Here is a 57,671-nt window from a genome sequence, read left to right on the forward strand (position 1 = left end):
GGTATAGCCAAGCGGTAAGGCAAGGGACTTTGACTCCCTCATGCGTTGGTTCGAATCCAGCTACCCCAGTTGGTTTCACTTGAAATCATATTTGTTATAATAGTATAATGGCGCTATAGCCAAGTGGTAAGGCAGAGGTCTGCAAAACCTTCATCACCGGTTCAAATCCGGTTAGCGCCTTAGACTACTATTAATAAAGACATGCCGGCGTGGCGGAATTGGCAGACGCGCTGGACTCAAAATCCAGTGCCCTCACGGGCGTGCCGGTTCGACCCCGGCCGCCGGTATAAAGAGCTAAGATGTTATTTCATCTTAGTTTTTTATTTGAAATTAAATAGGGTAATGGCGATCGTGGCGAAGTGGTTAACGCACCGGATTGTGGCTCCGGCATTCGTGGGTTCGATTCCCACCGTTCGCCCTAAGTAAAGAGACTAGACATCTGTTTAGTCTCTTTTTTTTATTATTCAATCTGGTAGATTGAATAATACGGGGAAGAACAAACTAATAAAGAGAAAGAAAAGAAGGTAAGATAATGAGTGACATGCAAGAAACCATGAAAAAAATTAATAAATTTCGTGATGAAAGAAATTGGCGTCCTTTTCATAATGAAAAAGACTTGGCTCTATCTATCTCGCTAGAGGCAAGTGAGCTGTTGGAAATATATCAATGGAAGACCTCGCAACAAGGAAATCTTGAACGAGAACATCTCAAAGAAGAAATAGCAGATGTACTCATTTATAGCTATATGTTAGCAGACAATTTAGGCTTTGATATTAATGAAATTATTGCTGAAAAACTAAAGAAAAATGCGATTAAATATCCTAAGCCGATTGTAGATTAACCATTAAAAAAGTCTATTATTTCTTATAAATAAATTCTGGAATGGATTCAAGCTAGTAACCCGCTGTAGAAAGTGATATAGTATTTCTGAATATCATTGAAGGGAGTTATTTGATGAAATATCAAAAACCAAAAGGAACCATGGACATTTTGCCAGGAAATTCAGCTAAATGGCAATATATTGAAGATACTGCTCGCAAAGTCTTTGGTGAATATAATTTTCGTGAATTACGAACACCAATTTTTGAACATTTTGAAGTTGTTGCCAGAAGTGTCGGCGAAACTACAGATATCGTAACCAAAGAAATGTATGATTTCTACGATAAAGGAGAGCGCCACATTACATTGCGACCAGAGGGAACAGCACCATTGGTCCGCAGTTATGTAGAAAATAAATTATTTGGTCCAGAACATGTAAATCCATTTAAGGGCTATTACATGGGGCCAATGTTTCGCTATGAACGACCACAAGCAGGACGTTTACGTCAGTTCCATCAAATTGGGGTGGAAGTTATCGGAAGTAAAAATCCAGCTACAGACGTTGAGACAATGGCGATGGCGTTGGATTTTTATCAAAAATTAGGTGTTCGTCATGTGAAACTGGTTATCAATACCTTAGGTAATAGAGAAAGCCGTATGCGTTATCGTGATGCTTTAATTGCTTACTTGGAAACTGTGGAAGAACAACTTAGTGAAGATTCCAAACGTCGACTACACCAAAATCCATTACGAGTTTTGGATAGTAAAGATAAAAAAGATAAAGTAATCGTGGAAAACGCACCTTCGATTTTAGATTATTTAGATGAATATAGTGCGACTTTCTTTAATGAAGTAAAAGGCATGTTAGATGCCTTAAATATTCCCTATGTTGTCGATCACCGAATGGTACGAGGCCTCGATTACTATAATCACACTGTTTTTGAAATCATGAGCGAGGCAAAAGGTTTCGGCGGTGTATTAACGACAATTTGTGCTGGTGGACGTTATGATGGTTTGATTAGTGAGTTTGGCGGACCGGCTGAAAAAGATACAGGCTTTGGCTTTGCATTAGGGATAGAAAGAGCTCTGATCGCAATCGAAGCAGAAGGGGCGGAAATCCCAGTAGATGAAACTATCGACGTTTACGTAGCTTGTATGGATCAATTAGGGAATGTTTTAGCACAAGCTGCTGCTCAAAGTGCACGTCATGCAGGTTTAGTTTGTGAAAGAGATATTGATTTTCGTAAATTAAAAGCACAATTTAGAACCGCGAATCGCTTAGGAGCAAAATTAGTAGTTGTAATTGGTGAGACCGAGGTACAAGAGCAAAAAGTAGTTATTAAAGATATGGAAAAAGGAACAGAAGATAAAATTGCTGTTGCTGATTTAGATGATTACTTTAAAAATTATTTGAACTAATTAAAAGAGACCCATGTCATGTATTAATGCGTATGGATGTTCCAAAACTTAGATTTTCGGTCTAAGTTTTGGAAATCATTCCATCATCAGTTTACATGATCTGGGTCTTTTTTTTAGTTGCGGTAAAAGCGGATGTTATCTTCAATTTTTGCAATACTAAATGGTAGTTCATCATTAAAAGTTGTTGTTTTGTTGTAATCAACATATTCATTAAACATTTTTTCATAGTCTGAGATCGTTAGCTTAGTGCGTTGTAATAATAGAGCTTGATGATAATCTTTCAAAAGATGTTTTTCATAACCAGATTGTAATATACCAGTGAAAAACTGTGAAACTGCTCCTGAACCATAACTAAAAAGACCTAACTTGTCACCAGCTTTTAAAGCAGTGCTGTTTTCTAAGAGGGAAATCAAGCCTAAGTATAAGGAACCAGTATACAAGTTACCAACACGTCGACTATAGGTAATACTTTCATCATAGCGCTCTAATAAGCGAGTAGCATCTTGTTCTGATGCTTGTGGTAGAACTGATTGCAATGCCTTTTTACCCATTTTTGTGTAAGGTATATGAAAAGCTAATGCAGCAAAATCGCCAAAACTTTCTTGGTATTCTTTGCTATAACGATTATAAACCTTATTAAAAGAGTTAATATACGTTTCATTGGATAAAGGTCCGTCGACTAATGGATAAGTGTGGCCAGTTGGACGCCAGAAATCGTAGATGTCTTGGGTTAAATTAATCGTATCATCGCTTAGGGCTAGGATTTTCGGTTGGCTACTAATAAGCATTGCTACCGCACCAGCGCCTTGTGTAGGTTCACCGCCGTTATTTAAACCATAACGGGCAATATCTGCAGCGATAACTAACGCTTTACTTTCAGGATGACGAGAAATATGATTTTTTGCAGCTTCTAAACCAGCTGTTGCACCATAACAGGCTTCTTTAATTTCAAAAGAACGGGCAAAATCTTGGATGCCCAACAGGCGATGTAAAATTACAGCACTAGCTTTTGATTCATCAAAGCTAGATTCAGTACCTACAATCACCAAGTCAATTGCCTTTTTATCTTCATCGGTTAAAATTTTGTTTGCCGCATTGGCAGCATAAGTAACGATATCTTGGCTACTTGGCCCAATGGCCATTTCAGATTGTCCAATTCCGATCAAATATTTTCCGGGATCAACATTTCGCACTTGCGCTAATTCGGTCATGTCAATGTAATAAGGTGGTACAAAAAAACTAATTTTATCTATTCCGACGTTCATAAACAAACCCCTATCTTTCTAAATTTCTCTTTGAATTTGTTACTCGTGCAGTCATATTTGCTCTTATAAGGTAGCATAAAAAAGCTTTTTGACGAAAAAATTATTTTATAATTTAAAGTTTATTTAAACTTTCTTTGCAAATGGTCAGAATTAGTTAAGGTTGTTTTTTTTTTATGAAAGAAATGATATATTTCCTAGTGGAGGTGCTACATTTGAAAAGAGTAGTCATTGTTGCTGCCTTGCGCAGTCCGATTGGAAAATACAAAGGGGCATTGACCCAATATAGTGCTGTTGATTTAGGTACAAAAGTTACACAGTCGTTATTATCGCGTTATCCTAAAGTAAAAGATGACATAAAACAAGTAGTATTTGGCAATGTTTTACAAGCAGGAAACGGCCAAAATGTGGCAAGACAAATTAGTATCAATAGTGGTTTATCGTATGAAGTACCAGCAACTACAGTAAATGAAGTGTGTGGCTCTGGGATGAAAGCTGTGATCATGGCGTGGCAAAGCTTACAATTGGGCCAAGGAGAAGTTGCGATTGCTGGTGGTACTGAAAGTATGACCAATGCACCACAATTGCGTCATTTTAATTATGAAACAAATGCCTACGGTGAACCTTTATCGGCGATGATTTTAGACGGTTTAACAGATGCCTTTAGCCAAAAGCATATGGGATTAACTGCTGAAAAAGTAGCAGAAGATTTTCATGTTTCCCGCAGTGAGCAAGATGAATTTGCTGTTAATTCCCAACAAAAGGCAGCAAAAGCACAAGCCAAAGGGGCTTTTGCAGCAGAAATTGTTCCGATCAAAACCATTCATGGCCTAATGGAACATGATGAAGGCATTCGTGGAAATAGCTCGGTTGAAAAGCTAAGTCAATTAAGAACTGTTTTTAAAGAAAATGGCACGGTGACAGCTGGTAATGCTTCTACTATTAATGACGGCGCCGCTGTTTTATTATTGGCAACAAAAGAATATGCAGATCTACATGAACTACCTTACTTAACTGAAATCTGTGGATTTAGTGAAGTCGGCATTGATCCGGCTATTATGGGAGTAGCTCCGATTAAGGCTGTGACAGAATTATTAACAGCTCAAGAAAAAACAGTTGCAGATATTGATTTATTTGAGATAAATGAAGCTTTTGCAGCTTCTTCTGTGGCCGTAGAGAAAGAGTTAGGCTTAGATAGTAACAAAGTTAATCCTTACGGCGGTGGAATTTCGCTGGGTCACGCAATTGGCGCAACTGGAGCTCGGTTGTTGACCACACTTAGCCATCAGCTACAACAAGAAGATAAAGAATATGGTATCGCTTCTTTATGTATTGGCGGTGGCCTTGGCCTTGCTATGTTATTGAAAAGTCCAAGTAAAGAAAATTCAAAAAAAAAATTTTATCAAATGAGTCAAATTGAACGGCTTGAAAAATTACAAGCAGACAAGAAAATTGATCCTATTCAAGCAGCGGAGCTGTTAAATACTGCGCTTGATTCAGATGTGGCAAATCACATGATTGAAAATCAAATCAGTGAAAGTGAAATACCGATGGGGCTTGCTTTAAATTTAGTAGTAAATGATAAAGAATATGCTGTTCCCCTAACGACGGAGGAACCTTCTGTTATCGCTGCTTGTAGCTATGGCGCGAAGATGGCTGAGAAATTTACTGCTGTTATTAAAGAACGTTTGTTACGAGGACAAATCGTGTTTTATGACGTTGCAGATGAAAAAACGTTAATTGAATGGTTGGAAAATAATTACGCAACCTTATTTGAAGTTGCAAATGTAAGCTATCCGTCAATTGTGAAACGTGGTGGCGGCTTGAAAGATGTTAGTTGGCGAAAAATTGAGGGAAGTTATTTGTCCTTAGATTTAAAGGTTGATGTAAAAGATGCGATGGGAGCTAACATTGTCAACGGCATACTTGAAGGGGTAGCGGCGAAATTGCGTACCGTTTTTCCAAGTGAAAAAATATTATTTAGTATTTTAAGTAATTTGGCAACTGAGTCGTTAGTTGAAGTACGTTGCCGTGTGCCCATTGCGAATTTAGCTAAGGGTGGTAATGGGCATGTCGTGGCTGAAAAAATCGCCATTGCTGCAGATTACGCAAAAAAAGATCCTTATCGGGCTGCTACGCACAATAAAGGCATTATGAATGGTATTGACGGCGTTATTTTAGCTACAGGTAATGATACGCGAGCTGTTGCAGCAGCGGCTCATGCTTACGCAGTAAAAGATGGACAGTATCAAGGTTTGAGTGATTGGAAAGTCGTTGATGACTATTTAGAAGGACGTCTTGTTTTGCCACTTGCGATTGCCACAGTCGGTGGTGCCACAAGGGTTTTGCCAAAAGCACAAGCTGCACTGAATATTTTAGCCGTAGAAGATGCCAAAGAATTAGCTACTGTGGTTGCGGCAGTTGGTTTAGCTCAAAACTTAGCTGCTTTGCGGGCGCTTGTTTCAGAAGGTATACAAAAAGGGCATATGGCACTTCAATCTCGTTCTTTAGCAATGACGGTTGGCGCAGTTGGCAGTGAAATTGAAGTGGTCAGTCGAAAATTGCAAAAAGAGACGACTATGAACCAAGCAACAGCAGCTAAAATTTTGGCTACATTGCGAGCAAGTAATTAAAATCTATGCAAAAAAACAAGTCACTGAGAAAAGTGACTTGTTTTTTTATGCATTTGGCTAGGTTATAACGCATTTTTTAGCGATAGAATTTGGTGTAATGCAGTTTTTTACAGGATTAGCGAGCTGAAATTGGTGTTGCAGCAAAAGCTTCAATGACAGGTATCACTTCTGTTTTTAACTTATACTTTCTTTCAAGAGCTTTTTCAACTGTAAATTCATTACTATCTTTTGCAACAGTCGCCAATAAACGTTCTTCTTTTGGTGTTTTTTCCACGACTTCATACCCGTTGTCTGTTTGGTTAACCACAAACTTAGGAAAATTTGCAATTGCTTGAGTAAAGTCTGTTACTGTCATTGGTGCGTGAACTTCTTTTTCTTTGTCGGCCCCATCTTTTTCAGCTTCTTTTTTCACTTCTTTGTCAGTAACAGCTTCTTTTTTCACTTCTTTTGGCTGTGTTTCAATTTCCACGGACTTTTTAGCAGCAGCTTTGTCTGCTTTATCTTCTTTGGCAGTTGTACTTGATAAGCCTTGCGGCAAGTTAGGTTGTAAGTAAGAGGCAATACTATCAGCTAAGTTTGTACTAAAACGAGCGAGTAAGCCTTTTTCTTGTTTTTGGATGCGTTTAACCACAGTGTTAAAGTTTTCATCCATCGGTACAGTAAACTGTTGCACTTGAGCGCCATTGTTAAAAGCAACAGTCATATCGTCTTTTTTCTTAGGATCAATAAAAATATCCAATACTAAATTATAATCTTTTTTGGCTTTTAAAACGATTTCGTTAAACAGTTCTAAACGTACTTGTTCGAAGTTAGGTCGAAATTGTTTTAGCAATTTTTGCTTTTGTTTCTTCTTCATAAATATCTCCTTTTCTGAGTTGAGTCCTTTATGATTATAAAAAAAGTTCGGGTAAATGAAAAGCAATATTGTAAAAAAAATGAAAATAAAGGCATCGATTGTCGTTTTCAGCTAAAATACGACAACCAATGCCTCTATTTTATTGCTTCATTCCGGGTAAAATCAAAATCAACTCATTATTTTCTTCATATGCTACTAGATAACCATTAAAAGTTGTGTAAAGAGGGGTTGTAAGGTACTCTGAAATAGTTTTATGAAACTGGGGTGTTGCCCAATTTCTAGCTGGAAAATGTTGGACCTTATCAGGCCATACTAAGAAAACAAAATCAGAACTAATGGCTGTCGTAATTTCTTTTGGTAAGTTTAGCAGTCGTTTTTGGATTTTTTCTTTTGTCATTTTAAAAATTCGCAGTATCTGGATTTTTGGCTTTCCCTACGACACCATCTAGTTTGTCAATTGTTGCCATATCTTCATCTGATAATTCAAAATCAAAAATTTCACTATTTTCTTTAATGCGGTTTTCATGAACAGATTTTGGTAATGGTAAAAAGCCATGTTGTAACGACCAGCGTAAAGCAACTTGGGCAATTGATTTGTTGTGTTTTGCCGCAATTTCTTGCATTTCTGGTACACTAAAGATTTTACCTGTACCAAGTGGGCTATAAGCTTCTAGCAAAATATCATTTGCTTGTGCATATTTCACAACTTCAGGTTGCAATTCACCTGGAGCTAAGAAAACTTGATTGACTTGTGGCATAATTTTAGCTGTTTTCTTTAGTTCATCTAAATGATGTGGCAAAAAGTTGCTGACGCCGATTGCTTTGATTTTACCTGCTTCATATAACTCTTCCATTGCTTTCCAGGTACTGGCGTTTGCTTCTTGCCAGTTATCGCGGAAAGTTACGGGGTTTGGCCAGTGGATTAAGAATAAATCAATATAATCTGTCTCTAGTTCTTTTAAAGATTGGGCGAAACTTTCCATCACTAAATCATAGCTATGGTTTTCATTCCATAATTTCGTCGTTAGAAAAATTTCAGAGCGAGGAACACCACTTTCTTTAATCGCCTTACCAACACTTTTTTCATTGTGGTAGCCTTGGGCCGTGTCGATATGGCGGTATCCAACTTTTAAAGCGGATTTAACTGATGAAACCGCCACATCGCCATCGGGTGTTTGCCAAGTACCAAAGCCGACTTTAGGAATTTTAACGCCATTTTTTAATGTGTAAGTTGATGTAAGATTTTCCATCTATAATGCCTCCAATTCTTTTTTGCTACTTTTAGTTTAGCGTAATTAGCGATTTTTTTCTTTCATTTTGTTTTAGTAAACAAATTTTAGAGTTTGCAGTATAATCAGCAGCAGGAAAGAGGCATTTAGATGAAAAAAAAGTATTGGTTTGTAATTGGCATAATTATAGTATTGTTCATTATTTTTGGTGCTAGTTGGCAAATGGCACACAAGACTACCACAAAAGCTCCGGCAGAAGAAACATCTGTCTCGCGCATTTTAGCCCAGAGTAATCCGCTTTTTAAAGCAGATATCAACCAAATGGTACAAAAAGAACATTTTAAAGGTGTCATACTCGTTGTAAAAAATGGAGAAGTTATTAATCGTAGTGCCTATGGTTATGCTGATTTTGGTCGTTTGAAAAAGAATAATATTCGGCTTTCTTATCCGATTGCGTCTTTACAAAAATTTATGACCGGTAGCCTAATTGCTCAACTAGTAGCTGCAGGAAAGCTTTCCTATGAAAGTAATTTGGCTGCTTTTTATCCTAATCAGCCGGAGTTGGCAAATATCAAGATTCGGCAACTTTTAGATCATACTTCGGGTATTCAAATGGCAGAAAGTAATCCTGGAAAACTTTTGGGTCTAGAAGAAGATCAACTCAACTATGTTTTGTCAGAAATGCAAGTTACACAAGATCAAAGCTTCTCCTATACGAATGCCAATTACACCTTGTTATCAGGGGTGATTAGTCAAATTACTGGTGAAAAATATGAGACGGTATTGGAAAATAAAATTATTAAACCTTTGCATTTAAAGCGAACTTTTTCTTGGGAAAAACGGCCGCCTAAGATGACCTTGCCAATTGCGTATCGTTACGAAAATGAAAAAGATTATCAAGATGATGAATTTCATGCGGATAAAGAATTATTTTCAAGTCTGCTGGGGGCCGGCAATTTATTTATGAGTATTGACGACATGTTAAAAGTGCAAAAAGGCTTAACCAATGGGCAAATCCTGACCGCAGCAGAATATAAGGAATTGGCGCAAATTGAAGATGCTGGATATGCTGGGGGCATTTGGCACGATGAAGGGATTAAGAGTATCCACGGCTCTTTAGGCGGCTATGATACTTTTGTTTATGGCGATGAAAGCAATGAAAACCTCGTATTACTCTTTGCCAATCAACCGGCGATTAACGGTGATGATTTATTGGCAACGGATATTTATAATTTTGCGACTTCCTTAGATTAAAATAAAAGCAATGAAAAGACTTGTCTTTTCATTGCTTTTTTCTGTACACTGAATCAGAACTTTAAATTAAGAAAAGAGCGAAATAAAATGGATATCTATTTGAAAAAGGCAATTTTACACATTATTGATCGCCAAAGCGGTGATCCTGTTTATTCACAAATGGAATTGGATTTAACGACGGAGTATATTCGGGATTATTTGACTAAAAAAATTCAAAAATTGGCAAGTGCGCAAACAAAAACTGGTAGTTTAGTGGTTGGCTCTGCTTTTGAAGCATTAGCCAGTCAAGCACAAAATGATTTTGTGCAAGTTTCAGAACAATTGGTTGCCCGTTGGTATGACGTGTATAGTCAAAGTGAAGATGCTCCTAGTGCCGATATTTTTGTCGTGTTATATGAGTTGGATACAAAAATGCAGCTGGCTTTTTTGAAGGTTAATTACAATGACGGCTTTACGCATTTTGTGGATTCATCAGAAAGTGGGCTAAATAATCAATTAATCATTAATCGGGCAATTTTAGCCGGCAAGTCGCAAAAAGCTGACGAAGGCATCACGATTGATTTAACCGATATGGTTTATGAATTGATTGAAAAAAAATATACCTTTTCTGGGGAAAAGAACTTCTATTTTTCAACCCGTGTGATTGAAAGCCAGCCTATCCCATCACTAGAAGAAAATGTCAAAGTAATCAAAAAAGTAGCCGAAAAAATCGGTAAGAAATTTGAAGCTGCTAGTCATGATGTGGTAGCTGATGTCAAAGACGCTGTCTATGAAGCAATAGAAGAAAATGGTCAACTTGAAGTAAAGGAAGTTGCCCAAAAAGTTTTTAAAGACAACATTACAGCTCAAATGGCCTTTGAAGAAGAAGTAGTAGAAAAGGGGTTTGTGAACCAAGCCCCATTACTAAGGGAAGTAAAAGAAATTACGGAAAAGAAATACAGTAAGCAAAAACTAAAACTTTCAAACGGGATTGAATTGATAGTTCCGTTAGATGTTTATCGAGATCCCAATTTAATTGAATTCACTAATAATCCAGATGGGACGATTTCGGTGATGATTAAAAATGTGGAAGATGTGATTAATCGGTTGTAGATAGAATTTGTTCAGTAGCTGGTTGCGAGTAGTTTTGTTAAAAGTGGGGATAGTATGGAATTTTCTGAATTAGAAATTATTTTGCAGCAAGAAAATGAAATTGAAAAAATACAGCGAAAAGAAGGGTATAATGTTAACGATCAGAATTTACCCTTCGAAAAGGTTGCTGTTCCTAAAATGCCGCAAGAGTCTTTTTTCAAAGAAGGAAATATTTTTATCAATAAGCATCATCGTTATTCTGTTATGCCGGCTCATACGCATTCTTTTGTTGAGTTCAACTACATGCTTTCAGGAAGTTGCATTCAATATGTTAATGGAAAAGAAATTATACTAAAACAAGGCGAACTTCTTTTATTAGATAAAGATATTGTTCAAGAAATCAATAGTCTCAATAAAGATGATATTTTGATTAATATCTTGCTAAAAGATGAATCCATCACGACTGAATTAATTGTTAATATGGTGAAATCTAATGGTGTCGTAGGTGAATTCTTGATGAATGCTTCGAATCAGTACAGTAGCCATGATTCTTTTTTACATTTTCACTGCGGCGAAAATGAAGCTGTCCAGTCTGTGTTACACCGTTTAATTTTGGAATATTATAATAAAAATAACTTTTATATGCGGGCGATTAATTTACTAATGTCACTTTTAATTATTGAACTGACCCGAAGCATTGAAAGTCAACAAGAAGACGAAGATGAGGAACTTTTGCAATTATTACGCTACATTGAAATTCATTATCCACATCTGACCTTATCTGAAGTATCGAAAGAATTTGGTTATAACCCAAACTATATTAGTAATAAATTGAAAAAACAGACAGGCCGTTCTTTTAAAGAATTAACTAATTACATGCGTTATCAAAATAGTCTAGAATTGATGCGGGAAACAAATAAAAGTTTTTTAGAGATTGCTTATGAAGTTGGCTACGAAAATTTATCCTCGTTATACAAATTATTTGCCAAATACACAAGAGATACACCAAAAGAGATTAGAAAAATGATGGAAAAATCGAATTTTCAGGGGAATGAGTAAAAGACTCATTCCCCTTTTTCTGTGGTTTGGATAAAAATGTTGTTGGATTGTGCTATAGTTAGTTGCTTGTTATCCGCTTACAATCTTAGTAGTTAAATGAATTATTTCATTACAAATGAAGGAGTGGAAAACGTGAATAAGAAAGTGAATAAGAATGAAGAAAAATCAGATTTATTAAAGGAATACTCACCATTAGCAACAGCAGCTGGAATCGGCTCAATGCTGGGATCTGGATGTATCGTTGGATTGTCTGCTACTATTCCGGTCTGGCAAAAAGGTTTGGAGTTAACAGCTGGACAAGTGGGAATTATTTCAGGTGCGTTGACGTTTGCGATTGCCTTTGGTTCGCTATTTGCAGGAAATATTACTAAACTATTTGGTTTAATTAAATCTTTTAATTGGCTGAATCTCTTTTATGCAATCGGGGCTGGAATTTGTGTTTTATCAAATAACTTTAATTTTTTGTTGGTTGGCGTAATTATTATGGGATTTGCTTCTGGAGCGGATTTACCAATTAGCTTGACTGTAGTTTCTTATGATGCACCCGACGAAACAACATCAGCGAAATTAGTATCTTCAACACAAATTTTTTGGCAAATTGGCGTATTTATTTCGTATATCTGCTCGTTTTTATTATCCGGTATTAGTGGAGTTTTAGGAGCTAGAATTGTTTTTGGGATTTTATTTTCTTTTGCTTTGGTGACCTGGTTATGGCGATCTTCATCGAAAAAATTCAAAATGTTTCATGAACGCGGTGCAAAAAATCAAGCAGCTAAAAAAGAAGGCGAGAATGCAGAAGTATCGTTTAAAAATGTATTGTTTGGCTCAAATAAAGAAAGATACTTAGGCTTTTTCTTTGCCATTTTAATCTTTTATGTTTGTTGGAATTTGTTAGCGAATACATGGGGACAATTTCAAACATATGCATTAACAAATGCAGGAGCAACACAGACACAAGCAACTGGTCTGGGCATTATCTTGAATGTTGTTTCACTATTGACAACTATTGCCTTTACTTCTGTAGCTGGTGGAAAGTATCGTAATAAAGCATTTTTCTTAGGTGCCTTTGTTCAATTTGCGGCGATGTTGGGGATGGCTTTAATTGGCGGAGGCGCTGGTTTCTTAGCGTTAGCGGTTACAATCGGATTTTATAATTTTGGCAATCCACTAGCAGGAGAAGCCATTTACAAAGTTTGGACACAAGAGTCATTTCCAGCAGAAACGCGGGCATCTTTACAAGGATTTATTAATGGTTTTTCAAGAATGTGTTGTGGTCTGTTTGCTTTTGTTACACCATTTCTTGTTGAGCCAGGAAGAATCCAATATTCAATGTATGGTTTTGCAGGTATTGTTTTTCTTGCAACGTTAGCTGGAATTATGATGATGCGTCTACAAAATAAATATCGTCATGGTAAAAAAACAAAAGCAGAACAAGAAAAAATAGTAGCGTAAAACGAATTGGAGGGATTATTGTGACTTTTACTTATCAAATTAATGATGATGTAGTTTGGAATAAAGATAAAAAATTATTGGACAAGGCTGATAGAAATAAACCAGAAATACTAAAAAATAAAATTCAGCCGGTTGCTATCGTCGAAATATTGCCGGATGAAAAGAAAATTAATGGCTATAAATCAGCGGTTACAAAAACGAAAATTCAACACCTTCCGCAAGTCTTATTAAAACGAGATGATAGCATTATTTTGGATTTGGGTGATCATTATGTAGGTACTTTTGCTATTGATATTCAGTCCATTGGTTCTCCAATGGATGCTCCTTTATTTTTGAAAGTGAAGTTTGCGGAGGTTGCTGCTGAAATTGCAGCTGATTCGGCTGCATATGATGGTTGGCTTTCTCGCTCCTGGATTCAAGAAGAATACATTCATTTAGATGTATTGCCGACGACATTAAAAATGCCTAGAAGATATAGTTGTCGATTTATTGAGTTATCTGTAGTTGATACATCACCAAAATGGCAAGTTTCATTTCAAAATCCGGTTTTTACAGCTGAGAGTAGCGTTACGATGGAACGATTACCAAAAGATACACTAGCAGATGCTGAATTAGAAGCAATCTGTAACGTTTCAGTAAAAACTTTGATGGATTGTATGCAAGATGTTTTTGAAGATGGACCCAAACGAGATCGCCGTCTTTGGCTAGGAGATCTTCGTTTACAAGCGTTAGCCGACTACTATACCTTTAATGACGTTAGGCTAATTAAACGAGGCCTTTATTTATTTGGTGGAATGACGACAAGTGAAGGAAAAATTCCTGCCAATGTTTTCATTACTCCGCAATTGACGCCAGATGATACTTTTTTATTTGATTATAGTCTATTTTTCGTAACAACATTATTTGATTATATCCAACATACAAATGACGTAGAGGTACTAGAGGACTTATATCCAGTAGCTAAAAAGCAAATTGATTTGGCACTGTTATTAGTAAATGAGCAAGGAAAACTATGCTTACAAGATGAATGGCCAGTGTTTATTGATTGGTCAAATGATTTTAAAAAGAATACGGCTGGTCATGGCGTTATGATTTATGCGCTAAAAAGATTTGTAGAATTAGCAAAACGCCAAGAAGATGTTCAATTGCAATTCTATCAGGAGAAATTGGCACAATTAGTTGCATATGCCAAAGATTATTTGTTTGATGCAACAAAAAACCTATTCATCGTTGCAGAAAACGAAGAAATAAATATTGTTAGTCAAGTTTGGATGATTTTATCAGAAATCATGCCACCTGAAATGAATAAAAAAATTCTTGAAAATACGGTGAAAACATTATTTCCTATTGAAGGGATCGCAACACCGTATACGTATCACCATGTAGTTGAAGCCTTTTGTATTGCCGGTATGAAAAAAGAAGCAGTTACATTGATAAAAGATTATTGGGGAAAAATGATTGATATGGGAGCAGATACATTTTGGGAAGCGTTTAAACCCGAAGACCCAAACTTTTCACCTTATGGTAGTCCCATTGTTAACAGTTATTGCCATGCATGGAGCTGTACACCGCCATATTTGATTAGAAAATATCTACTGACAAAAATCAATAAGTAATGGGGGGGGATTTAGGTGGAATCTACTAAAGGGATAAAACATGATGTACGTGGGATTTCCAAATGGCGTCAACGTTTAGGCTATGGCATTTCTGATTTAGCGTGTAATCTAATTTGGCAAATGATTTCTTTATACCTTCTCTATTTTTATACAGATATTATGGGATTAAATGCCGCTGCTGTTAGTCTAATGTTTGTCATTACCAGGATTATTGATGGCGTGACAGACTTATTAGTAGGATATCTAATTGATCACACCCATACACGATGGGGGAAATCGCGCCCATATTTTCTTTTTGGAGCAATTCCTTTTGCCTTTTTTGCATTCTTATGTTTTAGTGTGCCGAATACTTCCGTTGCTGGCAAAATGGTTTATGCTTATGTTACTTACATTGGCTTATCTTTTTCTTATACGTTGGTCAATGTTCCGATGGCTTCAATTTTGCCAAGTTTAACAACAGATGCAAAAGAAAGAACGGCACTCTCTACATCTAGAAAATTTTTTGGTTTTCTCGGTGCAACTGTTGTAAGTTCTTCAGCTTTAGTTTTAGTTAATCTTTTTGGTGGTAACAATCAAGCTTTAGGATTTAAAAAAGTAATGTTTATGTTTGGTTTAATTGGCTGTATTTTATTTTTTATTACCTTTCTTTCCGTTCGTGAAATACGTGTCGAAGAAAAACAAACACTAACAATGAAAAATATTATAAAAGCATTGCGGCAAAATACCCCCTGGTTAATTTTTGCATTGAACATTTTATTTATGTGGACAGGCTTTTTCTTACAAACGAGCTCTTTGGTTTATTATTTTGTTGTAGTGGTGGGAGACAGAGGCCTTTCAATTACAATTGCTACTATTATGTCAGTTGTACCTATGTGTGCCAATTTTTTTGTTCCTTTTTTGGCTAATAAAATGGGGAAGAGAAATCTTTTTATCATAGCTTCGCTTATCCAAGCAGGAGGAATAGTCATTATTCTGCTTGGGACTATAAATCATTTTATAATTATAGTTGGTGCACTAGTGTCCGCCTTGGGATACGGAATAAAAGAAAGTATCTATTTTTCTATGCAAGCAGATCCTGTTGACTACGGCATATGGAAAAATGGAATAGACGTTTCAGGTTCTCTATCTGCTATCAATGGGTTCTTAGGAAAAGTTGCACAAGCTGTTGCTGGAGGGATTGCTGGGATATTGCTTGCTTGGGGAAGCTATGCACCAAATGCTGTAGAGCAAACGAACCAAGCCACTTTAGCCATTAAATTAATGTATGGATATATTCCTATAGCGCTCATTGTCGGTTCTGTCATTGTGATGTCTTTTTATAAATTAGATCAAGAATATCCGCAAATACAAGTTGAGTTAGCACAACGAAGAAAAATTTAAATTTTTTTATTGAGTAAAAGGCAGATAGAAGGAAAACTTCTATCTGCCTTTTTTGCTATTATATAAGGTGTTTAGATGGATTAATTCGGTTATTACGTAGCTGTATTTTTGAGCGAGACATATTTTTTGACTTTGACTAAAATTGACCTATAATAAGAGTAAGATCGAAACTTATAAAAAGTAAGCAGTTTACAAGCGTAAATTTTTTACAATTGTAAGGAAAAGTCTATAATAGGTATCAGAGAGTCAGCAATGTATGACCCGCTGATAATAATTATTGGAGGTTTTATTAATGGCAAAAGAACATTACGACAGAAGTAAACCACACGTTAATATCGGTACCATCGGACACGTCGACCATGGTAAAACGACATTGACTGCCGCTATCACAACTGTTTTAGGTAAAAAAGGATTAGCAAACCCACAAGATTACGCAAGTATCGACGCAGCACCAGAAGAACGTGAACGTGGTATTACAATTAATACTGCTCACGTGGAATATGAAACTGAAAAACGTCACTATGCCCATATTGATGCGCCAGGACACGCGGACTATGTTAAAAACATGATTACCGGGGCAGCTCAAATGGATGGGGCAATTTTAGTTGTATCTGCAACTGATGGCCCAATGCCTCAAACGCGTGAACATATTTTGTTAGCCCGTCAAGTTGGCGTTAAATATTTGATCGTTTTCTTGAATAAAACAGACCTAGTTGATGATGAAGAATTATTAGAACTAGTTGAAATGGAAGTTCGCGAATTATTAAACGAATATAACTTCCCAGGGGATGATATTCCTGTCATCCGCGGTTCTGCTTTAAAAGCTTTAGAAGGAGATCCAGAACAAGAAGAAGTTATCATGCACTTGATGGATACAGTGGATGAATATATCCCAACACCAGAACGTGACAATGACAAACCATTCTTGTTACCAGTTGAAGATGTCTTCACAATTACTGGTCGTGGTACTGTTGCTTCAGGTCGTATTGATCGTGGTAAAGTCAACGTTGGTGATGAAATCGAAATTATCGGGATTAAACCAGAAACACAAAAAGCTGTTGTAACTGGTTTGGAAATGTTCCGTAAAACTTTGGATTATGGTGAAGCCGGCGATAACGTTGGGGTATTGTTACGTGGGATTACCCGTGACGAAGTTGAACGTGGTCAAGTATTAGCTAAACCAGGTTCAATTACACCACATACAAAATTCAAGGGTGAAGTTTATATCTTAACAAAAGAAGAAGGTGGACGTCATACACCATTCTTTAATAACTACCGTCCACAATTTTACTTCCGTACAACTGACGTAACAGGTAACATTGCGTTGCCAGAAGGTACTGAAATGGTAATGCCTGGTGATAACGTTACGATCGAAGTTGAATTGATTCATCCAATCGCTGTTGAAAAAGGAACTACTTTTTCAATTCGTGAAGGTGGACGTACTGTTGGTTCAGGTATGGTTACTGAAATCGAAAACTAATTTTAGATTTAAAAGACACGTTGCCAATTTTGCAACGTGTCTTTTTTTATTGGAGTATAAATTTTTCACAAAAGTTCACAAAAAATGGATTTGACTACTTTGGTGTTATCTAACTTTACAAATTCTATCAGTCATAGGCAAAAATTTCGCACGTGTTTTTTTTTGATCTGGATGCTGTTTGTCTAGCTTTTTCTATTTAAGACAATCAACTTTCCAAATTTTTTGCTGAATTTTATTAATCCCGCACTTTAACGGTCACAGTAACAGAATCCCCAATTGTTTTAGCAATTTTTTGCTGAATGTCTTTTTTAATGCCGAGAATATAACAAATATTTCCCGCTGGATCTTTAAGTCCCATGTTTACAATGCTGCCGGCATAAAAGACGCCATCAAAAGTAGCATTAACCTTAAGGCGTCCTACACCAAATTCTTTTTTCAAATCATAGGGGAAAACGACATATGCGCCACCCTTGCCAATTTTTGAGGGCATTATTTCTGCAACAAAAGTATATTTTAGCTTCATTTTTTCACCTGCTTTGGTTTGTTATCTTTAGTATAGTCTGTAATAAATATATTACAGATAGTTAAAAATGAAAAAGAACACGTTTTAAATTGCCATTATTCATGTTAAAATGCGAAGATGTAGTTTAAATGAGAGGAGTTGTCTAAAGATGACAATTCAATGGTTTCCTTCTGACAAATAGTAGTTTACTAAATTTTAGATATTGATTTATAAATTTCGTGTAATATTTCTTTCTCCCATCATTGTGATAATAGTGGAAATTCATATCGCTTCTGTTATTTATAATGAATGCTAAAATTACTTTTTTTAAAGTTAGAATCCATATTGTTCATAGTTTTATATGAATGTCTCCAACTGTCCCATATTTTGTCCCATGCAATTAGCGTTTACTATTAAAAGCATGGATTGACAAGCTAAATCAAGTTTGAGTATATATTAAGTAAGTTTTTTTATAAGAGCGTAACGTAGTTCGAATTTCATTTAATAACGAATATGGAATTTTTAAGACATCACAAGTTGATGTCTTTTTTATTTGCTTTTTCATTCATACAAGGTGGGTACAGGAACAGAATCAATTTAGAAAAACATGCAAGATAATGCAACAACAAAATAGTATCTTTATGAAAGGAAAATACACTATGAGAAAATCAAAGTTCAAAAATTGGCGATTGTTTGCGACTTTGGCTCTATTAGGTCAAACAATTGGCGGAGCGATTGGTCCTACGATTGCCTTTGCTGATGAAATTACTCATCCACAAACGGTTACCGTGCATTGTGATCAGTCCCATCTTTATTCTGTTGAGGGAACTTTTAGTGATGGTCGAACATTATCTGAGGTAACTGTTCCTCACTATGCTATCTATAATGGGGAGAAACAAGATATTTTCTGTATCGAACCGGGAGTGCCAATTTACAATGAGTTCACGCCAGGTTATGAGAAAAATCCATTGCCTGATATGTCGGAAAAAGCCAAATTAGTTTCAGTGTTATGGAAAAACGCCGGTACAGATATTGATACACAAATGGTTGCTCAAAAGATGATCTGGCAGGAGGTCAATGGGTATACGCTTCACTCTATGAAGCATCCAGATGGTAGTGCCGTAAATATCGCAGCCATTGAAGCAAAAATTAATCAAGCTATTGCCGATTATCAGAAGAAACCAAGCTTCCATAATAGCACGGCTAAAACAGTGTTAGGTCAATCAACTACTGTAACGGACACGAATAATTTGAATTTGTCAGAGTTCGATGATGTTGTGGAAAACACCGCAAATATTGATTATCGTGTCAACGGCAATCAATTGGTTATCACACCTAATACCAATTCAAAAGAAAGCGGTGTGTTGACGCTTAAGAAATCTGCTGGAACTGGAACACCGGTTGCTTATAAGATGGCTGGTCAACAGACCTTGATGGCCGGGGCACTTGATAAACCGAACACTTACACGATCAAAATTGATGTGGAAACTGAGGGGTCTTTAAAAATCAAAAAAGTCGATAAAGAATCAGGTGATGTTGTACCAGGAACGGTTTTCCATTTAGACTTTGGAAAAACTTTGCCTGTAAAAGATGTGACTACCGATAAAGAAGGCATTGCGACATTGGATGGAATTCCTCATGGTACAAAGGTAACCATTACTGAAAAATCAGTGCCGGCGCCTTATACGATTGATGCCACACCTATGACTGCTACGATTAAAGCAGGCGAAACCATTTCTGTGACTTCAAAAAATACGCGAGAAAAAGGTCAAATCATTCTGGATAAAACCGGAGTTGAAACAGGGAGTGATCTTTGGAATGATAACTATTCTTTAGCTGGAAATACGTTTGCCATTCGTAAAGATAGCCCAACTGGTGAAATTGTTCAAGAAATGACCACGGATGAAAAAGGTCATGCGGAAACACCAAAAGAGATTGCCAATGCGTTGGAATTGGGAACTTATTATGTGACCGAAACCAAAGCATCTAATGGTTTCGTGAATACTTTCAAACCCGTAAAAGTCGAATTGAAGTATGCTAATCAAACGGTGGCTCTCGTTACCAGTAACGTAAAAGGACAAAACCAAGAAATTACTGGTGAAACCACTTTGACGAAAGAAGACAAAGATATCGGTAATGAGACTCAAGGAAAAGCTGAGTTTAAAGGAGCTGAATATACTCTTTTTACTGTAAAAAATGGTCAAGCTGTTAAATGGAGTGAAGCTTTTGAACCAGAATTAGTGAAAGGAACGAAGGCTTCTGATGAAACGGTGACTTTGACTTTAGATGAAAAGAATCAAGTTGCCGTTAAACATCTGGCGATTAACGAGTATTACTGGCAAGAAACCAAAGCACCTGAAGGATATTCTTTGGATGAAACGAAGTATCCTGTTTCCATCAAAAAGGTGGATGATAGCGAAAAAAATGCTGTGATTACCCGAGATGTTACGGCAAAAGAACAAGTGATTCGCTTTGGGTTTGATTTCTTCAAATTCGCCGGATCAGCTACGGGAACTGCCGAAACTGGCTTCAATGATCTGACTTTTAAAGTATCGCCATTGGAAGGAACCAATGAAATCACAGGCGCTGAAGATGAAGCGACCACAGCTTATAACGAGCAATTAGGGTTTGATGGCTACGGCAAGTTTGAAAATCTTCCTTATGGGGATTATTTACTTGAAGAAGTAGAAGCTCCAGAAGGATTTCAAAAGATTACACCATTAGAAATCCGTTCTACGTTTAAAGAAAATAAAGAGGATTACACCAAGAGTGAATACATTTTTACCATTACCGAACAAGGTCAAAAACAGCCAATTAAAACGGTGACCGTTCCTTACGAGAAGCTGACGAACAAAGAATTTTCCGTTAGTTTGAATCGTTTGATGCTTTATGATTTGCCTGAGGAAGAAGATAGTTTGACTTCCCTTGCGACTTGGAAAGACGGGGACAAAGAATTGACTAGCCTTGATTCTACCGAGCTAATTGATAAGTTGAGCTATAACTTGCATGAAATCAAAGAAGACTGGTATGTGGTAGCGCAAGCCATTGATGTAGAAGCCACAAAAGCTGCTCAAGAAAAAGATGAAAATGCCAAACCAGTGGTAATTGCGGAAACAACGGCCACCTTGGCGAACAAAGAAAAAACAGGAACTTGGGAAATTCTGCATAAATTAACCGCCGAACAAGTTTTGGATAAAACTATTGTCTTATTCAACTATGTGTATGAAAATAAGGAAGCTTATGAAGCTGGTGACGATCCAGTAGCGAAGGATGCTAGTTTGAATAACCAAGCCCAAACTGTTAATTGTACGGTGGAGCGTCATGTTTCGATCCAAACAAAAGCCCACTTAGAAGACGGTTCGCAAACTTTCACTCATGGTGACGTGGTAGATATGTTTGATGATGTGTCCATTACCCATGATGTACTGGATGGCTCAAAAGAAGCTTTCGAAACAATTCTGTATGCACTACTTCCAGATGGTACGAACAAAGAAATTTGGAAATCTGACAAAATTGATTATGAAGTGAATGACAAGGAATTTACCAAAACCGTGCTTGCGGAAAAAGTAGATACCGGGAAATACCCAGAAGGAACCAAGTTTACTTTTGCGGAGATCAATTACGATAAAGATGGAAATATTAATGGAAAACACAATGAAGATTTGAAAGAAAAATCTCAAACCTTAACACCAAAAGAAGTGCCAACCACACCAAGTACGCCGGAAAAACCAGAAACACCAACCGTTCCAAGTGACTCTCAAGAATCTAGTCCTACAGTGAAGACATTCCCTCAAACCGGGGAGAAAAATTCCAATGTGCTACTGTTCATTGGCTTTACCTTGATCTTTGCGACGGCGGGCTATTATTTCTGGAATCGCCGGAACTAAGGTGATGAGATGAAACAAGTAAATAAGAAGAACCGACGTGCGCGACCGCCTCCTAAAAAAGTGGTCGCGCTATTTTTGTATCCAAAACTAACAATGAAAAGAGGAAAAAAAGATGGAATTGAAATTTGTTGTACCAGATATGGCCGAAACCTTTGGAAAGATAAGTTATGCCGGTGAAGGTGAAATTTTAACAGAAGGATATGGTCGGAATACTACAGTAATTGGTCGTAGTTACCATTTGTATTCCAGTAAACAACGAGCCGATGATATTGAGGTGGTAGTAGCTGCGGAAGCCGGCGAAAAGGATTTTGATCAAGACCAACCGCTAAAAGCCGTGAATCCCCACTTAGTTGCCAAAGGCTATGAGATTGAGAATCGTGGGTTTACCGATTACGTGTTGTATGTCGATGATTTAGTGAAAGCATAGGAGGAAAAGAAGATGAGATTAACAGAAGGTATTGTTGTAGATTCAGGATTAACCTTTGGGAAGTTGCGGTTTTCCGCATTACGTCGAGAAGTACGGAAACAAAATGAGGATGGGACGGTTAGTAATGAGGTAAAAGAACGGACCTATAATTTGAAATCTTCTGCACAAGGTCGAATGATCCAAGTTAGTATCCCAGCAAATGTACCCTTACGCGAGTTTGCATATGATGCGGAGGTAGAGCTGGTCAATCCTATCGTGGATACGGTCGCCAATTATGTTTTCCGAGAAGGAACTACTGTCAATTGGTTTATCAAGGCAGATGATTTAGTCTTAAAACGACAACCGAATCAAGGAAATCCTACGAACCAAAATGAAGGAAAGAAATAGGTGAAGAATATGGAAATTAATGTGGAACATATTTTAGATTGTCTCGATCAATATGGCAAAGGTGGGCTAACCGAAGAACAACTCACTAACGCATTAACCTATGATGAAAAAATGTTTCTGATTATGCATCAAGGATTACTGGAAGTAGGTAACGATGCCGCAGAAGACTTTGATGTACTGGATTGGTTAGGGGAAGAAGAGTCCTTCTTTATGGTTGTCGAAGTAAATGAAAACTTATGTCGGCAGGCGGAATCTGTCTTGGAAGAAATTGGTGTGGAGATGCCGGATGCCATTGAAGGTTTCTTAACGCAATTGGTTGAAACAAAACAACTCTCCGTAGCAGTAAATGAGTAGCATAACTTTTTTTAATTGCCTGATAATTTCTATTGGGCAATTTTTGATTGGAGGTGGAAACCATCAAAATGTACAAAAGGCATCGCATACGTGCAGGAGATCAGCACTTAGTTTATCACTTTGTTATTGGCTGGCTAATCGTTTTGTTCGTTGGTTGGATGAGCGTCTTTTATTTACAAGAGCTTAGACAACTTGAGACTTCTAAGCTATCACTTTCCACTATTGAAATCGTTTGGTCCATGAAAGATTTAGTATGTCTGCTTGGAAGTCTCGTTTTGTCAGGAAGTATGCTGTTGCTTTATATGTACTTTTTTCAGGACCATTGGCGAAGTTTGTGGCATCGACAAAAGCTAGCTCGGATGATTCTAGAAAACCATTGGTATGAAGTGAAACAAACTCAAAGTGAAGGTTTTTTCAAAGATTTGAATAGTAGTCGGACCAAAGAGAGTATCAGTTACTTCCCCAAAATTTATTATCGAATGAAGGATGGCTTACTTTCTATTCGCGTTCAAATTTCACTGGGAAAATATCAAGATCAGCTCTTGAAGTTGGAAAAGAAGTTAGAAAGTGGGCTGTATTGTGAGCTAGTAGAAAAGGAACTCAAAGACTCCTATGTGGAATACACCTTGTTATACGATATGATTGCCAATCGAATTGGAATTGAAGAAGTAGTGGCAGAAAACGGGACTCTGCGATTGATGAAAAATCAAGTATGGGCCTATGATTCCTTACCTCATATGTTAATCGCTGGTGGCACAGGTGGAGGGAAGACCTATTTCCTTCTCTCCATTATCGAAGCACTATTGAAGTCAGATGCAGAATTGTTTATCCTCGATCCCAAAAATGCGGACCTAGCCGATTTAGGTACGGTGATGCCCCATGTCTATTCCCAAAAGGAAGAAATTTCTGATTGTGTAGAAGATTTTTATGAGCGCATGATGGCTCGTAGTAAGGCAATGAAAGAAATGACTAACTACAAAACAGGAGAGAATTATGCGTATCTCGGACTTCCGCCAAACTTTTTAATTTTTGATGAATACGTGGCTTATATGGAGATGTTAACTACGAAAGAAAGTGCGGTGATTTTGAATAAGCTTAAACAAATCGTGATGTTAGGTCGTCAATCTGGTTTCTTTCTGATTTTGGCTTGTCAAAGACCAGATGCGAAATATTTAGGAGATGGGATTCGCGATCAATTTAACTTTCGAGTAGCTTTAGGACGTATGAGTGAACTCGGGTATTCCATGATGTTTGGTGAGGTCGATAAAAATTTTTTTATGAAACGCATCAAAGGACGAGGTTATGTAGATACAGGGGGCAGTGTGATTAGTGAGTTTTATACACCACTTGTACCAAAAGGGTATGATTTTTTGGAATCCATCAAACAAGTAATGCAATCGAAAGAAAAATGACAACTACAGAGAAATTTAGTCTTCTAGGGTATCGGACTTAAAGTATGATAAACTAGAGATGAAAGCGTTAGGAGGCGCAGTAAAAATGACAGAGGATTATTCTTTACAGTATGCGAAAGAGAACAAAAAAGTATTAATTTCTTCGATTACTGATGGGAAAGAAAAAGAGGAAGAAAAGACTGCCATTTTTATGGCCGGAAGTCCTGGGGCTGGAAAGACTGAGGCTACACAAACTTTGACGGCATTGAATAGTAATCTTTGTGTAATCGATGCTGATAAATTTCGTGAACTATTTCCGGGCTATGCTGGGAATAATTCAGATGAATTTCAACGAGGATCAGCACTTTTGGTAGATGCTGCTCTCGATTTAGTTCTTAAAAAGGGTTATAGTTTTATTCTTGATGGCACGTTTGCGACTTCTAAGGTAAGTCAAAATATTGAACGGGCACTCAAAAAGAATTATAATGTGCTTGTCTATTATGTATATCAAGATCCATTTATTGCTTGGGACTTTACTAAAAAACGAGAAGAAGTTGAAGGCCGTTTTGTTCCTAAAGAACGTTTTATCAATGCTTTTTTTCAATCGAGAAAAAATTTGATGCAGGTGAAAAAGCAATTTCAAGAGAAAGTAACCATCAATATCTTAGTGAAGGACTTTCAAAATACGATTTCTGATTTTCTAATGGACATTGATAATGTTGAACTAGCATTACCAATCAGTTATACGAAAGAAAGATTGGAGGAAGAGCTACATGACTGAGAAAGAAAAAGTTGAAGAAATTATGGAGAAGTATAACCGTAACTTTTCTACACTACAAAAGAATGCCTCTGCGAAAGAGCTGAAGACAGTCTTTAAATTTGTAGCAGATGAATCCAATCGGAAACAACGAGAATTGTTTGGTTTGGATAAAGAAAAATAAATTTGAAATTGAAATAGTTTTAAGAGCCAAGAGCAAAAATGTTCTTGGCTTTTTTCTTTGCAATGAATGAGGTGATTTATGACATTTTTAGATTTATTCGCTGGGATTGGTGGCTTTCGCTTAGGCATGGAACAAGCGGGCCACCAGTGTATCGGTTTTTGTGAAATTGATGAATTTGCTCGGCGGAGTTATAACGCAATCCATGATACAAGGAAGGAGGTGGAAATGCATGACATCACAAGGGTATCAGACGAGCTTGTTCAATCCCTCGGACCAGTGGACATCCTTTGCGGCGGATTTCCGTGCCAAGCTTTTTCAATTGCGGGAAAGCGGCAAGGATTTTCCGATACTCGAGGTACTTTATTCTTTGAAATCGCTCGGTTCGCCACTCTTCTCCAACCTAAGTTTTTATTCCTTGAGAACGTCCGGGGATTGCTCAATCACGAAGGAGGGGCTACGTTCGAGACGATACTCCGAACGCTGGATGGATTGGGGTATGATGTGGAATGGCAGGTGCTTAACTCAAAGGCCTACGTTCCCCAAAGCCGCGAGCGGGTCTTCCTTATCGGACATTCTCGAGACGCACGTACCAAACAAGTATTTCCTATCATTGGAGCGTCTCCAACATCTGATCAAAACATCCGAAACCTGTTAAATATCAATCCTTCCAATCGAGGAATGGGTGGCCAAGTCTATGGCTCAGATGGTGTGGCGCCAACCTTAACCGGCGATGAAGGAATCAAAATCGCATTGCCGGTAAAGGATGGAATTTCTGTAGCGGGTATGTTACCGGGAAATTTTGAACAAGGCAATCGGGTTTATGAGGTAACTGGCACTGCCCCCACTTTGTCAACGAAACAAGGGGGAACGAAAATTATGATTCGAAAAAATGAAACAGAATATCAAGAGGTGAAGCCAGGGGACAGTGTGAACCTGGCTTTTCCTAATTCCACAAGTCGTCGTGGCCGTCTGGGAAAACAAAGTGTGCATACCTTACTAACAGGAGACAAACAAGCGGTCGTCACCGACCAGTATCAAATTCGGAAGTTAACACCGAGAGAGTGCTGGCGGCTTCAAGGCTTTCCCGATTGGGCTTTTGACCGAGCTTCTCAAGTCAATTCAGATAGTCAGTTGTATAAGCAGGCCGGAAACTCAGTAACAGTTCCGGTCATTTTTGATATTGCCAGAAGATTAAAGGAGGTAAAACTAGATGATTTATGATGAGTTGATTGGAGAAATCTACTGGGTGATTGGCAAGATTCAGTCAGATCCGGAACTGGAAGAAGAACTGTACCGGCTCAATTTTGATATTCGAAAAAATGGGGTGAAGGTCCCTGGTGATTCATATGTAATGGATGAGGAAACCGATGCTCGAATTGAGTTGAATCAGGTTATCAGTGAATTCGAACGGATTGCGGACCTTGCCAAAGAACCTGATATCCGCCAATACTTGTTTGAGATAAAAGCAGAACTAGAAATTGAGGGTATTACTGCGGAGTAACAACCAAATAGACCACTGATAGGCGCAGACCGCGGGGGATTTGCGAAGCAGAAATCCTCCGTGGTGCTGTGCCTGTTCATGGACGGCCCCAGCCGGCCATGATGTCTCACCCCCCGTATCTAACAGGGGGGTACAAAAACATAAAAAATAAGCAAGTAATCATTAAGAATTACTGGTGTAGCAACGATATTAAGTAATTTGTATAGGTGTTAACTCATTTGAAAAAGTTAACACCTTGAATTTGGAGGTGAGAACTTGGCGCAACGAAATTTAGATTATCGGTTATTAAAAGACCGACGCAACGAATACGGCGTTTCACAAAATAAATTGGCTACGGCTTGCGGGCTTAGTCGTCCGTACTTAAACCAGATAGAAAATGGTGGTGTAACTGCTTCTGCAAAGACCATGAGAAAAATTTTTGACCAACTGGAAAGCTTCAATCCCGATTTGCCTTTGACGTTACTGTTTGACTATGTAAGGATTCGTTTCCCCACAACGAATGCACGAAAAATTATTCAAGAAATTCTTCATTTGAAATTTGAGTATATGCTTCATGAAGATTATGCCTTTTACTCTTATCAAGAACAATACATCATGGGAGATATTGTGGTGATGGTGTCTCATGAAGAAGATAAAGGTGTCCTTTTGGAATTAAAGGGTCGTGGTTGTCGACAGTTTGAAACCTTTTTACTCGCTCAAAAACGTAGCTGGTACGACTTTTTCGAAGATTGTCTAAAGGCCGGTGGCATGATGAAACGATTGGATTTAGCAATCAATGATCGAGTGGGCTTATTGGATATTCCTGAGTTAACGAAAAAATGTCAGAAGGAAGAATGTATCTCCTTGTTTCGTACCTTTAAAAGTTACCGTTCCGGGGAGTTGTTGAAAGCTGATGAAAAGGATGGTATGGGCAATACCTTATATATCGGCAGTCTCAAAAGTGAGGTTTACTTCTGTTTGTACGAAAAAGATTATGAACAATATATCAAGTTAGGGATTCCATTAGACCAAACTGAAACGAAAAATCGCTTTGAGATTCGACTGAAAAATGACCGGGCTTATTATGCGATTCAAGATTTGTTAAAAGGTCGTAGTATTGAAAGTACCACATTTTCTATTATCAATCGGTATTTGCGATTTGCGGATAAAGTGGAAGGAAAACGGCGAACTAACTGGCCCTTGAATGAACAATGGGGTCGTTTTATTGGTCGGAATCGGAAAGAGATTCAATTAACTTCTGAACCGAAACCGTATACCATTGAACGAACCTTGAATTGGCTAGGCCGACAAGTCGCCCCTACTTGGAAAATGGCTAAAGAATTAGATCGTTTGAATCAGACAACCTATATCCAGGATATGGTACAGAATGCACGGTTATCAGACCGGCACAAAAAAATTTTGGAGCAACAAAGTATGGCAATTGAAAATTTGATTATATGAAAAGAGAAATCGTCATGGGAATTGTAAAAGATATTTTTTTTGTATTTGGTGGCAGTATGCTTGGTGTTACTGTGATGTGCTTGATGCATGCAAGTGCAGCAGCAGACCGAGCAATGGAGAAGAAAGGAAAGTGATGAGATGAATTTCGGACAAAATTTATATCAATGGTTTTTAACCAATGCTCAATCTTTAGTCTTACTAGCGATTGTGGTCATTGGTTTGTTTTTAGGATTTAAGCGAGAGTTTTCCAAACTGATTGGCTTTTTGGTGATTGCTTTGATTGCGGTAGGTCTGGTCTTTAATGCTTCTGGTGTGAAGGATGTCTTACTCAATTTGTTTAACCGAATTGTCGGTGCCTGAGGGGGAATCACGATGGAACAGATGCGTGTGTATATTGCGAACCTTGGAAAATACAATGAAGGTGAGTTGGTGGGGGCGTGGTTTACCCCACCTGTCGATTTTGATGAAGTGAAAGAACGGATTGGATTAAATAATGAATACGAAGAGTACGCAATTCATGATTATGAACTGCCTTTTGAGCTTGATGAGTATACGCCAATTGAAGAGATTAATCGGTTGTGTGGCTTAGCGGAGGAACTAGAAGGAACGCCAATTGGTGAAGTTGCTTCTGAGATTCAACATGCCTTCTTCAATTCTTTCGAGGAAATGGTAGAGCATGTGGATGATATTGTTTGTTATCCCGATTGTAATGATATGAGTGATGTAGCGTATTATCTAATTACGGAATCAGGTGATTTTGGCGAAGTACCGGAACATTTGAAGACGTATATTGACTTTGATGCGTGTGGTCGAGATTTGGAGATTGGAGGGAATTATTTGGTTACGAGTCGTGGGGTTTTTGAGTATATTGCCTAAATGTATTTTTGGCAAGTTAGAAAAAAGACAGATCTTTTATCGGATCTGTCTTTAAGTATATTATTTATGCTACTTCTGGTGTGACTAATTCTGCTAATTTGGCTGCAACTTCTGTCATAGATTCATCGACAGTGCTTAGTCCATTTCTTGATCCTAGTAATGGACTAACTTCTCTTAAATCTTCAAAAGTAGTTTCATGGACTATAGGAATGAGTAAGTCCCTAGCCAACAAAGCGGAAAGTTCTTTATCTGCTACGCCAGCACCATTGATGCGCTTAAGAAATGAAGGGGTAACTAGCACTATACCCACTCGAGATTTCGCCAAACCCTTGTCAATTTCACGAAGAAGTGGAGAGCCAAGAAGAACATCTTTTTCACTAAACCATACGGTTACACCTTTTTCTTCTAATAAGTCATGTAATTCTTTGGCTGCAGTTTTGCGATCATCCCACGCATGACAAAGAAAAACATCGCGTAAGTCAGGTAGTTTGGCTCTCTCCTCATACTTGTTGCGGATTGGAGTAAGTGTCCGAATTTGGGACGGTGTATATAGGATAGTTGAACCAGGCGATGACCAACGTGCCTTCTTCGTACCTTTGCTACGATTGGAAACAGAATTTGTTGAGCGAGAATAAGTGGGAGAAGAAAAATATGATGGGTAGGAACTAAATCCTCGTGAACCCCCTCCACACACGGGGCATGCTGCTCTTCCGCTTGCTGTTCGATGCCCATTTACTGGTGCTGTACATCTTACCATTTTGTTACCTCCGAATTGAATTTTTTTAATTAATGTATGAGATATAGCTAGTAAACTGGGCATTCAAAGTGATACTACTTTTGTAATCTGCTTACGATCTAGTTTTTTGAATGTTTTCAAGTCAAAGTAGAATAAATTCTTACTCAAACTAAATCAGTTCATATTAGCGATTTATCTACGAGATTATATTATCACAAATAGTCCCAAAACGCACATTTTTGTCCCAGATTGTGTTATAATGATTCTGAAAGGATGTGATTATTTTGAAGAAGAAAAATGTTCTAAATCTAATCAAGTATCATTCTGAAAAAAATGAACTTCAATTTAGAAATGAATCAATGGAAATTGCAAGATATTTTGATCAGATTGGCGATCATCAATTAGCAGAATACATTATGAGTTTGGTATCAGATGCTAGTACGTTTGTTCCTCAAAATAACTCTTTTGAAAGTTTATTTTTAAAAGAAATAGAGATAAATACGGATCCACTCCCGCTACCAAAAGCAATAGCAGAAGATATAAAGGGAATAATCAATGCAGTGAATCATCGTGTAGGAATAAATAAATTTTTGTTTGAAGGCGCTCCTGGTACTGGAAAAACGGAAACGGTCAAACAAGTTGCAAGACTTTTGCAAAGAAGACTATATGTAGTGGAGTTCAGTGAATTAATCGATAGTAAAATGGGACAAACTGCCAAGAATGTTGCCGCCGTTTTTAACGAAATCAATAGAATGCCTTATCCATCAAATTCGTTAATATTATTTGATGAAATAGATGCCATTGCCTTAGACAGGGTTAATTCAAATGATTTAAGAGAAATGGGACGAGTAACATCTAGCATTCTAAAAGAACTAGACAAATTGAATGAAGATGTTGTTTTAATTGCTACAACAAATCTATTTGAAAATTTTGACAAAGCTTTAATTCGCAGGTTTGATTCTGTCATAGATTTTAATAGATATGAAAGAGAAGATTTAATTGAAATTGCAGAGAGCATTCTTAATTCACTACTTAAAAAATTTAAAAGTTCCGGTAGGAACATGAAACTCTTCAAGAAAATACTGGAAAATATGGATGAAATTCCCAATCCAGGTGAATTAAAAAATTTGATCAAAGTTTCTTTGGCTTTTAGTGATCCAAATAATCCATTTGACTATTTAAGAAGATTACTTAAGTCTGCAAAGAAATTATCTGGAGAATTCAATTTGGAAGATTTACAAAAATGGGGATTTACAGTTAGAGAAATAGAAGTGCTAACTGGAATTTCCAAAAGTCAAGTCTCACGAGAATTGAAAGGAGAGCAGTATGAATGACATTTTAAATTTGAAAGGTAGCTTTTCACAAAATGCTGGCAAACAACGTCCAGGAAGTCCAAAGTTACCAAAAAATACAACCATTCGTAGTGATCAAATTGAAGTTTTAATTCAAGACCTATTAGAAATGAAAGAATTCTGGCAAACGGAATTATTTTTAAATGGTTGCCTAGTCAGTGTTTACTATAACAAGATTGCTGCCAAGAGTAATCGAATTCAAGGATTTCTTTCCATAGGAAGCAAAATACCAAATTCATCAATTGTTGGCGCAAAATTTTCAGAAGGAAAGCCCAAACATATTATTACGCATTTTGTACCACTCAGTGTCGTTGAAGAAACCATTTCGGTAGCCCAAAAAGTTAAATTGATTTTAAATGAGGAGTTTAATGGCTCTACAAATGATGAAGAATTTAATGTCCCTAATCGATTCGATGCTATAGATTTTGAATCATATAATATTCCGAAAACCCGATTTCAGAAATATATCGTTGATACAGCATATGTCGAAAAATTTGATGTTGAACGAAGTGAGATAGAAGCAAAGCGAGCTTCTATTGTTACGTTATATGATACTGGTGAGGATACACAAGTTTTATTAAGTAAATTGGGCATCAAAGTTTTAAATGAACGGATCGTTGATCGTACGACGGTATTACTAGATCCAAATTACTTAGCCATTTTATTACAAAAAGCTCCCTACCTAATTGCCATGGCTACAGAAAATTTATCAGAGTTAGCGCCAAGTGACTTTTATGATTCGTATACTACCTCACAACTAATGATTCCTGATCCAACAAGTGAACCAACTATTGGTGTGATTGATACTTTGTTTGACAATCGAGTCTATTTCGGAAAATGGGTAGATTTTCATAATATGATTGATCCCAATATTCCAACCATTGATGCTGATTATAAACATGGAACTGCGGTTTCTTCGATTATTGTGGATGGACCGACAATTAATCCACAATTGGATGATGGTTGCGGCCGATTCAAAGTTCGTCATTTTGGTGTAGCGACAAATAAGGGATTTAACTCTTTTTCAATTATTCGTGCAATTAAAGAGATTGTTATCAGCAATCCAGACATTCATGTATGGAATTTATCACTAGGCTCTAATGAGGAAGTAAATGAAAATTTCATTTCTGCTGAGGGTGCGGTATTGGATCAACTTCAGTTTGAACATGATGTTATCTTTGTTATTGCGGGGACAAATAAGCAATCAAATGAAGGAGATAAAAGAATAGGTGCACCAGCAGATTCAATTAACTCTGTGATTGTGAATTCAGTAGACGCAAATAATAATTCTGCACCCTATTCAAGAAGAGGAATCGTGCTATCTTTTTTCACCAAACCAGATGTTAGTTATTTTGGAGGAACTACAGATGGATTTATGTTAGTCTGTGAACCGTTGGGACAAGCAAAAGTTACTGGAACATCTTATGCAGCTCCATGGATTGCGAGAAAACTATCTTATCTAATCGATATTATAGGTTTAAACAAAGAAATAGCGAAGGCGTTGCTAATTGATTCTGCGATTGGCTGGAATAACAATAATGACTTAAATGAGTTATCTTTAAAAGGGCATGGGGTTGTTCCAACTAGGATTGAGAATATTATTCATTCAATGGATGATGAAATCAAATTTGTGGTCTCCGGTGTATCTGAAAAGTATGATACGTATAATTATAATTTCCCGGTACCTATATACCAAGGTAAACATCCCTATGTGGCAAAGGCTACATTCTGCTACTTTCCAAAATGTTCCAGAAATCAGGGTGTAGATTATACGAACACTGAATTAGATTTATACTTTGGACGGTTTAACGATAAAGGAAAATTTGTTCCATTAAATAAGAATAATCAAAGTCTGGATGAGGAAGTACATTTCGTTTACGAAGAAGATGCACGGAAATTATTCAGAAAATGGGATAATGTCAAACACATTGGAGAAGTTTTGACTAATAGGACAAAAGGAAAAAAAGTATACAAAAATCCAATGTGGGGAATGAGTATTAAGACAAAAGAAAGATTAAATCCTCGTGATGGAGAAGGTATTCGTTTTGGAGTAGTTGTTACTTTAAAAGAAATTAACGGTGTAAATCGAATTGAAGACTTTATTCAGCAATGTAGCCTAAGAGGATGGATCGTCAATCGAGTAAATGTAGAAAACCAAATTGACATTTATCAAACTGCTGAAGAAGATATTCATTTTGATGTGTAAATCATATTATAAAAAAGTCTAGAAATAGGCTTTTTTTTATTGGAGTGAATCTAATGAAAAAAATAAAAAGCTATACCAGTATCTGGGCAGTTGAAAAAGTCATTTATGCAATTAATGACTTTCAGCTGCCTTTTCCTGTGACCTTTAACCAGATGGCTTGGTTTGTTTTATCCTTGCTGTTTGTCATCGTATTTGCCCATGTGCCTCCGCTGTCTATGATAGAGGGGGCCTTTTTAAAATACTTAGGCATACCAGTGGCGGTTACTTGGTTTATGTCGCAAAAGACCTTTGACGGTAAGAAACCATTGGGATTTTTACGATCCTTTATCAGCTATCACTTACGGTTTAAGGTCACTTTTGCAGGGAAGAAAGTCAAAGAACAAAAGAAACGATGGGATGAACCCATCACTCTTGTAAGGAGTGTGAACTATGTACCCGATTAAGTATATCGAAAATAATCTTGTGTTTAACCAAGAAGGCGAGTGTTTTGCCTACTATGAGTTAGTGCCTTACAATTACTCCTTTTTGTCACCTGAACAGAAGTATCAAGTACATGATAACTTTCGCCAATTGATTGCGCAAAACCGTGAAGGAAAGATCCAGGCTTTACAAATTGCTACAGAAAGCAGTATTCGTGCCACACAAGAGCGGTCGAAAAAGGAAATTACCGGTAGACTCAAAGAAGTAGCGAAACAACGGATTGACCTACAGACAGATGCATTAGTATCCATGATTGGCGATAGTCAGATTGATTATCGCTTTTTTATTGGCTTTAAATTGATTGCGACAGATGAAGAGGTCAATCTAAAGAATCTCAAGAAATCTTTCTTTTCTGGACTTCAAGAATTTGTCTATGGAGTGAATCATCATTTGATGGGCGATTTTGTTTCCTTATCCAATGAAGAAGTTCGCCGGTATACCAAGCTTGAAAAACTAATGGAAAGTAAATTGGCTCGAAGATTTAAAGTCAGACGAGTCACACCCAGTGATCTGACGTACTTGATTGAACATATCTATGGTGAAAAAGGTACACCGTTTGAAGAATATAAATTTCAGCTACCAAAGAAAAAGCTGAAGTCGGAAACTTTGGTGAAACGTTACGACTTATTACGTCCCAGTCGTTGTTTGATTGAAGAGAAACCACGGTACTTACGCATGGAACATGAAAATCATGAATCGTATGTAGCGTACTTAACAATCAATACGATTGTAGGAGAGATGGAGTTTCCTTCCTCAGAACTTTTCTATTACCAGCAACAACAATTTACCTTTCCGATTGATACTTCAATGAATGTGGAAATTGTGACGAATAAAAAGGCACTTGCTACTGTTCGCAATAAGAAAAAGGAACTGAAAGATTTAGACAACCATGCCTATCAATCTGATAATGAAACGAATTCCAATGTTTTAGATGCGTTGGATTCCGTAGATGAATTGGAAACCACCTTGGATCAGTCCAAAGAATCTATGTACAAACTGAGCTATGTGGTTCGAGTGAGTGCGGAATCAGTGGATGAATTAAAACGCCGCTGTGATGAAGTGCTCGATTTTTATGACGATACCAATGTAAAACTAGTCCGGCCCTTTGGCGATATGATGGGCTTACATGAAGAATTCTTACCTTCAAGCAAACGCTACATGAACGACTATATCCAGTATGTTACCTCTGATTTTCTCGCCGGTCTTGGTTTTGGCGCTACGCAGATGTTAGGTGAGTTAGAAGGTATTTACTTTGGTTACAATGTGGATACGGGGCGAAATGTCTACCTGAAACCGGCATTGGCTTCACAAGGGGTAAAAGGATCAGTTACCAATGCTTTGGCAGCTGCTTTCCTTGGTTCACTCGGTGGTGGCAAATCCTTTAGTAACAATCTCTTGGTCTACTATGCTGTTTTGTTCGGTGGGCAAGCTGTAATTGTTGATCCAAAAGGAGAACGCGGCGGCTGGAAAGAAACTTTGCCAGAAATTGCGAATGAAATCAATATTCTTAACTTAACTAGTAAGCCAGAAAATCAAGGGTTACTTGATCCCTATGTCATTATGAAGAAAAAGAAAGACTCGGAAAGTTTAGCAATTGATATCCTAACTTTTTTAACAGGGATTTCTAGTCGGGATGGGGAGAAGTTTCCTGTGTTACGCAAAGCCATTCGGACCGTTACCCAAAGTGATCAACGAGGATTATTACAAGTTATTCACGAACTTCGAAAAGAGGACTCTCCAGTCGCGGAAAATATCGCAGATCATATTGAATCTTTTACCGATTATGATTTTGCCCATTTGCTTTTCTCAGATGGTTCGATTACCCAGTCGATTAGTTTAGATAAGCAGTTAAATATCATTCAAGTGGCGGATCTGGTTTTACCAGATGCAGAAACGACTTTTGAAGAATACACCACCATGGAGTTACTAAGTGTCTCTATGCTTATCGTCATTTCCACTTTTGCCTTGGATTTTATCCATAGCAACCGAGAAATTTTCAAGATTGTGGACTTGGATGAGGCTTGGAGTTTTCTTCAAGTAGCACAAGGAAAGACTTTATCGAATAAGCTCGTTCGTTCTGGTCGGGCCATGAATGCCGGTGTTTACTTTGTCACGCAAAATAGTGACGATTTACTGGATGAACGCTTGAAGAATAATATCGGGTTGAAATTTGCTTTTCGAAGTACCGATATTCATGAAATCAAGAAAACCTTGGAATTCTTTGGCTTAGATCAAGAGGATGGAAGCAATCAAAAACGTCTGCGAGATTTGGAAAACGGTCAGTGTTTAATGCAAGACTTGTATGGTCGGGTAGGTGTGGTTCAAGTTCATCCAGTCTTTGAAGAACTTTTCCATGCTTTTGATACCCGTCCGCCGGTTCAAGAGAGAATGGAGTGAGGAGATGAAAAAGAAACTTTTTCGGATTGTGGGAGTGATCGCAATCAGTTTCTGCATCATGTTACTTCTTCTCAGTCTGATTGGAACGGTGGCCGAGGCAACAGGTTTGGTTGATGATACGGTGGAAGCCGGAAATCTTTATTCTCAATATTCTCTGAACAATTATCAACTGGATTTCTTTGTGGATAGTTCGTGGGATTGGCTGCCTTGGAATTGGGGTGATGGCTTAGGGAAGAGCGTGATGTATGGTCTTTACGCCATTACCAATTTCATTTGGACCGTTAGTTTGTATTTGTCGAATGCCACGGGCTATGTAGTCCAAGAAGCCTACAAGTTGGACTTCATTTCGGATACGGCTGAAAGTATTGGGAAGAATATCCAAACCTTAGCCGGCATTACCGAAAACGGATTACAGACATCAGGATTTTACTTTGGATTTCTATTATTAATGATTTTAGTTCTAGGAGTTTATGTGGCGTATACAGGTCTACTCAAACGAGAAACTACCAAAGCAGTTCGAGCCGTATTAAATTTTGTGATGATTTTTCTACTTTCAGGTTCGTTCATTGCGTATGCGCCCACCTATATCACAAAAATCAATGACTTTAGCTCAGATGTTAGTGAAGCGGCCCTTACCCTTGGAACTGAGATTGTCGTGCCGAATTCAGAAAGCCAAGGAAAGGATAGTGTGGATTTGATTCGGGATAGCTTGTTTTCGATTCAAGTCCAACAACCTTGGTTACTCTTGCAATTTGATGATTCCAACATAGAAGAAATTGGCGAAGATCGTGTTAACAAAATACTATCTGTGAGTCCGGATGAAAATAAGGGCAAGGATCGGGAAGAAGCGGTCAAGGCAGAGATTGAAGACAATGACAATGCGAATTTAAGTATTACCAAGACCATGAACCGTTTAGGAACCGTGGTCTTTTTGGTGCTGTTCAATATTGGCATATCCTTCTTTGTCTTTCTCCTGACGGGGATTATGTTGTTCTCGCAAATTCTCTTTATAATCTTTGCGATGTTTCTACCAATTAGTTTCTTATTGTCCATGTTGCCGACTTATGAAAGTTTGGGCAAGAAGGCGATTATTCGCTTATTTAATACGATTATGATGCGAGCGGGCGTTACTTTGGTGATTACAACTGCATTTAGTATTTCTACTATGTTTTTCAATATCTCAGCCACTTATCCCTTCTTCATGGTAGCATTTCTACAAATTGTGACCTTTGCCGGCATCTATTTCAAATTGGGTGACATTATGAGCATGTTCAATCTTCAAAGTAATGATAGCCAATCAATGGGAAGACGGGTTATGCGAAAACCGCAAATGTTGATGAACCGTAAATTGCGGCAAATTAATCGAAATGTGGGACGAACTTTAGCTTTTGGTGGAGGTGCAGCAGTCGGAAATAAGTTGGCAAAGGAACAATCAAAATCCAAATTTAAGCCATCAGGTCCTTCTCTCCGAAAAAATTCACGATTACCTAACGATTACGAGGTACCATCTGACTTGAATAAGGAAAAGCCAATTCCAAATAATAAGAAACAATCTCGAATGAATTTAGCCGGGAGAAAAGTCGGCAAGGTTCTGGATACCCAAGCTTTGGTGAAAGATAAGACCAAACAAGTAAAGGATCAGGTAAAGAATACGCCAACCAACTTGAAATACAATCTCCATAAAGGAATTGAAAAGACGAAAAAAGCACCAGAAGAATTCAAGCGTGGACTTGTCCAAGAAAAAGCAAATCGAGCGGAGTTGCGAGAAAAACAACGGCAACGTAGAGATGAAAAAATGGCTGAAAAACGAAAAGTTTTGGACGAAGCAACAAACCATCAAAGAAAAAGAAGGACGAATGTTCCGATAGACAAAGTAACTCTACCTCAAAAAGATAGGACGCCGAAAAAAGAAGCGCCAAAGCGGATTGTGAGAGCGAATTCGAATCCTGAAATCAAACGAAAACTAACTAGTCAAGAAATCATTTCAAAAGGGAAAAGCCAATCAGCAAGTAAGAAAAATTCTTTACAACAAGTGAAACAGAGGTCTACTCTTCCAAAGCGGACCAATCAAAAAGTACAAAAAAGAATGAACCATCTAAAGCCAAGGTCAGGTGAGAAAAAATGAACTTGAAGAAAGTGGGTGTTATTTCATTAACTTTTCTGACCATCTCTTTTATAGGTATTTTGATGTGTGTAGGTTTGTTGTTTGGGGAAGACAGTGAGGGAAGCGGAAGTTCAGGTGCTTCTCCTGGGGGTAGTAGTGTCTCAGAAGAGGTTTTGAAACACCGTTCAATGGTGGAAAAGTATGCCAAAGAATCAGATATAGCAGAGTATGTCCCGATTCTTTTGGCGATTATTCAAGTGGAATCTGGCGGCACAATGGAAGATGTTATGCAAAGTTCGGAGTCAGCCGGTTTACCACCGAATTCATTAAGTACCGAGGCATCCATCAAACAAGGGTGTCTCTATTTTTCGACTTTGGTTAAGCGTTCCAAAGAGCTAGGGTGTGATCAAGACAGTATCATTCAGGCCTATAACTATGGTGGCGGGTATCTGGATCATGTCGCAAAAAACGGGAAGAAACATAGTTTTGCTTTAGCTGAATCTTTTTCAAAGGAAAAATCGGGCGGTCAAAAAGTCGATTATCCCAACCCAATAGCGATTAAGGAAAATGGTGGGTGGCGGTATAACTATGGCAATATGTTTTATTGCTTGTTGGTGAAACAATATCTGAACACGACACAGTTTGATGATAAAACCGTCCAAGGAATTTTTGACGAGGCGTTTAAGTATGAAGGAACAGCCTATGTATTTGGTGGATCAAGTCCTGAAACTGGGTTTGATTGTAGTGGTTTAACTCAATGGTGTTATGCCAAAGTTGGTCTGAAACTCCCACGGGTGGCTCAAGATCAATATGATGCCATGACTCATATTGATTTAAAAGATGCCAAACCAGGCGATTTGGTTTTCTTTCATTCAACTTATGATGCCGGTACTTACGTGACTCATGTTGGTATTTATGCAGGAGAGAACAGAATGTTTCATGCGGGCAATCCGGTGGGATGGACGAATCTAACAGAAAGCTATTGGCAGCAGCATCTTATCGGGGCCGGTCGATACAAATAAAAGAAAAGAGGAATAAAGATGAAGATAAAAATTGAACGAAATCAAAAGGAAAAGACCCCAAAAAAGAAGAAAGAACGAGTCGTATCCGTGGGCAAGCATCGAAAAATGGTACTTGCCCTTTGGCTTTTATTGTCTTGTAGTATTGCTTTTGGAATCTACAAAAATTTCACCGCCATTGATCAACATACAACTCATGAAAAAGTGGTAGTGAAAGAGAAGGTAGTGAATACTTCTGGCGTTGAAAGTTTTACGAAGGATTTTGTGAAAGAATATTTTTCCTGGAAGAATAATAAAGAAGTAATTGAAAAGAGAATGAGTACTCTTGGACAATATCTTACAGAAGAAGGTCTCGCTTTGAGTCAAGATATGGTTCGAGCGGATATTCCCACTAGTTCTGAAGTTCAATCAGTAAAAATTCTAGATGTAGAAAAACACTCAGAAGAATTTACCGTTTCATTTTTAGTGGAGCAAAAGATTATGGAGGGAAAAAAGGCACAAGCTATTTCTTCTGCTTATCGACTGACAATTTTTGAAGATGAAAATGGGAATCATGTTGTAACGAGTTTGCCTACTATGATTGCAAAACCTGATAAGGCAAAGTACGAGACAAAACAAGTAGAAAGTGATTCAGAAATTGATGCCAAAACCACAGAAGAAATCACGGAGTTTTTAGAGATATTTTTCAAGCTTTATCCAACAGCATCGGAAAAAAAACTTGAGTATTATGTTGAAAGTAATGTGATTCAACCGATTAATACAAATCTTAATTTTGTAGAAATAACTAATCCCATTTATTTTGAAACAAAGGATTCGGTTCGAGTAAAAGTCATAGTGAAATATCTCGATGATGTTGAAAAGGTGACTCATGATTTCCAATATAACTTATTGTTATCTAAAGGAGAAAACTGGAAGATTACCAATTGCGAATAACGTTCTAAGAGGAGTGCAAAAAGTATATAGGTAACCAATTATTGTAAACTTGTACAATATGTCGTAGTTGAGGCATAATAAAGAAGTAGTTGTATTAACGATTTCGATAAAGTCCTTGAAATATGATAACGACAATTTATCAACAGTAGAATTTTATCTAATTAAAAAATAATTATCTATTGCACAGATACTACTTAAATCTTTTCCTAGGGAGGTGAAATAATGTTATTACGACAAATGCGTTATTTTGTTTCGGTGGTTGAGAATAATAGATTTACAGAAGCAGCTGAACAGGAATTTATCTCGCAATCTGCAATCTCTCAACAAATTCAATCATTAGAAACAGAATTGGGCACAGAATTATTTATTAGACAGCATCGAAAATTTCGTTTAACTTCTGCTGGGGAATATTTCTATCAAGAGAGCCGGCAAATATTGAGTCGAATTGATCGAATTATTTTGGAAACCCAAAGAATTGGAAGTGATGATGAGGCTCATCTCAGAATTGGCTATTTACAAGTTTATGGAGGACCTGTTTTACATCAAGCGATTACCGAATTTTCAGAGATTTATCCTGAAGTAGTGATTGATTTGATCCATGGGACACATGAGGAACTTTATCAAGAGTTGCTCCAACAAACAGTTCATTTGGTTTTGAGTGATCAAAGAAGGGCTTTTTCAAAAGACTATGTCAATCTTGAACTCATTCAGCCAACAACGTTTATTGAGATTTCGCGGCGTAATCCTTTAAGCAAACAAGAAGTAATAAATGTAGAAGATCTTTCAGAAATTCCTTGTATCTTGATAACTTCGAAAGATCAATTGGAGCATGAAGAAGCCTTTTATAAGGATACCTTAGGATTTTCAAATCAGTTCATTTATGCTGGAAATCTGGAAGAAGCTCGTTTGATGGTTGCTAGTAATCGTGGATTTTTACCACTTGAAAAAATTGGTTCTCAACCATCACCACTTTCAGCGACGACTAGAATTCCTGTTCAAAAAGCTGGTAAACCGATTACCCGAAAATATTGTGCGTTTTGGAAAAAAGAAGGTACCAACTATTATGTAGAAGAATTTGCTAGAATGTTAAAGAAAAATATTCAAGATAATACTAAACAGGGTCTTTCGTGATGAAAGGCTCTGTTTTTTTCATTAGTTTTACTTATCCATGGAATAAGTAAGTGAAATTGTTTCCTCTTTCAAAAAAAGTAGAATATATAGTGAGGAGAGGATATTAATGACTATTAGTCAACAAGCACAGCACTATCATGAAAAAATGTTTCCTGGTTATCAATCAGATTTTTTACGAACAGATCCAGAATTTATCGAACGTTTTGATAATTTTGCTTTTGATACCGTCGTAAAGCAAGATGGTCTTAATGGTCAGACACGCTTTATCGCTATTCTAGCTAGTTTAGTGGGGTGTCAAGGAATTGATGAGTTTAAAGCGATGCTTCCTGCAGCAATGAATTTTGGAGTAACAGCAGTCGAAATTAAAGAAATCGTCTATCAAGCCGTCGCTTATTTAGGAATTGGCCGGGTTTTCCCCTTTCTGAAAGTAATGAATCTTTTTTTTGAAGAGGTAAATATCTCTTTGCCACTTGTAAGTCAATCAAACACTAAAGTTGAAGATCGCCTAAAAGCCGGCGAAGAAGCACAAATTGCTATTTTTGGTGAAAGTATGAGAGGTTTCTCAAGTCAAGGTTCTGATGAAAGTCAACACATCAATCAGTGGTTGGTAGAAAATTGTTTTGGTGATTATTACACAAGAAGTGGCTTAGATTATCGTAAACGAGAGCTGATTACCTTACCCGTTGTGCTAGTTAATTTTAAAAACAGAAAATAAAATAGCTTTGCGATAGAATAAGCTCAAAACTACCAGGAAATGAGTGAATATTCTATGCAAAGCCAATTACAGAATACCCAATTTTATCCAGAAGTACAAACAACTTATCATACAATTTTAGAGAAAGTTGAAGAACTATACCTAAAATTTATCCCCGATACAATTCGTCTTCGACGAAATATTAACCAACAAAAACAAGCGGATACGGTGATCATTTCAAAGATTATTTTTGGGTTGATGATAGGATTTCCAAGTCAATCCGGCACGTATCGGGCAATTTGTGCATTTTTATATCCTTCTTCTGCTTTTCCTAGTAGAACAATGTATAGTAGGTTTTGTGGAGGATTAAAGACTGCCTTAAAAATCATTCGATATGAATACGTCAATTCACTAGACAATAAAGCAAGATATGCCGTGATAGACAGTTTTCCTTGCCCCTTATGTGCAACGATTCGTAATAGACGAGCAAAACTTTTCTCTGAGATTGCCAACATTGGCTACAATGCAACAAAAGATCTCTATTATTACGGATTTAAAATTAGTTTGAGTGTTGATTCTAAAGGATTTCCTATTGCTTATGAAGTAACTTCGGCTTCCATTCACGATGTGAATATGGCCTATGATCTAGTTGAACAAGCTCCGAACAAACAGATATTGGCGGATAAAGGCTGCGTTAGTACAAAATTGAAGCAGGCTTGTCACGCCATCGGCGTAGATTTATGGACTCCTTCAAAGAAAAATCAGAAAGCAAATGATACTATCGACAACAGCTTATTAAGGAAATTTCGGAAGAAAGTAGAAACCGTTATTTCCAGTTTAAGTTTAATAGGTGTTCAAAACTTTAAAAATCGCTCTCTAGCGGGGTTTGAAGCACGTTTAGAAGCAATTCTATTAACCTATAGCTTTATGCTGAAAAAGGCGCAGGTCAGCGTTTCTGGAACACTTAGATATTCACTTGGTCGTTTTTAAAATTAACTAGCACAACGGGTTTTACTATATACACAGAATCAACACACCGAATAATTGATATAATCAGTTTATTCACTGTATTTAATATTGAGAAGGGACACGTGTATATGAAAAAACTCGACTTATCCCTTACTATCCGTTTAATTGAAAAACAAGATTTACCAATGTTATGGGCAATTAGCTATGGCCCAGCTGCTGATCTTAGTTGGATGGCATATGATGGTCCATATTTTAACAACCCCGTACTTTCGTGGGATGCATTCGTTACCGGATGGGGAGGAGAATCTGTCGAAAATCCTCATCGTGGGCTGATAGAATATCAAAATCAGCCAATTGGAATGGTCACTGCCTATTGGGAAGATGGCCCTTTAAACAATTGGTTGCAGTTTGGCATCGTCATTTACTCCTCATCTTTATGGGGAAAAGGGATTGCTACGACAGTCATTCCACAATGGATTACTTATCTATTCAATTTACATCCCCAAGTGCAACGCGTTGGTTACCGAACTTGGTCTGGTAATCATGGTATGATGAAGGTCGGTGAAGCCTGTGGCCTAACACTGGAAGCGCGCATTCGTAAAGTTCGTTTTACACAGGACAGATATTTTGATTCGCTGGAATACGGCGTATTGCGTGATGAGTGGTTAAATCAATAAAAAACTATCCACGACACTGATTTGCTTAATCCAACAATTCTAGTTTGGAAAGTTATCTGTCGTGCATAGTTTTTATTTTTTTCTAATTTTCATTGTCTTCTTCACGGGCATATTTTTGCTTTATTTTTTCCGCATCTTTTTCAACCATCAGTCCATCTCTAATTTCAATAATCCGGTCACAGTACTGGACCAAGCGAATATCGTGTGTCACCATGATGATCGCTTTGTTTTTTTCCTTTGATTCTTTAGCCAAAATTTCTACAACTTCAAAAGCTCGGTCTGAGTCCAAGCTAGCGGTTGGTTCATCTGCCAAAATAATTGTAGGATCATTATATAACGCACGTGCAATCGCCACACGCTGACGTTCTCCGCCTGACAATTCCTCTGGATATTTTTTTACCAACTTAGAAACTCCTAGTTGATCAAATAATTTATCTTTTGATAAGTGCTGTTCCTTGCTACTAATTTTATCGACCAATTTCAGCTGATTTTCGACACTTAAAAACGGAATCAAATTTGAAGCTTGCAAGATAAAGCCAATTTTTTTAAACCTCAACTTGGCCCGCGTTTTTTCTTTTTCTTCACTAAAGTTTTCACCGTTGATTTTAACTTGCCCCTCAGTAGGTGACTGTAGTCCCCCTGCAAGCGTAAGAAAGGTACTTTTTCCTGAACCAGAAGGGCCAATTATTGCGACAAATTCGCCTTTTTCAACTTTGAAATTTGTTGTTTTTAATGCTTCGATTGTTGTGTCGCCATCTTTGAACTGTTTTTTAACATCAATGAATTCTATTGCGCTCACACTATCACTCCTAACCTATCGCCTTTAGAGGATCGATCTTTACAATCGTCCTAACTGAGAATAACGCACCTGAAACTGCGAACAATAGCATCAAAATACTAACACCTATCACAAATAAGTAATTATTTTGATACGGAACCGCGGCTGGCAATAGAAAAGATGTCAAAATACTTGTTAAAGCACCTATTACAACACCCACAAAAGCCAATAAGAATGTTTGAACAATGACAGATTTAGCAATGTAGCCGCTCGAAATTCCTTGTGCCTTCATGACGCCAAATATTTTTTGCTTTTGCATGGTCAAGACATACACAAAAATACCAATAACAATTGCCGCAATAACAATAAGAAACCCAATCATAAAGCCAAAAGTAAGTACTTGTGCACTGTACCCTGGTAAATCATTGATGAAATTGCCCACTGAAATTTTTTCTAAATCATCAGGATATGCGGCAAGGGGTCCCCTAATCACAATGCCGTTGATTCGCGCATTCTCACTCGTATCCTCTTTTTCAAAGCGAATTTCTTGAAACGCATTAATGCTCGTGTATAACACTGGTGAAACGCTAAATTTTGCATTTTCTGTAAAACCAACTACTGTGAGCTTTTTTTCATTCCCAGAAAGCGAAAGCTCATCACTTATTTTAATGCCGTATTGCTCCTTCACACTACTATCAGCAACCACTTCATCATTTGAAGCAAACATCTTTCCCTCAACTATTTTAGGTGCTAAGAAGCTGTCTGTCTCAATCCCAAAAAAACTAACGTCAATTTTTTCATTATCTTCTGAAGAATTGTCAACGATTACGCCAGGTGTTTGTGCAAGTAAGGCTTTATTTTTGGCATCTACATTGTCTAATTCCTTTCTGGCAATCATTGACATATTTAAATTTGAATTGGCTTCTTTACTCAATAAAATCGTATCTGCCTGCCATTTATCAATAGCTGTTCGATTGTCTTGTGCAAGTCCATAAGCAAGTCCTGTCAAGAAAAACACCAAATAGGCGATTAAGAACATTACGCCCATTATCAAGCTATATCTTAATTTAGCATGTTTTATTTCATTCCAAGCTAAAAACATATTGTCACCTCTACTAAAAAATGTTTATTTATACACGCATAATAACATAACCACAACCCGTTGTGCTAGTTAATTTTAAAAACAGAAAATAAAATAGCTTTGCGATAGAATAAGCTCAAAACTACCAGGAAATGAGTGAATATTCTATGCAAAGCCAATTACAGAATACCCAATTTTATCCAGAAGTACAAACAACTTATCATACAATTTTAGAGAAAGTTGAAGAACTATACCTAAAATTTATCCCCGATACAATTCGTCTTCGACGAAATATTAACCAACAAAAACAAGCGGATACGGTGATCATTTCAAAGATTATTTTTGGGTTGATGATAGGATTTCCAAGTCAATCCGGCACGTATCGGGCAATTTGTGCATTTTTATATCCTTCTTCTGCTTTTCCTAGTAGAACAATGTATAGTAGGTTTTGTGGAGGCTTAAAGACTGCCTTAAAAATCATTCGATATGAATACGTCAATTCACTAGACAATAAAGCAAGATATGCCGTGATAGACAGTTTTCCTTGCCCCTTATGTGCAACGATTCGTAATAGACGAGCAAAACTTTTCTCTGAGATTGCCAACATTGGCTACAATGCAACAAAAGATCTCTATTATTACGGATTTAAAATTAGTTTGAGTGTTGATTCTAAAGGATTTCCTATTGCTTATGAAGTAACTTCGGCTTCCATTCACGATGTGAATATGGCCTATGATCTAGTTGAACAAGCTCCGAACAAACAGATATTGGCGGATAAAGGCTGCGTTAGTACAAAATTGAAGCAGGCTTGTCACGCCATCGGCGTAGATTTATGGACTCCTTCAAAGAAAAATCAGAAAGCAAATGATACTATCGACAACAGCTTATTAAGGAAATTTCGGAAGAAAGTAGAAACCGTTATTTCCAGTTTAAGTTTAATAGGTGTTCAAAACTTTAAAAATCGCTCTCTAGCGGGGTTTGAAGCACGTTTAGAAGCAATTCTATTAACCTATAGCTTTATGCTGAAAAAGGCGCAGGTCAGCGTTTCTGGAACACTTAGATATTCACTTGGTCGTTTTTAAAATTAACTAGCACAACGGGTATTACCTTTTGTTTCTTAATGTCCCAAGGCGGATGTGAACCACAATTGATTTCTCACGCATCGGCTAATATCCGGATTGGGAATGACAAAAGTTTTTTGATTGGAGTACTATCTACTTTGATTCCTTACGTGGGGGTATCCGAGAGTATTGAATGGATTGAACTGTGTAAATGAAGCGACAAAATAATGGAGGTCTGATAAAAATGAACAAAAAAGTATGGTTAATTACTTGTGTGAGTAGTGGCTTTGGTTATGAACTGACGAAACAATTATTGGCGAAAGGCGAAATTGTTAAGATCACCAACAGCTATGCACCAAAAAAAACTGAAGTGAGTGTCAAGAAAGCTTGGGATGACAAAGATAACCAAGACGGTGTTCGCCCAGAAAGTATTAAAGTTCAACTTTATGCGGGGGATAAAAAGGTCGGCGAAGAAGTCGAATTGAATGCAGCCAACGAATGGACCACGACTTGGAAAGATCTTGACTTGAAAGATAAGGGTCAAACGATTGACTATACGGTCAAAGAAGTTGGCGAAACAAATGGCTACAAAGTAGAAGTTACTGGAAATGCCAAAGACGGTTATACATTGACTAACAGCCACACCCCAGCAACAGTTGATATTTCTGGCACGAAGACTTGGGAAGACAATGATAATCAAGATGGCAAACGCCCAAAGGCAATCACAGTTCGTTTGTTAGCAGATGGTAAAGAAGTAGATAGTAAAGAAGTGACCGCAGAAACCAATTGGACCTATGAATTCACTGGTTTGGATAAATATAAATCTGGTAATGAAATCAGGTATACGATTCAAGAAGTTTCTGTACCAGAATATTCATCTGAAGTTGAAGAATTTGATGTGACCAATACGCATACACCTGGAAAGACCAGTGTCAATGTGGTCAAAGCCTGGGATGATGCCGATAATCAAGATGGAGTCCGTCCAGATCAAATTAAAGTTGTCTTAGTTGCTGATGGTGTAGTAACTGATCAAGTGAAAACATTGAATGCAGCGAATCATTGGCAAGCAAGCTTTGCTGATCTTGATGAATACAAATCAGGTAAGAAAGTCACTTATGAAGTGCAAGAATTAGCTGTTGAAGGTTATGAATCAGTGATCAGTGGTGATGCTAGCAAAGGTTTTGTTATTACTAACAGCCACACCCCAGCAACAGTTGATATTTCTGGCACGAAGACTTGGGAAGACAATGATAATCAAGATGGTAAACGTCCAGATGTCATCACTGTTCATTTGTTGCAAGGTACAGAAGTTGTGAAGACAGTTAAGGTCACTGCAGACAATGACTGGAAATATGAATTCAAGAACATGCCAAAATTTGAAAATGGAGAAAAAATCCAATATAGTGTTGTCGAAGATAAGGTAGAGGATTACTCTTCTTCTATCAAAGGCTTTGATATTACCAATAGTCATACACCTGGTAAAGAAAAAGTCAATGTCACGAAAGTTTGGAAAGATGATGATGATAAAACGGGAGTTCGCCCAGACAGCATTACTTTCAAACTTCTGGCAGATGGCAAAGAAACAGGTAAGACATTGAAATTGAGTGCCAAATCAAACTGGCAAGGAAGCTTTGAAGACTTGGATGTTTATAATAACGGGAAAGAAATCAACTACACCATTGAAGAATCACAAGTGAAAGGTTATGTTTCCAATATTCAAAAGATCGGAAACACCACTACTTTTGTTGCAATAAATACACTATTACCAACAAAAGAGAAGAAACCTGGCCCTGGTGGCAACAAATCAGGATCTGACAATAAACCTAGTAGTTCAGGTCGATTTCCACAAACCGGAGAAACTTCTGACTGGTTCATTTCGATGATTGGGTTACTGTTGATCGTTACTGCAGGTGCGATTTACTTGTTGAAATACAAAAGAAAAGCTTAATCAATCTAATTGGAAAGATCTCTTTTCTTTGTCAATAAGGACTGATGAGTTGTGCAAAATCAAATGGCTCTTTGTCAACTAGTGTTGTTTAGCAATTTCCTTATAATTAAGAAGGACTTCGGTTCTTCTTTTTTTGTTAACATTAAAGGAAGTATATCTTTTTGAAAGGATAAGAAAGCCTATGCGACAAGGTTCTTATCCCTTTCATTTGTCTGATTTCTCGGTAAAATAAGCCAATGAAAAAGAATCTTCTTCAAGCCATTTTTTTGATGAACATCAAAATTGGCATCGCTTTTTAGAACGGTATGGGCGACGAATTCGTCCAATTATTAAGAAGGAAGTAAAAAAGTTCCGTGATTGTGGAGGTCTTCGAAAAAGGTATCGTTTACTCGTTTGCGAAGTGTGTCACAATGAAAAACTCATCCCGTTGCGTGGTAAAGGAAAATTCTATCCGAGCTGTCCAATGGGAGAAAGCCAAAAATAGTCGAAAGTAACTGCAAATGATTTATTTCGAGTAGTTCATCGACATGTGATATTTATGATTTATGATTGATTAAGGATTCAGAGATAATTTTTTAATTGAAGAATATCGAGAAGAATTATTAAAAAGGTATATTTTATAATAAACTTAGCCACTTCATAAAATAAAAAACATCATTACCCAATTTCATGTATTATTGAAGTTCCCACACAATCAATAAAGGATGAATTGTCCTGAGGATTTCACATATTTAAGCAAAGGCAAACACCTTAAGTATCAGGAATGAAAAAAATCGAAGCTTGGAAATAACGTGACCGACAGCTATCCAATCGTGCAATTGCAAAATTACTCGAACGGCTCCTCAAACAATTCATACTGAAGTAAAAAACGGTACGGTCCGTCAAATTAAACGTCAAGTTCAAAAAGGAAAAACCTATGGCTATGAGCCCTTCGTTTATTCCGCCGATGCTGGTCAGGCTTCTTATGAAAGAGCTCAAGTAAACTGTCGCAGACAACCGAAATGGGTTGCAGCCCCAGACTTCATGGCGTATGCTGATCATCAGATGAAGAAAGAAAAGTATTCACCCGATGTCCATGTGGGACGTGCAAAAAAACTGAACTTATTTCCCCATGAAGAGATTCCTTGCACGACAACGCTGTACAACTATATTGATCTTGGCTTAATGGAAACAAAAAATATTGACCAGCATCTCAAGATTCGGCGGAAAACCAACAAATCGCGAAACAGACGAAACAAAAACATTTTTGGCGATCTGATCGAGAAACGACCGGATATGGTGGATAAACGGGAATGCTTCGGCGCTTTATCTCGAAGGGAACACGTATGGAACATGTATCCCTATCATTGATACGGCGTGTCCAAGACTGGATGAACACGTTACCAAGAAAAATATTAGGCTACGCCACTCTCCCCGTGAGTGTTTACTTGAAGAGATGTCGAAACTTGCGCTCACTGCCATGCCCGAGCTCATTTTCAAGCGCATGCTAGATAGTGTTTAAAATAGAATAACTAGTGAATTTCAATAAGTTGCTAAGTTCTACTTGAAATTTGCGTCTTATATATATAACAAATTTATGAAAAGCAAGATAAGATATTAGCTTTAACTGTTTGTGAGGCGTATAGACAATTCCTGTCTGTATGCCTTTTTTATTTTGAAAAAAATTTAGTTTTTTCGAAAAATGCTCACTCCCAAATTGTAGTAATAATGGAAAGGGATAGAAGTAAAACGAGTTGAATGAATTTTTTGAGGAGGAAAATTTATGGGCGACTCAGGGGAAACCCACATTCGACACGCGTTTGACAGTTTTTGTAAGAAAGTAGTCCGCAACGAGGCATTAAACATTCAAAAGAAATACGCTAGATTTCGCCAACGTCAAATCTCAATGGAGATATTGAAACAAAAAGGACTGGATACAGAGTTTTATTATTCAGAACCAAATATGAATGGTAGTGGTAGCTTTATTGTCCTAGGTATAAAGATTTTTATTTCAAATGAGGAGTTGGCAAATGCGATTGCAGCATTACCTAGCGTAAGACAAGAAATCATTTTGATGTCCTTTTTCATCGGTCTCAATGATCGGGAAATTGGCGATATTATTGGGAAAAGTCTCGGCAGTGTTTGGTACCAACGACAAGTGGCCTTGGAAGAGTTAGGAAAGTATTTGGGTGGCAATTATGAAGCAAAATAAACGATATATACCGTTTATACCAGTAGCTACTATTGAAGCCGCAGTCTCTGGTGATTCAATCGCCATGTCCATCGTTCTGTCAAAATATCAAAATTATATATCACGATTAGCCATGAAACCTGTCTATGAAGAAGAAAAAGGAATGGTTATGTACGTAGATGAATATATGCGTAGACAACTGGAAACGAAATTGATTGAGAAGATACTTGAATTTGACACAACTCGTTAAAGTATTTTTTCCCTTTCCTTTTCATTCTATGGAAGTTTTTTATCGGTTTAAAATAAAGGATTTCCATAGGCTGAAAATAGCCTAACGCTCTTTGATAAGTGAATAGTAAATCTATCAGTACATGTAGATTACGATTTTCTAGTAACGCCATGATTGGATTATCCTTTGAGCGACAAATTTAATATAAAAATCATAACTACGATAATGAGACTTCCGTAACCAAATTGGCCCGCCATTACTGGGGGGAGGTGAAATTCCTATGTGCTTTGGCAAAGCAGCTGATAGATTAGAATACTTTCGAATTGATTCTGATTGCTAAAAAAAGAAATAGCAAGTTAATTTACTTGTGTATAGTATGTACTATTTTAATAGGAAGGAATTGAACTTTCTGATGAAACTTACTAAAGATGAAGAGTTAGAGACCGAATGGACTAACAAAAAAGGGTTAATGAAAAGATATGAACATCTGAATGTCAATACTCTGAGTCATTGGTTGATGGAGATGAGAAGAAGTAGAGATTTTAGAAAATATGTCATTAACCCGACTCCAAAATTGGTTTGGATAAATATTAATGGATTTCATGAATTTTTAAAATATAAGCAAAGGACCAATTACCGTTAAGTCGCTGTATAAAGAAAGTTGGTGTGATAAAATAGTGACTGGAGGAGATCTATTACATGCTTTTACAATCAATATCACACCAACTTATAGGAGTGATTTGAGATGGCATCACATGTAAAATTACCAAGTGGAAATTATCAATGTATTAGCCGATATACTAATCCTTTAACGGGAAAGAGAACGAAAATTACTCTGACTTATTCTGGCAGCACTCGGAAGGCTCAAAGAAATGCTGAACGTGAATTAGAAGACAAGATTGATCGAATTTTAGAAGAATATGAATATGCCCAACCAGATAGAATATTACGTTTCTCTCAACTTGTAGAAAAATGGCTTGAGCATTGGCGATTCGGAGTTAATGAAAGAACAGTAGAACGAGAAATTTTAGTGATTCGAAGAGTGAATGAATTAATTGATGGTGACGTTTTAGTTGAAAGTATCACACCATTATTACTCGAAAAATTGTTAACTGATTATCAAAAAAGATACGATAGTTCATATTCTACGATGATTCATATTAAGAGTACCTTAAATAAAATTTTTCGATATGCAGTAAAACATCGTATTTTAGTTTATTCTCCCATGTCTGTTGTCGAGTTGAATTTACCTCGAGAAAAGAAAATGGAACCCAAAATAAGAAGAAAGTTAAAATATCTCGAACCACATGAGCTAAATGCTTTTCTAACAGAGGTTAAGAAATCGGTGAATCCAGTTTATTACCATCTTACTTTGTTCTTAGTGAATACTGGACTTCGAATTGGAGAGGCAGGAGCTTTAACAGTAGATGATGTCGATTTTGAAAATCGGAGAATAACAGTCACAAAAAATCTAGTTCAAACTGGCAAAGGAAAATTTGAGTATGGCCCACCAAAAACAGAAGAATCTGAACGGATAGTCGGATTGTCCCAGGTAGCTTTGAAAAGTTTAATTGCTGCTATGGAAAAAAGTAAACAGCTAGATAAGAGATATCAAATAAAGCCTTGGAAATCATATGTCCAAACAGACTCAATATTTAGAACGTTAAACGGTGCGCCAGTTACTTCCAAATCCTACCGAACGTTTATTCATAGGATTCAAGATGATTTAAGAGAAAATTGCGAAAGTAAGTATGGGTTTAAGTGGGTTAAAAATATAACTCCTCACTCTTTTAGGTTTATTAATATTACTTACTTAAAGGATAGTGAGGGGGTTGATCCAAAATCAATCCAATCTCATGTGGGACATACAGATTTGAGAACTACAATGAACGTTTATGCTCAAACTTCAAATAAAGGTACAACACGAATTGTAAATGCTCTTGATCATTGGCTAGATAAAGACAATCCACTTGATTTTTATCCGGAGGTTTTCTGTAGTGAATATTCAACTAGGCTCAATAAGATTTTGAGAGAAAATATAGATAAAGATGTAATCGAGTTTACTCTCGAAGATTTTAAAAGAGCTTTAGGAATTCCCCCCGAATACCAAACTAGACACTTAAAGAATAACATTATTCAGAAGATGATTAGTGATTTGAGTGAAGAATGGCAAGCATTTGATATTGAAACAATTTATGGTAAAATGCGAAAGATACTAGGTTACAAGATAACGTATGGAAACAATCTGGTGTTGAAGCACAATCTTTAAATTGTCCCATGTTTGTCCCATGCGAAGTATTTTACCTAAAATTTTATGAGTCAAGGCCTTTAAAACCTTGATATGAAAGGAGTGGACTTAATAATATGACGATTCAATGGTTCCCAGGACATATGGCAAAAGCCAAACGGGAAGTTAGTGAAAAGCTAAAGTTTGTTGACATCGTTTTTGAATTAGTGGATGCCAGACTGCCGCTTTCTTCGCGTAATCCATTATTAGATCAAATTTTACAGCAAAAACCACGCTTAGTGATATTAAATAAGGCCGACTTGGCTGACCCTGAACAAACACAAAAATGGCAGAGCTATTTTGAAGCAAAAGGCTTTGCAGCTTTGGCAATGAATGCCTTGGAAAATCAAGGAACTAAAAAAATTGTGACAAAGGCCAAAACTGTTTTGGCTGATAAATTTGCCAGAGATAAAGCCCGAGGCATTAAACCACGGGCAATTCGCGCGATGGTGATTGGCATACCAAATGTCGGCAAATCAACTTTAATGAATCGTTTAGTTGGTAAAAAAATCGCGCAAACAGGGAATAAACCAGGGGTAACCAAAGGGCAACAGTGGCTGCGTTCTGGTAGTGAATTAGAGCTTTTAGACACGCCAGGGATTTTATGGCCCAAATTTGAAGATCCTGAAATTGGTAAGAAATTGGCCTTAACTGGCGCCATTAAAGACCAACTGTTACATTTGGATGATATTGCACTATTTGGTTTGGATTTTTTCACGCGGTATTACCCCGGGCGAGTAGCCAAGCGCTATCATTTGGAGTTAGTCGACGAGCAATTACCTTTACCAGACTTATTGATGTTGATTACAGAAAAAAGAGGATTTCGTGATGACTATGATCGTGGTAGCGAGTTGGTTGTCGTTGAGATTCGGCAAAGTAAATTAGGGCCTTTTACCTTAGATCGTTACGAAGAAGCAGGAGTTTTCAATGAAAGCACAAGCAATTAAAGATATCAAAATAAAACTAGCGACACTAACCGATGCCAATGATCCTTATCTAATGGCTTTAGCTCAAGATGAAAGAGCTGGTGTTCAAAAATTACTGCAACAATTTTATCGGCGTTTAGATAAAGAGCAAGCGTTAAAAGATAAATATGTTGAAATGACTAGTTTTGAGCGAACATTACACCAAGAAGGTCATCGTTTTATCGCAGGGATTGACGAAGTAGGCCGGGGCCCTCTAGCAGGTCCGGTTGTGGCTGCGGCGGTTATTTTACCTGCAGATGTTGTGCTTTTAGGTTTAAATGATTCTAAACAATTATCGGCTAAAAAAAGAGGGCAGCTATATTGTGAAATTCAAGAAAAAGCGATAGCTGTCGGAATTGGCGTCGTGGATCACGAAGAAATCGATCGTATTAATATTTTGCAAGCAAGTAAAAAGGCGATGCTGTTAGCTATAGATGACTTAGCCGTAGAACCAACACATCTATTAGTAGATGCAGTAAAACTAGACTGTGATATTTCCCAAGACAATCTGATCAAAGGGGATGCGCGATCGGTTTCAATAGCAGCAGCAAGTATTATAGCCAAAGAAATGCGGGATAATTTGATGAAAGAATACCATCAAATCTTTCCTTTTTATGCTTTTGATAAAAATGCTGGTTATGGAACGAAAGATCATCTGAATGGTTTAAAAAATCACGGCATTTGTGCGATTCACCGGAAAACTTTTGCACCAGTTAAAAATTATTTATAAATATTTTTCCTTCTTTTTTGCGTATCTTTATTTGAAGATAACTAGAAAGAAGGTTTTTTAATGGAAAGAGAATGGTTCTTATTAAAATTAGCTTTATTGCAAGGTGCAGGTATTATTACCAAGTGGCGTATTTTGGAATATGCGCAAAAACACCAGTATTTTAATTTTACCGCTAAAGAAGTGCAGCCGTTATTATCAAGAAAATGTGACAGCTTTGTTTTTTACAATGATTGGAACTTTTTAACGCAAGAGGTGCTGCAGCAAAAATTAAACGGTCAAAAATATGTCACGTTAGACTCTCCTTTATATCCAAAGCGACTAAAGGAAATTTACCAACCACCTTTTGCTTTATTTTACGAAGGAAATATTTTACTGTTGCAACAAGAGAAAATTATTGGTTTTGTCGGTTCTCGAAATGTTTCACCTTATGGTAAGGAGATCGTGAAAAAGTTTGTTCCACCCTTAACAAACCGAGGCTACACGATTGCAAGTGGCTTAGCAAAAGGGGTGGATAGTTGCAGTCATTTAACTGCGATGCAGTCTTTTGGTCAGACGATTGGTGTTGTGGGGTGTGGTTTGGACATCTGCTATCCAAAAGAAGTTTTTACCATTTATTGGGAAATGTTAAAAAATCAATTGGTCATCAGTGAATATCCCTATGGTACACCCGTAAGAAAATATCACTTTCCAATGCGCAATCGGATTATTGCCGGTATATCACAGGCGGTATGCGTAGTAGAGGCCAAAGCAAAAAGCGGTTCACTTACTACGGCACAATTGGCATTAGACACAGGTAAAGAGGTCTTTGCCTTTCCTGGCGATATTTTAAACGGCCGTTCAACCGGTTGTTTGCAGCTGATTCAAGATGGTGCAAAATGTGTAATTTCTTTAAAAGATATTTTAGAAGAGTTGCCAAATTTTGAGTAAGATTAATTGCCTTCCTTGACAAACATTTTTTTAATGGATATGATTACCTACGATTTAGTTACCAAAATTCAGGTATAATATAGTAGTAAATTGTTAGGAAGGAGCCATCAATTATATATGGCATATAAATATTTAGTAATTGTTGAGTCACCGGCAAAAGCCAAGACAATCGAGAAGTACTTAGGTCGCAACTATAAAGTTGTTGCCAGCGTCGGCCATATTCGCGATTTACCAAAAAGTAAAATGGGAATTGACGTTGAAAATAATTACGAGCCCCATTATATTTCCATTCGCGGAAAAGGCGATGTAATCAAAAGTTTAAGAAGTGCCGCCAAAAAAGCACAAAAAGTTTATCTCGCAAGTGACCCGGACCGTGAAGGGGAGGCTATTGCATGGCATTTGGCACATTTATTAAATCTTGATTTAGAAGACAAAAATCGCGTAGTCTTTAACGAAATCACCAAAGATGCCGTTAAAGCTGCTTTTAAAGAACCACGAACTATTGATTTGGATCTAGTGGATGCTCAACAAGCACGGCGCGTTTTAGACCGTTTAGTGGGTTACTCTATTAGTCCAATTTTATGGCGTAAAGTCAAAAAAGGCTTGAGTGCTGGTCGCGTACAATCCATTGCGCTAAAGATGATTATCGATCGGGAAAAAGAGATTCGTCAATTTATTCCGGAAGAATATTGGTCGATTGATGGCAATTTCCAAAAAGAACGAAAAAAATTCAAAGCTAATTTTTGGGGCGTCGATGGCAAAAAGAAAAAATTACCTAACGCTGAAAGTATTAAAGAAGTTACAAGTCGTTTAGATGGTAAAGATTACGATGTCGTGAAAGTCGAGAAAAAAGAACGTAAACGCAATCCAGCTGCGCCTTTTACAACCAGCAGTATGCAACAAGAAGCAGCCCGCAAATTAAACTTTAGAACACGTAAAACCATGATGGTCGCCCAACAACTTTATGAAGGAATTGCGCTAGGTAAACAAGGTACCGTCGGTTTAATTACCTATATGCGAACCGATTCAAAACGGATTGCAGACTCTGCTAAAGCAGAAGCAGCAGAATTCATCGAAACAACTTACGGTAAAGAATATTCTTCTCATAGTCACAAAAAAGTAAAAAATGCGCAAGGCGCGCAAGATGCCCACGAGGCAGTTCGTCCAACCAGCGTGACACGAACACCAGAGGAAATGAAGCAATATTTAGATAAAGATCAATTAAAACTTTATACGTTGATTTGGTCTCGTTTTGTTGCAAGTCAAATGACACCAGCTGTTTTAGATACAATGAAAGTCACTTTAGAGCAAAATGGTGTGATCTTCATTGCCAACGGTTCTAAGATTAAGTTTAAAGGTTTTATGCAAGTTTATGTCGAAGGTACCGATGATGGTAAAGAAGAAAAAGAAAACATCTTGCCAGAATTAGTTGTAGGTGATGTTGTAAAAGCAATTGATATTGAACCAAAACAACATTTTACGCAGCCACCAGCACGCTTTAGTGAAGCAACTTTAATTCGCACGTTGGAAGAAAAAGGCGTAGGACGTCCTTCAACATACG

The 57,671-nt window shown here is 37.3% G+C and carries 51 protein-coding genes, 4 tRNA genes and 2 pseudogenes (2 of these 57 running past the window's edge); 49 read left to right on the top strand and 8 right to left on the bottom strand.

The window, feature by feature from the left end; genetic code table 11:
- The 6 genes from P3T75_RS05160 to hisS form a co-directional block, all read left to right on the top strand.
- Positions 1-69 (top strand) — tRNA-Gln (locus P3T75_RS05160) (it extends 3 nt beyond the left edge of the window).
- 40 nt (positions 70-109) lie between these two features.
- Positions 110-180: transfer RNA gene (locus P3T75_RS05165), tRNA-Cys, on the top strand.
- Positions 181-203: 23 nt separating this feature from the next.
- Positions 204-287: transfer RNA gene (locus P3T75_RS05170), tRNA-Leu, on the top strand.
- A 58-nt stretch (positions 288-345) separates the two neighbouring features.
- A tRNA-His gene (locus P3T75_RS05175) sits at positions 346-418 on the top strand.
- Positions 419-532: 114 nt separating this feature from the next.
- Complete coding sequence (locus P3T75_RS05180; protein WP_230711531.1) at positions 533-841, top strand: nucleotide pyrophosphohydrolase; 309 nt, start codon at positions 533-535, stop codon at positions 839-841.
- Between the two features lie 113 nt (positions 842-954).
- Positions 955-2,238: a histidine--tRNA ligase gene (hisS, locus tag P3T75_RS05185; RefSeq protein WP_282462371.1), complete on the top strand. Its 1,284-nt coding sequence runs from the start codon at positions 955-957 to the stop codon at positions 2,236-2,238.
- A 113-nt stretch (positions 2,239-2,351) separates the two neighbouring features.
- Here the strand turns inward: hisS and P3T75_RS05190 are convergent, their stop codons facing one another.
- On the bottom strand, positions 2,352-3,503 hold the full coding sequence (locus tag P3T75_RS05190) for a hydroxymethylglutaryl-CoA synthase (protein WP_282462372.1): 1,152 nt from the start codon (positions 3,501-3,503) through the stop codon (positions 2,352-2,354).
- A gap of 212 nt (positions 3,504-3,715) precedes the next feature.
- On the opposite strand from P3T75_RS05190, the gene P3T75_RS05195 reads away from it, so the two are divergent.
- Entirely contained in the window at positions 3,716-6,133 is a 2,418-nt protein-coding gene (locus P3T75_RS05195; RefSeq protein ID WP_282462373.1) for a hydroxymethylglutaryl-CoA reductase, degradative, read from the top strand.
- A 115-nt stretch (positions 6,134-6,248) separates the two neighbouring features.
- On the opposite strand, the gene P3T75_RS05200 is transcribed toward P3T75_RS05195, so the two are convergent.
- The 3 genes from P3T75_RS05200 to P3T75_RS05210 form a co-directional block, all read right to left on the bottom strand.
- Complete coding sequence (locus P3T75_RS05200; protein WP_282462374.1) at positions 6,249-6,989, bottom strand: hypothetical protein; 741 nt, start codon at positions 6,987-6,989, stop codon at positions 6,249-6,251.
- 139 nt (positions 6,990-7,128) lie between these two features.
- Positions 7,129-7,386: a hypothetical protein gene (locus P3T75_RS05205; protein ID WP_282462375.1), complete on the bottom strand. Its 258-nt coding sequence runs from the start codon at positions 7,384-7,386 to the stop codon at positions 7,129-7,131.
- A gap of 1 nt (position 7,387) precedes the next feature.
- Positions 7,388-8,239 carry an aldo/keto reductase gene (locus P3T75_RS05210; protein WP_282462376.1) on the bottom strand — a complete coding sequence of 284 codons (852 nt, stop codon included), beginning with the start codon at positions 8,237-8,239 and terminating at the stop codon, positions 7,388-7,390.
- A 129-nt stretch (positions 8,240-8,368) separates the two neighbouring features.
- On the opposite strand from P3T75_RS05210, the gene P3T75_RS05215 reads away from it, so the two are divergent.
- From P3T75_RS05215 to tuf, 7 genes are all read left to right on the top strand, one after another.
- Positions 8,369-9,472 (top strand): serine hydrolase domain-containing protein, encoded by a 1,104-nt coding sequence (locus P3T75_RS05215; RefSeq protein ID WP_282462377.1) that lies wholly within the window; start codon positions 8,369-8,371, stop codon positions 9,470-9,472.
- Positions 9,473-9,559: 87 nt separating this feature from the next.
- Positions 9,560-10,564: a nucleoid-associated protein gene (locus P3T75_RS05220; RefSeq protein WP_282462378.1), complete on the top strand. Its 1,005-nt coding sequence runs from the start codon at positions 9,560-9,562 to the stop codon at positions 10,562-10,564.
- 54 nt (positions 10,565-10,618) lie between these two features.
- On the top strand, positions 10,619-11,602 hold the full coding sequence (locus P3T75_RS05225) for an AraC family transcriptional regulator (RefSeq protein WP_282462379.1): 984 nt from the start codon (positions 10,619-10,621) through the stop codon (positions 11,600-11,602).
- A gap of 132 nt (positions 11,603-11,734) precedes the next feature.
- Positions 11,735-13,054 carry an MFS transporter gene (locus tag P3T75_RS05230; RefSeq protein ID WP_282462380.1) on the top strand — a complete coding sequence of 440 codons (1,320 nt, stop codon included), beginning with the start codon at positions 11,735-11,737 and terminating at the stop codon, positions 13,052-13,054.
- Positions 13,055-13,074: 20 nt separating this feature from the next.
- Positions 13,075-14,670 carry an alpha-L-rhamnosidase-related protein gene (locus P3T75_RS05235; protein WP_282462381.1) on the top strand — a complete coding sequence of 532 codons (1,596 nt, stop codon included), beginning with the start codon at positions 13,075-13,077 and terminating at the stop codon, positions 14,668-14,670.
- A 15-nt stretch (positions 14,671-14,685) separates the two neighbouring features.
- The gene (locus P3T75_RS05240) at positions 14,686-16,050 is read left to right on the top strand and encodes an MFS transporter (protein ID WP_328517239.1); all 1,365 of its coding nucleotides are present in this window, start codon (positions 14,686-14,688) and stop codon (positions 16,048-16,050) included.
- A gap of 292 nt (positions 16,051-16,342) precedes the next feature.
- On the top strand, positions 16,343-17,530 hold the full coding sequence (tuf, locus tag P3T75_RS05245) for an elongation factor Tu (RefSeq protein ID WP_206905417.1): 1,188 nt from the start codon (positions 16,343-16,345) through the stop codon (positions 17,528-17,530).
- A 235-nt stretch (positions 17,531-17,765) separates the two neighbouring features.
- Here tuf and P3T75_RS05250 read toward each other — a convergent pair whose 3' ends face one another.
- A complete protein-coding gene (locus tag P3T75_RS05250) occupies positions 17,766-18,053 on the bottom strand; it encodes a DUF1905 domain-containing protein (RefSeq protein ID WP_230711520.1) in 288 nt (95 codons plus the stop codon).
- Between the two features lie 638 nt (positions 18,054-18,691).
- On the opposite strand from P3T75_RS05250, the gene fss3 reads away from it, so the two are divergent.
- The 13 genes from fss3 (at position 18,692) to P3T75_RS05315 (ending at position 29,236) form a co-directional block, all read left to right on the top strand.
- A complete protein-coding gene (gene fss3, locus P3T75_RS05255) occupies positions 18,692-21,919 on the top strand; it encodes a fibrinogen-binding MSCRAMM adhesin Fss3 (RefSeq protein ID WP_282462382.1) in 3,228 nt (1,075 codons plus the stop codon).
- Positions 21,920-22,031: 112 nt separating this feature from the next.
- Complete coding sequence (locus P3T75_RS05260) at positions 22,032-22,346, top strand: YdcP family protein (protein ID WP_081118559.1); 315 nt, start codon at positions 22,032-22,034, stop codon at positions 22,344-22,346.
- Positions 22,347-22,358: 12 nt separating this feature from the next.
- A complete protein-coding gene (locus P3T75_RS05265) occupies positions 22,359-22,733 on the top strand; it encodes a YdcP family protein (RefSeq protein WP_002335604.1) in 375 nt (124 codons plus the stop codon).
- A complete protein-coding gene (locus P3T75_RS05270; protein WP_282462383.1) occupies positions 22,734-23,087 on the top strand; it encodes a damage-inducible protein J in 354 nt (117 codons plus the stop codon). It begins immediately after the preceding gene.
- Positions 23,088-23,155: 68 nt separating this feature from the next.
- On the top strand, positions 23,156-24,499 hold the full coding sequence (locus P3T75_RS05275; protein ID WP_282462384.1) for an FtsK/SpoIIIE domain-containing protein: 1,344 nt from the start codon (positions 23,156-23,158) through the stop codon (positions 24,497-24,499).
- An 85-nt stretch (positions 24,500-24,584) separates the two neighbouring features.
- Positions 24,585-25,259, top strand: coding sequence for a zeta toxin family protein (locus P3T75_RS05280; protein WP_095803573.1), 675 nt, complete (start codon positions 24,585-24,587; stop codon positions 25,257-25,259).
- Positions 25,252-25,419, top strand: a complete 168-nt coding sequence (locus P3T75_RS05285) for a hypothetical protein (RefSeq protein ID WP_282462385.1) — start codon at positions 25,252-25,254, stop codon at positions 25,417-25,419. Before P3T75_RS05280 ends, P3T75_RS05285 begins: the two co-directional genes overlap by 8 nt.
- Positions 25,420-25,497: 78 nt before the next feature.
- Positions 25,498-26,640 (top strand): DNA (cytosine-5-)-methyltransferase, encoded by a 1,143-nt coding sequence (dcm, locus tag P3T75_RS05290; RefSeq protein WP_282462386.1) that lies wholly within the window; start codon positions 25,498-25,500, stop codon positions 26,638-26,640.
- Positions 26,630-26,920, top strand: coding sequence for a hypothetical protein (locus P3T75_RS05295; RefSeq protein WP_002390861.1), 291 nt, complete (start codon positions 26,630-26,632; stop codon positions 26,918-26,920). The genes dcm and P3T75_RS05295 overlap by 11 nt, the downstream gene beginning before the upstream one ends.
- A 255-nt stretch (positions 26,921-27,175) precedes the next feature.
- Positions 27,176-28,360: a MobT family relaxase gene (mobT, locus tag P3T75_RS05300; protein ID WP_282462387.1), complete on the top strand. Its 1,185-nt coding sequence runs from the start codon at positions 27,176-27,178 to the stop codon at positions 28,358-28,360.
- Positions 28,357-28,494, top strand: a complete 138-nt coding sequence (locus tag P3T75_RS05305; protein ID WP_282462388.1) for a DUF3789 domain-containing protein — start codon at positions 28,357-28,359, stop codon at positions 28,492-28,494. The genes mobT and P3T75_RS05305 overlap by 4 nt, the downstream gene beginning before the upstream one ends.
- Before the next feature lie 4 nt (positions 28,495-28,498).
- Complete coding sequence (locus P3T75_RS05310; RefSeq protein WP_002298822.1) at positions 28,499-28,720, top strand: hypothetical protein; 222 nt, start codon at positions 28,499-28,501, stop codon at positions 28,718-28,720.
- A gap of 12 nt (positions 28,721-28,732) precedes the next feature.
- Positions 28,733-29,236 carry an antirestriction protein ArdA gene (locus P3T75_RS05315; protein WP_282462389.1) on the top strand — a complete coding sequence of 168 codons (504 nt, stop codon included), beginning with the start codon at positions 28,733-28,735 and terminating at the stop codon, positions 29,234-29,236.
- Positions 29,237-29,300: 64 nt separating this feature from the next.
- Here P3T75_RS05315 and P3T75_RS05320 read toward each other — a convergent pair whose 3' ends face one another.
- Positions 29,301-29,930 (bottom strand): toll/interleukin-1 receptor domain-containing protein, encoded by a 630-nt coding sequence (locus P3T75_RS05320; protein ID WP_282462390.1) that lies wholly within the window; start codon positions 29,928-29,930, stop codon positions 29,301-29,303.
- A 326-nt stretch (positions 29,931-30,256) separates the two neighbouring features.
- Here P3T75_RS05320 and P3T75_RS05325 point away from each other — a divergent pair, with 326 nt between their 5' ends.
- The 11 genes from P3T75_RS05325 (at position 30,257) to P3T75_RS05375 (ending at position 43,934) form a co-directional block, all read left to right on the top strand.
- On the top strand, positions 30,257-31,306 hold the full coding sequence (locus P3T75_RS05325; protein WP_096922326.1) for an ATP-binding protein: 1,050 nt from the start codon (positions 30,257-30,259) through the stop codon (positions 31,304-31,306).
- Positions 31,299-33,530, top strand: a complete 2,232-nt coding sequence (locus tag P3T75_RS05330) for a S8 family peptidase (protein ID WP_033787962.1) — start codon at positions 31,299-31,301, stop codon at positions 33,528-33,530. The genes P3T75_RS05325 and P3T75_RS05330 overlap by 8 nt, the downstream gene beginning before the upstream one ends.
- 53 nt (positions 33,531-33,583) lie before the next feature.
- A complete protein-coding gene (locus P3T75_RS05335; protein WP_002297349.1) occupies positions 33,584-33,973 on the top strand; it encodes a conjugal transfer protein in 390 nt (129 codons plus the stop codon).
- The gene (gene tcpF, locus P3T75_RS05340; RefSeq protein WP_282462391.1) at positions 33,960-36,407 is read left to right on the top strand and encodes a conjugal transfer ATPase TcpF; all 2,448 of its coding nucleotides are present in this window, start codon (positions 33,960-33,962) and stop codon (positions 36,405-36,407) included. Before P3T75_RS05335 ends, tcpF begins: the two co-directional genes overlap by 14 nt.
- Positions 36,408-36,411: 4 nt before the next feature.
- A complete protein-coding gene (locus P3T75_RS05345) occupies positions 36,412-38,532 on the top strand; it encodes an FUSC family protein (protein WP_282462392.1) in 2,121 nt (706 codons plus the stop codon).
- Positions 38,529-39,533, top strand: a complete 1,005-nt coding sequence (locus P3T75_RS05350; RefSeq protein WP_282462393.1) for a bifunctional lytic transglycosylase/C40 family peptidase — start codon at positions 38,529-38,531, stop codon at positions 39,531-39,533. The genes P3T75_RS05345 and P3T75_RS05350 overlap by 4 nt, the downstream gene beginning before the upstream one ends.
- Positions 39,534-39,551: 18 nt before the next feature.
- Positions 39,552-40,463: a conjugal transfer protein gene (locus P3T75_RS05355; RefSeq protein ID WP_282462394.1), complete on the top strand. Its 912-nt coding sequence runs from the start codon at positions 39,552-39,554 to the stop codon at positions 40,461-40,463.
- A 222-nt stretch (positions 40,464-40,685) separates the two neighbouring features.
- Entirely contained in the window at positions 40,686-41,594 is a 909-nt protein-coding gene (locus P3T75_RS05360; RefSeq protein WP_282462395.1) for a LysR family transcriptional regulator, read from the top strand.
- A gap of 106 nt (positions 41,595-41,700) precedes the next feature.
- Positions 41,701-42,309 (top strand): carboxymuconolactone decarboxylase family protein, encoded by a 609-nt coding sequence (locus tag P3T75_RS05365; RefSeq protein WP_282462396.1) that lies wholly within the window; start codon positions 41,701-41,703, stop codon positions 42,307-42,309.
- 54 nt (positions 42,310-42,363) lie between these two features.
- On the top strand, positions 42,364-43,278 hold the full coding sequence (locus tag P3T75_RS05370; RefSeq protein ID WP_230340914.1) for an IS982 family transposase: 915 nt from the start codon (positions 42,364-42,366) through the stop codon (positions 43,276-43,278).
- Positions 43,279-43,385: 107 nt separating this feature from the next.
- The gene (locus P3T75_RS05375; RefSeq protein ID WP_097638565.1) at positions 43,386-43,934 is read left to right on the top strand and encodes a GNAT family N-acetyltransferase; all 549 of its coding nucleotides are present in this window, start codon (positions 43,386-43,388) and stop codon (positions 43,932-43,934) included.
- A gap of 82 nt (positions 43,935-44,016) precedes the next feature.
- On the opposite strand, the gene P3T75_RS05380 is transcribed toward P3T75_RS05375, so the two are convergent.
- Together P3T75_RS05380 and P3T75_RS05385 are read right to left on the bottom strand one after the other, a co-directional pair.
- Positions 44,017-44,733 (bottom strand): ABC transporter ATP-binding protein, encoded by a 717-nt coding sequence (locus tag P3T75_RS05380; RefSeq protein ID WP_282462397.1) that lies wholly within the window; start codon positions 44,731-44,733, stop codon positions 44,017-44,019.
- A 10-nt stretch (positions 44,734-44,743) separates the two neighbouring features.
- Positions 44,744-45,814, bottom strand: coding sequence for an ABC transporter permease (locus P3T75_RS05385; RefSeq protein WP_282462398.1), 1,071 nt, complete (start codon positions 45,812-45,814; stop codon positions 44,744-44,746).
- 146 nt (positions 45,815-45,960) lie between these two features.
- On the opposite strand from P3T75_RS05385, the gene P3T75_RS05390 reads away from it, so the two are divergent.
- From P3T75_RS05390 to topA, 11 genes and pseudogenes are all read left to right on the top strand, one after another.
- Complete coding sequence (locus P3T75_RS05390; RefSeq protein ID WP_230340914.1) at positions 45,961-46,875, top strand: IS982 family transposase; 915 nt, start codon at positions 45,961-45,963, stop codon at positions 46,873-46,875.
- 223 nt (positions 46,876-47,098) lie between these two features.
- Entirely contained in the window at positions 47,099-48,802 is a 1,704-nt protein-coding gene (locus P3T75_RS05395) for a Cna B-type domain-containing protein (protein ID WP_282462399.1), read from the top strand.
- 236 nt (positions 48,803-49,038) lie between these two features.
- Positions 49,039-49,346: pseudogene (locus P3T75_RS13585) on the top strand (transposase zinc-binding domain-containing protein); the annotation flags it as partial.
- Positions 49,347-49,506: 160 nt separating this feature from the next.
- Positions 49,507-50,303 (top strand): annotated as a pseudogene (locus P3T75_RS13590) (transposase).
- Positions 50,304-50,564: 261 nt separating this feature from the next.
- On the top strand, positions 50,565-50,993 hold the full coding sequence (locus P3T75_RS05410; RefSeq protein ID WP_230340909.1) for an RNA polymerase sigma factor: 429 nt from the start codon (positions 50,565-50,567) through the stop codon (positions 50,991-50,993).
- Positions 50,980-51,222, top strand: coding sequence for a helix-turn-helix domain-containing protein (locus tag P3T75_RS05415; protein WP_002335627.1), 243 nt, complete (start codon positions 50,980-50,982; stop codon positions 51,220-51,222). The genes P3T75_RS05410 and P3T75_RS05415 overlap by 14 nt, the downstream gene beginning before the upstream one ends.
- Positions 51,223-51,946: 724 nt before the next feature.
- Positions 51,947-53,470 (top strand): tyrosine-type recombinase/integrase, encoded by a 1,524-nt coding sequence (locus P3T75_RS05425; RefSeq protein ID WP_230340908.1) that lies wholly within the window; start codon positions 51,947-51,949, stop codon positions 53,468-53,470.
- Between the two features lie 95 nt (positions 53,471-53,565).
- Positions 53,566-54,435: a ribosome biogenesis GTPase YlqF gene (gene ylqF / locus P3T75_RS05430; RefSeq protein ID WP_206905411.1), complete on the top strand. Its 870-nt coding sequence runs from the start codon at positions 53,566-53,568 to the stop codon at positions 54,433-54,435.
- Entirely contained in the window at positions 54,416-55,183 is a 768-nt protein-coding gene (locus tag P3T75_RS05435; RefSeq protein ID WP_206905408.1) for a ribonuclease HII, read from the top strand. Before ylqF ends, P3T75_RS05435 begins: the two co-directional genes overlap by 20 nt.
- Positions 55,184-55,243: 60 nt before the next feature.
- Complete coding sequence (dprA, locus tag P3T75_RS05440) at positions 55,244-56,110, top strand: DNA-processing protein DprA (RefSeq protein ID WP_206905405.1); 867 nt, start codon at positions 55,244-55,246, stop codon at positions 56,108-56,110.
- 117 nt (positions 56,111-56,227) lie between these two features.
- On the top strand, positions 56,228-57,671 hold the 5' portion of the coding sequence (topA, locus tag P3T75_RS05445) for a type I DNA topoisomerase (RefSeq protein WP_206905399.1). It continues 635 nt past the right edge of the window; 1,444 of the gene's 2,079 nt are visible here — the first part of the coding sequence; it begins with the start codon at positions 56,228-56,230; its stop codon lies beyond the right edge, outside the window.

This window comes from Enterococcus montenegrensis (assembly GCF_029983095.1).
GTDB classification, from domain to species: domain Bacteria; phylum Bacillota; class Bacilli; order Lactobacillales; family Enterococcaceae; genus Enterococcus_C; species Enterococcus_C montenegrensis.

Bases quoted from the DNA above. Each gene is read 5' to 3' on its own strand.
- P3T75_RS05180 (WP_230711531.1), top strand. From the start codon at position 533: ATGAGTGACATGCAAGAAACCATGAAAAAAATTAATAAATTTCGTGAT.
- hisS (WP_282462371.1), top strand. From the start codon at position 955: ATGAAATATCAAAAACCAAAAGGAACCATGGACATTTTGCCAGGAAAT.
- P3T75_RS05190 (WP_282462372.1), bottom strand. From the start codon at position 3,503: ATGAACGTCGGAATAGATAAAATTAGTTTTTTTGTACCACCTTATTAC.
- P3T75_RS05200 (WP_282462374.1), bottom strand. From the start codon at position 6,989: ATGAAGAAGAAACAAAAGCAAAAATTGCTAAAACAATTTCGACCTAAC.
- P3T75_RS05205 (WP_282462375.1), bottom strand. From the start codon at position 7,386: ATGACAAAAGAAAAAATCCAAAAACGACTGCTAAACTTACCAAAAGAA.
- P3T75_RS05210 (WP_282462376.1), bottom strand. From the start codon at position 8,239: ATGGAAAATCTTACATCAACTTACACATTAAAAAATGGCGTTAAAATT.
- P3T75_RS05215 (WP_282462377.1), top strand. From the start codon at position 8,369: ATGAAAAAAAAGTATTGGTTTGTAATTGGCATAATTATAGTATTGTTC.
- P3T75_RS05220 (WP_282462378.1), top strand. From the start codon at position 9,560: ATGGATATCTATTTGAAAAAGGCAATTTTACACATTATTGATCGCCAA.
- P3T75_RS05225 (WP_282462379.1), top strand. From the start codon at position 10,619: ATGGAATTTTCTGAATTAGAAATTATTTTGCAGCAAGAAAATGAAATT.
- tuf (WP_206905417.1), top strand. From the start codon at position 16,343: ATGGCAAAAGAACATTACGACAGAAGTAAACCACACGTTAATATCGGT.
- P3T75_RS05250 (WP_230711520.1), bottom strand. From the start codon at position 18,053: ATGAAGCTAAAATATACTTTTGTTGCAGAAATAATGCCCTCAAAAATT.
- fss3 (WP_282462382.1), top strand. From the start codon at position 18,692: ATGAGAAAATCAAAGTTCAAAAATTGGCGATTGTTTGCGACTTTGGCT.
- P3T75_RS05260 (WP_081118559.1), top strand. From the start codon at position 22,032: ATGGAATTGAAATTTGTTGTACCAGATATGGCCGAAACCTTTGGAAAG.
- P3T75_RS05265 (WP_002335604.1), top strand. From the start codon at position 22,359: ATGAGATTAACAGAAGGTATTGTTGTAGATTCAGGATTAACCTTTGGG.
- P3T75_RS05275 (WP_282462384.1), top strand. From the start codon at position 23,156: ATGTACAAAAGGCATCGCATACGTGCAGGAGATCAGCACTTAGTTTAT.
- P3T75_RS05280 (WP_095803573.1), top strand. From the start codon at position 24,585: ATGACAGAGGATTATTCTTTACAGTATGCGAAAGAGAACAAAAAAGTA.
- P3T75_RS05285 (WP_282462385.1), top strand. From the start codon at position 25,252: ATGACTGAGAAAGAAAAAGTTGAAGAAATTATGGAGAAGTATAACCGT.
- dcm (WP_282462386.1), top strand. From the start codon at position 25,498: ATGACATTTTTAGATTTATTCGCTGGGATTGGTGGCTTTCGCTTAGGC.
- P3T75_RS05295 (WP_002390861.1), top strand. From the start codon at position 26,630: ATGATTTATGATGAGTTGATTGGAGAAATCTACTGGGTGATTGGCAAG.
- P3T75_RS05305 (WP_282462388.1), top strand. From the start codon at position 28,357: ATGAAAAGAGAAATCGTCATGGGAATTGTAAAAGATATTTTTTTTGTA.
- P3T75_RS05310 (WP_002298822.1), top strand. From the start codon at position 28,499: ATGAATTTCGGACAAAATTTATATCAATGGTTTTTAACCAATGCTCAA.
- P3T75_RS05315 (WP_282462389.1), top strand. From the start codon at position 28,733: ATGGAACAGATGCGTGTGTATATTGCGAACCTTGGAAAATACAATGAA.
- P3T75_RS05330 (WP_033787962.1), top strand. From the start codon at position 31,299: ATGAATGACATTTTAAATTTGAAAGGTAGCTTTTCACAAAATGCTGGC.
- P3T75_RS05335 (WP_002297349.1), top strand. From the start codon at position 33,584: ATGAAAAAAATAAAAAGCTATACCAGTATCTGGGCAGTTGAAAAAGTC.
- tcpF (WP_282462391.1), top strand. From the start codon at position 33,960: ATGTACCCGATTAAGTATATCGAAAATAATCTTGTGTTTAACCAAGAA.
- P3T75_RS05345 (WP_282462392.1), top strand. From the start codon at position 36,412: ATGAAAAAGAAACTTTTTCGGATTGTGGGAGTGATCGCAATCAGTTTC.
- P3T75_RS05350 (WP_282462393.1), top strand. From the start codon at position 38,529: ATGAACTTGAAGAAAGTGGGTGTTATTTCATTAACTTTTCTGACCATC.
- P3T75_RS05355 (WP_282462394.1), top strand. From the start codon at position 39,552: ATGAAGATAAAAATTGAACGAAATCAAAAGGAAAAGACCCCAAAAAAG.
- P3T75_RS05360 (WP_282462395.1), top strand. From the start codon at position 40,686: ATGTTATTACGACAAATGCGTTATTTTGTTTCGGTGGTTGAGAATAAT.
- P3T75_RS05365 (WP_282462396.1), top strand. From the start codon at position 41,701: ATGACTATTAGTCAACAAGCACAGCACTATCATGAAAAAATGTTTCCT.
- P3T75_RS05370 (WP_230340914.1), top strand. From the start codon at position 42,364: ATGCAAAGCCAATTACAGAATACCCAATTTTATCCAGAAGTACAAACA.
- P3T75_RS05375 (WP_097638565.1), top strand. From the start codon at position 43,386: ATGAAAAAACTCGACTTATCCCTTACTATCCGTTTAATTGAAAAACAA.
- P3T75_RS05385 (WP_282462398.1), bottom strand. From the start codon at position 45,814: ATGTTTTTAGCTTGGAATGAAATAAAACATGCTAAATTAAGATATAGC.
- P3T75_RS05390 (WP_230340914.1), top strand. From the start codon at position 45,961: ATGCAAAGCCAATTACAGAATACCCAATTTTATCCAGAAGTACAAACA.
- P3T75_RS05395 (WP_282462399.1), top strand. From the start codon at position 47,099: ATGAACAAAAAAGTATGGTTAATTACTTGTGTGAGTAGTGGCTTTGGT.
- P3T75_RS05410 (WP_230340909.1), top strand. From the start codon at position 50,565: ATGGGCGACTCAGGGGAAACCCACATTCGACACGCGTTTGACAGTTTT.
- P3T75_RS05415 (WP_002335627.1), top strand. From the start codon at position 50,980: ATGAAGCAAAATAAACGATATATACCGTTTATACCAGTAGCTACTATT.
- P3T75_RS05425 (WP_230340908.1), top strand. From the start codon at position 51,947: ATGGCATCACATGTAAAATTACCAAGTGGAAATTATCAATGTATTAGC.
- ylqF (WP_206905411.1), top strand. From the start codon at position 53,566: ATGACGATTCAATGGTTCCCAGGACATATGGCAAAAGCCAAACGGGAA.
- P3T75_RS05435 (WP_206905408.1), top strand. From the start codon at position 54,416: ATGAAAGCACAAGCAATTAAAGATATCAAAATAAAACTAGCGACACTA.
- dprA (WP_206905405.1), top strand. From the start codon at position 55,244: ATGGAAAGAGAATGGTTCTTATTAAAATTAGCTTTATTGCAAGGTGCA.